The organism is Streptomyces sp. NBC_01214 (assembly GCF_026340975.1).
Lineage (GTDB): Bacteria > Actinomycetota > Actinomycetes > Streptomycetales > Streptomycetaceae > Streptomyces.
Genome location: NZ_JAPEOS010000002.1, coordinates 198,759 through 253,447, shown reverse-complemented (window position 1 = coordinate 253,447; position 54,689 = coordinate 198,759). Strand labels below are relative to the sequence as shown.

Annotated in this window: 62 protein-coding genes (2 of these 62 cut by a window edge); 19 read left to right on the top strand and 43 right to left on the bottom strand. The window is 71.1% G+C overall.

Annotated elements, in window-relative coordinates:
- Positions 1-1,104: the 5' portion of a geranylgeranyl reductase family protein gene (locus tag OG594_RS25945; protein WP_266603715.1), read on the bottom strand. It extends 180 nt beyond the left edge of the window; the window shows 1,104 of its 1,284 coding nt (coding positions 1-1,104); its start codon is at positions 1,102-1,104; its stop codon lies beyond the left edge, outside the window.
- 97 nt (positions 1,105-1,201) lie between these two features.
- On the opposite strand from OG594_RS25945, the gene OG594_RS25940 reads away from it, so the two are divergent.
- On the top strand, positions 1,202-1,729 hold the full coding sequence (locus OG594_RS25940; RefSeq protein WP_266603713.1) for a GNAT family N-acetyltransferase: 528 nt from the start codon (positions 1,202-1,204) through the stop codon (positions 1,727-1,729).
- A 58-nt stretch (positions 1,730-1,787) separates the two neighbouring features.
- On the opposite strand, the gene OG594_RS25935 is transcribed toward OG594_RS25940, so the two are convergent.
- Both OG594_RS25935 and OG594_RS25930 read right to left on the bottom strand, forming a co-directional pair.
- Entirely contained in the window at positions 1,788-2,717 is a 930-nt protein-coding gene (locus OG594_RS25935) for a glutaminase (protein ID WP_266603711.1), read from the bottom strand.
- A gap of 5 nt (positions 2,718-2,722) precedes the next feature.
- Positions 2,723-3,415, bottom strand: coding sequence for a demethylmenaquinone methyltransferase (locus OG594_RS25930; RefSeq protein ID WP_266603709.1), 693 nt, complete (start codon positions 3,413-3,415; stop codon positions 2,723-2,725).
- A gap of 267 nt (positions 3,416-3,682) precedes the next feature.
- Here OG594_RS25930 and OG594_RS25925 point away from each other — a divergent pair, with 267 nt between their 5' ends.
- Both OG594_RS25925 and OG594_RS25920 read left to right on the top strand, forming a co-directional pair.
- Complete coding sequence (locus OG594_RS25925) at positions 3,683-4,585, top strand: DUF3152 domain-containing protein (protein WP_266603707.1); 903 nt, start codon at positions 3,683-3,685, stop codon at positions 4,583-4,585.
- Between the two features lie 46 nt (positions 4,586-4,631).
- Complete coding sequence (locus OG594_RS25920; RefSeq protein WP_266603705.1) at positions 4,632-5,075, top strand: helix-turn-helix transcriptional regulator; 444 nt, start codon at positions 4,632-4,634, stop codon at positions 5,073-5,075.
- Here OG594_RS25920 and OG594_RS25915 read toward each other — a convergent pair.
- From OG594_RS25915 to OG594_RS25900, 4 genes are all read right to left on the bottom strand, one after another.
- Positions 5,041-5,685 carry a hypothetical protein gene (locus tag OG594_RS25915; protein WP_266603703.1) on the bottom strand — a complete coding sequence of 215 codons (645 nt, stop codon included), beginning with the start codon at positions 5,683-5,685 and terminating at the stop codon, positions 5,041-5,043. The two genes, OG594_RS25920 and OG594_RS25915, sit on opposite strands and share 35 nt — an antisense overlap.
- A 16-nt stretch (positions 5,686-5,701) precedes the next feature.
- A complete protein-coding gene (mqnC, locus tag OG594_RS25910; protein ID WP_266603701.1) occupies positions 5,702-6,901 on the bottom strand; it encodes a cyclic dehypoxanthinyl futalosine synthase in 1,200 nt (399 codons plus the stop codon).
- A 78-nt stretch (positions 6,902-6,979) separates the two neighbouring features.
- A complete protein-coding gene (locus OG594_RS25905; RefSeq protein ID WP_266603699.1) occupies positions 6,980-8,824 on the bottom strand; it encodes a serine/threonine-protein kinase in 1,845 nt (614 codons plus the stop codon).
- Between the two features lie 205 nt (positions 8,825-9,029).
- On the bottom strand, positions 9,030-9,893 hold the full coding sequence (locus OG594_RS25900; RefSeq protein WP_030012117.1) for a menaquinone biosynthetic enzyme MqnA/MqnD family protein: 864 nt from the start codon (positions 9,891-9,893) through the stop codon (positions 9,030-9,032).
- Positions 9,894-10,130: 237 nt separating this feature from the next.
- Here OG594_RS25900 and OG594_RS25895 point away from each other — a divergent pair, with 237 nt between their 5' ends.
- Positions 10,131-10,334 carry a cold-shock protein gene (locus OG594_RS25895; RefSeq protein ID WP_030012116.1) on the top strand — a complete coding sequence of 68 codons (204 nt, stop codon included), beginning with the start codon at positions 10,131-10,133 and terminating at the stop codon, positions 10,332-10,334.
- A 178-nt stretch (positions 10,335-10,512) separates the two neighbouring features.
- On the opposite strand, the gene OG594_RS25890 is transcribed toward OG594_RS25895, so the two are convergent.
- Positions 10,513-12,252, bottom strand: coding sequence for a lytic transglycosylase domain-containing protein (locus OG594_RS25890; RefSeq protein ID WP_266603697.1), 1,740 nt, complete (start codon positions 12,250-12,252; stop codon positions 10,513-10,515).
- 327 nt (positions 12,253-12,579) lie between these two features.
- Here OG594_RS25890 and OG594_RS25885 point away from each other — a divergent pair, with 327 nt between their 5' ends.
- Complete coding sequence (locus tag OG594_RS25885) at positions 12,580-13,170, top strand: dihydrofolate reductase family protein (RefSeq protein ID WP_266603695.1); 591 nt, start codon at positions 12,580-12,582, stop codon at positions 13,168-13,170.
- Here OG594_RS25885 and OG594_RS25880 read toward each other — a convergent pair whose 3' ends face one another.
- The 6 genes from OG594_RS25880 to OG594_RS47165 form a co-directional block, all read right to left on the bottom strand.
- Complete coding sequence (locus OG594_RS25880) at positions 13,171-13,722, bottom strand: hypothetical protein (protein WP_266603693.1); 552 nt, start codon at positions 13,720-13,722, stop codon at positions 13,171-13,173.
- Between the two features lie 76 nt (positions 13,723-13,798).
- A complete protein-coding gene (locus OG594_RS25875) occupies positions 13,799-14,068 on the bottom strand; it encodes a tetratricopeptide repeat protein (protein WP_266606581.1) in 270 nt (89 codons plus the stop codon).
- A 28-nt stretch (positions 14,069-14,096) separates the two neighbouring features.
- Positions 14,097-15,758, bottom strand: coding sequence for an alpha/beta hydrolase (locus OG594_RS25870; protein WP_266603691.1), 1,662 nt, complete (start codon positions 15,756-15,758; stop codon positions 14,097-14,099).
- Positions 15,759-15,826: 68 nt separating this feature from the next.
- Positions 15,827-17,698 carry a long-chain fatty acid--CoA ligase gene (locus OG594_RS25865; protein ID WP_266606580.1) on the bottom strand — a complete coding sequence of 624 codons (1,872 nt, stop codon included), beginning with the start codon at positions 17,696-17,698 and terminating at the stop codon, positions 15,827-15,829.
- 97 nt (positions 17,699-17,795) lie between these two features.
- Entirely contained in the window at positions 17,796-18,710 is a 915-nt protein-coding gene (locus OG594_RS25860; protein WP_266603689.1) for an NAD(P)H-binding protein, read from the bottom strand.
- A gap of 144 nt (positions 18,711-18,854) precedes the next feature.
- On the bottom strand, positions 18,855-18,995 hold the full coding sequence (locus tag OG594_RS47165) for a hypothetical protein (RefSeq protein ID WP_323185407.1): 141 nt from the start codon (positions 18,993-18,995) through the stop codon (positions 18,855-18,857).
- Here OG594_RS47165 and OG594_RS25850 point away from each other — a divergent pair.
- The 3 genes from OG594_RS25850 to OG594_RS25840 all read left to right on the top strand — a co-directional run bounded on the left by OG594_RS25850 (position 18,951) and on the right by OG594_RS25840 (position 20,330).
- Positions 18,951-19,250 (top strand): cupin domain-containing protein, encoded by a 300-nt coding sequence (locus tag OG594_RS25850; RefSeq protein WP_323185395.1) that lies wholly within the window; start codon positions 18,951-18,953, stop codon positions 19,248-19,250. The genes OG594_RS47165 and OG594_RS25850 overlap by 45 nt on opposite strands.
- Complete coding sequence (locus OG594_RS25845) at positions 19,136-19,381, top strand: helix-turn-helix domain-containing protein (RefSeq protein WP_266603679.1); 246 nt, start codon at positions 19,136-19,138, stop codon at positions 19,379-19,381. The genes OG594_RS25850 and OG594_RS25845 overlap by 115 nt, the downstream gene beginning before the upstream one ends.
- Positions 19,382-19,481: 100 nt before the next feature.
- The gene (locus tag OG594_RS25840) at positions 19,482-20,330 is read left to right on the top strand and encodes a DUF4190 domain-containing protein (RefSeq protein ID WP_266603674.1); all 849 of its coding nucleotides are present in this window, start codon (positions 19,482-19,484) and stop codon (positions 20,328-20,330) included.
- Positions 20,331-20,706: 376 nt separating this feature from the next.
- Here OG594_RS25840 and OG594_RS25835 read toward each other — a convergent pair whose 3' ends face one another.
- The 3 genes from OG594_RS25835 to OG594_RS25825 all read right to left on the bottom strand — a co-directional run bounded on the left by OG594_RS25835 (position 20,707) and on the right by OG594_RS25825 (position 23,263).
- A complete protein-coding gene (locus OG594_RS25835; RefSeq protein ID WP_266603672.1) occupies positions 20,707-21,519 on the bottom strand; it encodes a hypothetical protein in 813 nt (270 codons plus the stop codon).
- Between the two features lie 83 nt (positions 21,520-21,602).
- Positions 21,603-22,556, bottom strand: coding sequence for a hypothetical protein (locus tag OG594_RS25830; RefSeq protein WP_266603670.1), 954 nt, complete (start codon positions 22,554-22,556; stop codon positions 21,603-21,605).
- On the bottom strand, positions 22,553-23,263 hold the full coding sequence (locus OG594_RS25825; protein WP_266603668.1) for an ABC transporter ATP-binding protein: 711 nt from the start codon (positions 23,261-23,263) through the stop codon (positions 22,553-22,555). Before OG594_RS25825 ends, OG594_RS25830 begins: the two co-directional genes overlap by 4 nt.
- 527 nt (positions 23,264-23,790) lie before the next feature.
- Between OG594_RS25825 and OG594_RS25820 the strand changes: the two genes are divergently transcribed.
- From OG594_RS25820 to OG594_RS25805, 4 genes are read left to right on the top strand one after another with little or no spacing between them, the layout of a single operon-like run.
- A complete protein-coding gene (locus OG594_RS25820; RefSeq protein ID WP_266603666.1) occupies positions 23,791-24,234 on the top strand; it encodes a hypothetical protein in 444 nt (147 codons plus the stop codon).
- Positions 24,231-25,634: a hypothetical protein gene (locus tag OG594_RS25815; RefSeq protein WP_266603664.1), complete on the top strand. Its 1,404-nt coding sequence runs from the start codon at positions 24,231-24,233 to the stop codon at positions 25,632-25,634. Before OG594_RS25820 ends, OG594_RS25815 begins: the two co-directional genes overlap by 4 nt.
- Complete coding sequence (locus OG594_RS25810) at positions 25,631-25,951, top strand: hypothetical protein (protein WP_266603662.1); 321 nt, start codon at positions 25,631-25,633, stop codon at positions 25,949-25,951. Before OG594_RS25815 ends, OG594_RS25810 begins: the two co-directional genes overlap by 4 nt.
- 7 nt (positions 25,952-25,958) lie before the next feature.
- Entirely contained in the window at positions 25,959-26,273 is a 315-nt protein-coding gene (locus OG594_RS25805; protein ID WP_266603660.1) for a hypothetical protein, read from the top strand.
- A 57-nt stretch (positions 26,274-26,330) separates the two neighbouring features.
- On the opposite strand, the gene OG594_RS25800 is transcribed toward OG594_RS25805, so the two are convergent.
- The 6 genes from OG594_RS25800 to OG594_RS25775 form a co-directional block, all read right to left on the bottom strand.
- Positions 26,331-28,241 (bottom strand): SMI1/KNR4 family protein, encoded by a 1,911-nt coding sequence (locus OG594_RS25800; RefSeq protein ID WP_266603658.1) that lies wholly within the window; start codon positions 28,239-28,241, stop codon positions 26,331-26,333.
- Positions 28,242-28,367: 126 nt separating this feature from the next.
- Positions 28,368-29,687 (bottom strand): dicarboxylate/amino acid:cation symporter, encoded by a 1,320-nt coding sequence (locus OG594_RS25795; protein ID WP_266603656.1) that lies wholly within the window; start codon positions 29,685-29,687, stop codon positions 28,368-28,370.
- A 371-nt stretch (positions 29,688-30,058) separates the two neighbouring features.
- Positions 30,059-30,370, bottom strand: a complete 312-nt coding sequence (locus tag OG594_RS25790; RefSeq protein ID WP_266603654.1) for a DUF4229 domain-containing protein — start codon at positions 30,368-30,370, stop codon at positions 30,059-30,061.
- Positions 30,371-30,481: 111 nt separating this feature from the next.
- Positions 30,482-31,006 (bottom strand): GNAT family N-acetyltransferase, encoded by a 525-nt coding sequence (locus OG594_RS25785; protein WP_266603652.1) that lies wholly within the window; start codon positions 31,004-31,006, stop codon positions 30,482-30,484.
- Positions 31,007-31,106: 100 nt separating this feature from the next.
- The gene (gene mqnE, locus OG594_RS25780) at positions 31,107-32,270 is read right to left on the bottom strand and encodes an aminofutalosine synthase MqnE (RefSeq protein WP_266603650.1); all 1,164 of its coding nucleotides are present in this window, start codon (positions 32,268-32,270) and stop codon (positions 31,107-31,109) included.
- 60 nt (positions 32,271-32,330) lie between these two features.
- The gene (locus OG594_RS25775) at positions 32,331-32,786 is read right to left on the bottom strand and encodes an Lrp/AsnC family transcriptional regulator (RefSeq protein WP_030009228.1); all 456 of its coding nucleotides are present in this window, start codon (positions 32,784-32,786) and stop codon (positions 32,331-32,333) included.
- Positions 32,787-32,909: 123 nt separating this feature from the next.
- Between OG594_RS25775 and OG594_RS25770 the strand changes: the two genes are divergently transcribed.
- A complete protein-coding gene (locus tag OG594_RS25770; RefSeq protein WP_266606708.1) occupies positions 32,910-33,047 on the top strand; it encodes a hypothetical protein in 138 nt (45 codons plus the stop codon).
- Here OG594_RS25770 and OG594_RS25765 read toward each other — a convergent pair.
- Positions 33,044-33,733, bottom strand: coding sequence for a UbiX family flavin prenyltransferase (locus tag OG594_RS25765; RefSeq protein ID WP_030009227.1), 690 nt, complete (start codon positions 33,731-33,733; stop codon positions 33,044-33,046). The two genes, OG594_RS25770 and OG594_RS25765, sit on opposite strands and share 4 nt — an antisense overlap.
- Positions 33,734-33,819: 86 nt before the next feature.
- Between OG594_RS25765 and OG594_RS25760 the strand changes: the two genes are divergently transcribed.
- The gene (locus OG594_RS25760) at positions 33,820-34,428 is read left to right on the top strand and encodes a rhomboid family intramembrane serine protease (RefSeq protein ID WP_266603647.1); all 609 of its coding nucleotides are present in this window, start codon (positions 33,820-33,822) and stop codon (positions 34,426-34,428) included.
- Between the two features lie 22 nt (positions 34,429-34,450).
- On the opposite strand, the gene mqnP is transcribed toward OG594_RS25760, so the two are convergent.
- Genes mqnP through OG594_RS25745 form a run of 3 tightly spaced genes read right to left on the bottom strand, consistent with a single transcriptional unit; the run spans position 34,451 to position 37,316 of the window.
- On the bottom strand, positions 34,451-35,374 hold the full coding sequence (gene mqnP / locus OG594_RS25755; RefSeq protein WP_266603645.1) for a menaquinone biosynthesis prenyltransferase MqnP: 924 nt from the start codon (positions 35,372-35,374) through the stop codon (positions 34,451-34,453).
- On the bottom strand, positions 35,371-35,862 hold the full coding sequence (locus OG594_RS25750) for a hypothetical protein (protein WP_266603643.1): 492 nt from the start codon (positions 35,860-35,862) through the stop codon (positions 35,371-35,373). Before OG594_RS25750 ends, mqnP begins: the two co-directional genes overlap by 4 nt.
- Positions 35,859-37,316 carry a menaquinone biosynthesis decarboxylase gene (locus OG594_RS25745; RefSeq protein WP_266603641.1) on the bottom strand — a complete coding sequence of 486 codons (1,458 nt, stop codon included), beginning with the start codon at positions 37,314-37,316 and terminating at the stop codon, positions 35,859-35,861. The genes OG594_RS25750 and OG594_RS25745 overlap by 4 nt, the downstream gene beginning before the upstream one ends.
- Before the next feature lie 91 nt (positions 37,317-37,407).
- Between OG594_RS25745 and OG594_RS25740 the strand changes: the two genes are divergently transcribed.
- Positions 37,408-37,722: a PLD nuclease N-terminal domain-containing protein gene (locus OG594_RS25740; RefSeq protein WP_266603639.1), complete on the top strand. Its 315-nt coding sequence runs from the start codon at positions 37,408-37,410 to the stop codon at positions 37,720-37,722.
- Between the two features lie 287 nt (positions 37,723-38,009).
- Here OG594_RS25740 and OG594_RS25735 read toward each other — a convergent pair whose 3' ends face one another.
- Complete coding sequence (locus OG594_RS25735) at positions 38,010-38,375, bottom strand: cupin domain-containing protein (protein ID WP_266603637.1); 366 nt, start codon at positions 38,373-38,375, stop codon at positions 38,010-38,012.
- A gap of 97 nt (positions 38,376-38,472) precedes the next feature.
- On the opposite strand from OG594_RS25735, the gene OG594_RS25730 reads away from it, so the two are divergent.
- Entirely contained in the window at positions 38,473-38,937 is a 465-nt protein-coding gene (locus OG594_RS25730) for a MarR family winged helix-turn-helix transcriptional regulator (RefSeq protein WP_266603635.1), read from the top strand.
- Positions 38,938-38,960: 23 nt separating this feature from the next.
- On the opposite strand, the gene OG594_RS25725 is transcribed toward OG594_RS25730, so the two are convergent.
- The 8 genes from OG594_RS25725 to hemL form a co-directional block, all read right to left on the bottom strand.
- Entirely contained in the window at positions 38,961-39,464 is a 504-nt protein-coding gene (locus tag OG594_RS25725; protein WP_266603633.1) for an SRPBCC domain-containing protein, read from the bottom strand.
- A 25-nt stretch (positions 39,465-39,489) separates the two neighbouring features.
- Complete coding sequence (gene ccsB / locus OG594_RS25720) at positions 39,490-40,572, bottom strand: c-type cytochrome biogenesis protein CcsB (protein WP_266603631.1); 1,083 nt, start codon at positions 40,570-40,572, stop codon at positions 39,490-39,492.
- Positions 40,569-42,281 (bottom strand): cytochrome c biogenesis protein ResB, encoded by a 1,713-nt coding sequence (locus OG594_RS25715; protein ID WP_266603629.1) that lies wholly within the window; start codon positions 42,279-42,281, stop codon positions 40,569-40,571. Before OG594_RS25715 ends, ccsB begins: the two co-directional genes overlap by 4 nt.
- Before the next feature lie 13 nt (positions 42,282-42,294).
- The gene (locus OG594_RS25710; protein ID WP_266603627.1) at positions 42,295-43,068 is read right to left on the bottom strand and encodes a cytochrome c biogenesis CcdA family protein; all 774 of its coding nucleotides are present in this window, start codon (positions 43,066-43,068) and stop codon (positions 42,295-42,297) included.
- A 4-nt stretch (positions 43,069-43,072) separates the two neighbouring features.
- The gene (locus OG594_RS25705) at positions 43,073-43,699 is read right to left on the bottom strand and encodes a TlpA disulfide reductase family protein (RefSeq protein ID WP_266603625.1); all 627 of its coding nucleotides are present in this window, start codon (positions 43,697-43,699) and stop codon (positions 43,073-43,075) included.
- A 78-nt stretch (positions 43,700-43,777) separates the two neighbouring features.
- Positions 43,778-45,013, bottom strand: a complete 1,236-nt coding sequence (locus tag OG594_RS25700; protein WP_266606579.1) for a hypothetical protein — start codon at positions 45,011-45,013, stop codon at positions 43,778-43,780.
- Positions 45,014-45,200: 187 nt separating this feature from the next.
- A complete protein-coding gene (locus OG594_RS25695; RefSeq protein ID WP_030008915.1) occupies positions 45,201-45,899 on the bottom strand; it encodes a histidine phosphatase family protein in 699 nt (232 codons plus the stop codon).
- On the bottom strand, positions 45,896-47,218 hold the full coding sequence (gene hemL / locus OG594_RS25690) for a glutamate-1-semialdehyde 2,1-aminomutase (protein WP_266603622.1): 1,323 nt from the start codon (positions 47,216-47,218) through the stop codon (positions 45,896-45,898). The genes OG594_RS25695 and hemL overlap by 4 nt, the downstream gene beginning before the upstream one ends.
- Before the next feature lie 133 nt (positions 47,219-47,351).
- Here hemL and OG594_RS25685 point away from each other — a divergent pair, with 133 nt between their 5' ends.
- On the top strand, positions 47,352-47,951 hold the full coding sequence (locus tag OG594_RS25685) for a hypothetical protein (RefSeq protein WP_266603620.1): 600 nt from the start codon (positions 47,352-47,354) through the stop codon (positions 47,949-47,951).
- A gap of 323 nt (positions 47,952-48,274) precedes the next feature.
- Here the strand turns inward: OG594_RS25685 and OG594_RS25680 are convergent, their stop codons facing one another.
- The 6 genes from OG594_RS25680 to OG594_RS25655 all read right to left on the bottom strand — a co-directional run bounded on the left by OG594_RS25680 (position 48,275) and on the right by OG594_RS25655 (position 52,195).
- The gene (locus tag OG594_RS25680; protein ID WP_266603618.1) at positions 48,275-48,688 is read right to left on the bottom strand and encodes an NUDIX hydrolase; all 414 of its coding nucleotides are present in this window, start codon (positions 48,686-48,688) and stop codon (positions 48,275-48,277) included.
- Between the two features lie 44 nt (positions 48,689-48,732).
- The gene (locus OG594_RS25675) at positions 48,733-49,566 is read right to left on the bottom strand and encodes a hypothetical protein (protein ID WP_266603616.1); all 834 of its coding nucleotides are present in this window, start codon (positions 49,564-49,566) and stop codon (positions 48,733-48,735) included.
- Entirely contained in the window at positions 49,547-50,440 is an 894-nt protein-coding gene (locus OG594_RS25670) for an aldo/keto reductase (protein ID WP_266603614.1), read from the bottom strand. Before OG594_RS25670 ends, OG594_RS25675 begins: the two co-directional genes overlap by 20 nt.
- A complete protein-coding gene (locus OG594_RS25665) occupies positions 50,437-51,621 on the bottom strand; it encodes a cupin domain-containing protein (RefSeq protein WP_266603612.1) in 1,185 nt (394 codons plus the stop codon). The genes OG594_RS25670 and OG594_RS25665 overlap by 4 nt, the downstream gene beginning before the upstream one ends.
- A 19-nt stretch (positions 51,622-51,640) precedes the next feature.
- Positions 51,641-51,772, bottom strand: coding sequence for a hypothetical protein (locus OG594_RS25660; protein WP_266603610.1), 132 nt, complete (start codon positions 51,770-51,772; stop codon positions 51,641-51,643).
- Positions 51,773-51,967: 195 nt separating this feature from the next.
- Positions 51,968-52,195, bottom strand: a complete 228-nt coding sequence (locus tag OG594_RS25655; protein WP_266603608.1) for a hypothetical protein — start codon at positions 52,193-52,195, stop codon at positions 51,968-51,970.
- Positions 52,196-52,432: 237 nt separating this feature from the next.
- Between OG594_RS25655 and OG594_RS25650 the strand changes: the two genes are divergently transcribed.
- Positions 52,433-53,716 carry a helix-turn-helix domain-containing protein gene (locus OG594_RS25650; RefSeq protein ID WP_266603606.1) on the top strand — a complete coding sequence of 428 codons (1,284 nt, stop codon included), beginning with the start codon at positions 52,433-52,435 and terminating at the stop codon, positions 53,714-53,716.
- Here the strand turns inward: OG594_RS25650 and cutA are convergent.
- Positions 53,713-54,030 (bottom strand): divalent-cation tolerance protein CutA, encoded by a 318-nt coding sequence (gene cutA, locus OG594_RS25645; protein WP_266603604.1) that lies wholly within the window; start codon positions 54,028-54,030, stop codon positions 53,713-53,715. The genes OG594_RS25650 and cutA overlap by 4 nt on opposite strands.
- A gap of 276 nt (positions 54,031-54,306) precedes the next feature.
- On the opposite strand from cutA, the gene OG594_RS25640 reads away from it, so the two are divergent.
- Positions 54,307-54,689, top strand: partial view of a hypothetical protein gene (locus OG594_RS25640; protein ID WP_266603602.1) — the 5' portion only. 82 nt of this gene lie beyond the right edge of the window; the window shows 383 of its 465 coding nt (coding positions 1-383); the start codon lies at positions 54,307-54,309; its stop codon lies beyond the right edge, outside the window.

Here is a 54,689-nt window from a genome sequence, read left to right as displayed (position 1 = left end):
GCGGCCCAGGGTGTAGTAGCCGCCGTAGGTCTCCTTGAGCACCTTCGGGTAGTTGTGCAGCGCCAGTTCGCGCTGGGCCGGAGTGGCCCGGGCCTGGGCCTGCACGATGACGTCGGCCGCGATCTGGCCCGACTCCATGGCGTACGCGATGCCTTCGCCGTTGAACGGGTTGACGAGCCCGCCCGCGTCGCCGACCAGCAGCAGGCCCTTGGTGTAGTGCGGCTGCCGGTTGAAGGCCATCGGCAGGGCCGCGCCGCGGATCGGCCGCGTCATGTTCTCGGGGGTGTAGCCCCAGTCCTCCGGCATGGAGGCGCACCAGGCCTTGAGGACCTCGCGCCAGTCCAGCTCCTTGAAGGCGGAGGAGGAGTTGAGGATGCCGAGGCCGACGTTGGAGGTGCCGTCGCCCATGCCGAAGATCCAGCCGTAGCCGGGCAGCAGCCGGTCCTGCGCGCCGCGCCGGTCCCACAGCTCCAGCCAGGACTCCAGGTAGTCGTCGTCGTGCCGCGGCGAGGTGAAGTACGTCCGCACGGCCACGCCCATCGGGCGGTCCTCGCGCCGGTGCAGGCCCATCGCCAGGGACAGCCGGGAGGAGTTGCCGTCGGCCGCGACGACCAGCGGGGCATGGAAGGTGACCGGGGTCTTCTCCTCGCCCAGCTTCGCGTGCACGCCCGTGATGTGACCGGTGCGCGCGTCGCGCACCGGCTCGCCGACGGTGCAGCGCTCGTACAGTCGGGCGCCGGCCTTCTGCGCCTGGCGGGCCAGGGTCTCGTCGAAGTCGTCACGCTTTCGGACGAGTCCGTAGTCCGGATAGGAGGCGAGTTCCGGCCAGTCCAGCTGGAGCCGCTGGCCGCCGCCGATGATCCGCAGACCCTTGTTCCGCAGCCAGCCGGCCTCTTCGGAGATGTCGATGCCCATCGCCACCAGCTGCTTGGTGGCGCGCGGGGTCAGGCCGTCGCCGCAGACCTTCTCGCGCGGGAACGCCGTCTTCTCCAGCAGCAGGACGTCCAATCCGGCCTTGGCGAGGTAGTAGGCGGTGGTCGAGCCGGCGGGCCCGGCCCCGACGACGATCACGTCCGCGGAGTGTTCGGAGAGGAGCTCGGTCACTGCGGAATCTCCCGAAGGCTCGATATAGGGTGCCAGGCGGCACCGGACATGTGCAGTCTATGCAGCAAGAAAGATCGCGATCCGAAGGGTGCCTCCGATGACCACCTCGCCGACCCGGCCGCTTCCCGTCGTACAGCTCCGCGTGCCCACCGACGAGGACGCGCACGCCTGGCACGCGGCCTTCGCCGACCCCGACGTCATGGAGTTCCTGGGCGGTCCCGCGGAACTGTCCGCGTACGAGGAGATCACCGCGCGCCAGCGCATGCACGACGCCCAGCTGGGCTACTGCCTGTGGACCCTGGTGGACGCGCAGGGTGCGGTGATCGGCTTCACCGGCGCCCAGCCGTGGCCCCGGGAGAAGGGGTGGGGCCCCGTCGGCGAGATCGAGATCGGCTGGCGGCTGGATCGCTCCGCGTGGGGCCAGGGGTACGCGTACGCCGCTGCGCTGGCCACGCTGGAACGGGTCCGGGCGGCCGGTGTCCCGCACGTGGTGGCGATGATCGACGCCCGGAACGCGCGTTCGGTGGCGGTGGCGGAGCGTCTGGGCATGACCCTGGCCCAGGAGTTCACCACACCGGCCGGGAACCCGGCCCGGCGCTACGAGCTGGCGCTGCGGCGCGAGTGACCGGGCTCCGCCCGCCCCCGGGGCTCCGCCCCCGGCAGCGGCGCCGCACGGGCCCGCGTCAGAAGACCGAGAGGCCCGTCAGGGTCGTGAAGCGGTCGAGGGCGGCCACGCCCGCCACCGAGTTGCCCCGGGCGTCCAGGCCCGGGCTCCACACCGCGAGGGTGCACTGGCCCGGGACGACGGCGACGATGCCGCCGCCCACCCCGCTCTTGCCGGGCAGCCCGACGCGGTAGGCGAACTCGCCCGCCGCGTCGTACGTCCCGCAGGTCAGCATCACCGCGTTGATCTGCTTGGCCTCGCTGCGCGTCAGCAGCCGCGTGCCGTCCGCGCGCAGCCCGTGCCGGGCCAGGAAGCGCCCGGCGCGGGCCAGGTCGGCGCAGCTCATCTCGATGGAGCACTGCCAGAAGTAGTGCTCCAGCAGCGCGGGCACCGGGTTGTCGATGTTCCCGTACGAGGCCATGAAGTGGGCGACGGCCGCGTTGCGGTCGCCGTGCTCCTGCTCGGAGGCCGCGACGTCGGCGTCGAACCCTATGTCCGGGTTCTGGCTCTCCTGCCGCAAGAACTCCAGCAGCTCGCTGCTCGCGTCGCCCGTCAGGGTCTGGAGCCGGTCGGTGACCACGAGGGCGCCCGCGTTGATGAACGGATTGCGCGGGATGCCGTTTTCGTACTCCAGCTGGACGAGCGAGTTGAACGGGTTGCCGGAGGGCTCCCGGCCGACCCGCTCCCACAGGCTGTCGCCGCCCTCCGCCAGGGCCAGGGCGAGCGCGAAGACCTTGGTGATGGACTGGGCGGAGAAGGGGACCCGCCAGTCGCCCACCCCGCAGACGTTGCCGTCGAGGTCGGCGATGGCCATCCCGAACTGCCGCCGGTCCACGGCGGCGAGCGCCGGGATGTACTCGGCCGGAGTGCCGCTGCCGATCAGCGGGGCGATGTCGGCGGCGATCCGCTCCAGCAGGGGCCCGTAGTCCGCGGGCGCGACGTCTGGCACGGCGGTCAGTCCTTGATGCCCCGGTGCAGCGCGACGATGCCGCCGCTGAGGTTGCGCCAGGCGACCTTGGACCAGCCGGCCTTCTGCAGCAGGGTGGCCAGCGCCGGCTGGTCGGGCCATGCGCGGATGGACTCGGCGAGGTACACGTACGGGTCGGGGTCGGACACCACCGTGCGGGCCACCGGCGGCAGCGCCCGCATCAGGTACTCCGTGTAGACCGTGCGGAACGGCGCCCAGGTGGGCTGCGAGAACTCGCAGATGACGACCTGCCCACCGGGCTTCGTCACCCGGTACAGCTCGCGCAGGGCGGCGTCGGTGTCCTGGACGTTGCGCAGCCCGAAGGAGATCGTGACGGTGTCGAAGGCGTCGTCCTTGAACGGCAGCTTCGTCGCGTCACCGGCGGTCAGCGGCAGCCAGGAGTGCCTCTTCTTGCCCTCCATGAGCATGCCCAGGGAGAAGTCGCAGGGGACGACGTACGCGCCGGTGGCGGCGAAGGGCAGCGAGGAGGTGGCGGTTCCGGCGGCCAGGTCGAGGACCACGTGCCCGGGGCGCGCACCGACCGCCTTGGCGACCTCCTTGCGCCACAGCCGGGCCTGGCCCAGCGAGATGACGTCGTTGGTGAGGTCGTATTTCGCCGCGATGCCGTCGAACATGGAGGCGACTTCGTGCGGCTGCTTGTCCAGGGAAGCCCTTGTCACTGGCGTTCGCCCCTCGGTGTGCGATGCGGATCGGCGGGTACGCGCCCCATCCTCTCAGGCCCCGCCCCCCGCGGGCCGCGCGGGCTCCGCCACCCCCGGCCCCCCTTCCCACCGGACGGGTGTCGGAAACTGTTCCGAAGGACAGTTACGCCGCGCCCCGGCGGACACGTTGACTGACACGGTGCGGCCCGGTGAGGGTCACCCACCGGATCGGTGACCGAATCGTGGCCGATCCGGTAGTGGCCGCCGCGAACAGGAAGCTTCACGATGCCGCCAGGCCATTCCACCGGTCGCTCCAGCCGCACCAGCCCGCGCGCCCAGCGCCGGGCCGAGCGGCGCAAGCGGCTGCGGCGCACGATCGTCCTCGGCTCGGCGGCACTGGCCGTGGTCTCGGCCACCGCGTACACCCTGCTGCCCCAGGACGACGACGCGAAGGCCGCCGCGGGCCGGACCGCGGCCAAGCCGGACCCGACGGCCGGGGAATCCGACGACGGTTCCGCGAACGCGCTCCCCCAGGGCGGCCAGAAGTCCCCCTCCCCCGAGCCGCCCGCCTCACCCGCGGCGTCTCCCCCGGCCTCGCCCACGCCGTCGACCGGCTCCGCGACCCCCACCCAGCCGGGCGCCTTCAAGGCCTCCACCACCGCGGGCAAGGCGCAGGGCAAGGGGCCCGCGCGCCGCTGGCGGATGGAGGTCGAGGAGGGCAGCGGGATCGACCCGGAGTCGGCCGCCCGCTCGGTCGAGGCGATCCTCGGGGACCGGCGCGGCTGGACCCAGGACCCGAAGTACGGCTTCCAGCTCGTCGCGGCGGGTCAGCCGGTCGATTTCACCATCAAGATCGCCACGCCCAAAACCACGGACCTCCTGTGCGACGTGAAGACGCCCGAGCTCATCGGCGAGACCAACTGCAGCACGGGGCACACCGTCGTGGTCAACCTCAAGCGCTGGCAGGAGGGTTCGCCGCAGTTCGACGGCACGCCCGAGGAGTACCGGGCACTGATCATCAACCACGAGGTCGGACACGACCTCGGCCGCGGTCACGAGAGCTGCCCGGGCCCCGGAAAGCCCGCCCCCGCGATGATGCAGCAGATCAAGGGGCTCCTCGGCTGCAAGTCCAACGCCTGGCCGTACGACGCGAAGGGAACCTACCTGTCCGGTCCGTCCGTCTCATAGGACGAGGGGCGGTCACAGGACGGGCGCCCGGGGGCGAGGAGAAAACGTGCGCGTCGTCAGCTTCAGCGTCCCGGCGTGGTTCCCCTCGTACGAGGAGCCGGGCGCGGAGGAACGGACGCCGCACGAGGAGGCACCGGGCTGCGCCGCGCCGGGCGGCTCCGTACCGGAGGGGGACCGGCCCGCCGACGCCCAGCTGACCGATCAGGAGTCGGCGGTGTTCCTGTGCCTGGCCACCGGCGCCTCCAACCGGGAACTCGCCGTCGAACTCCAACTCTCCGTCAGCACGGTCAAGTTCCACGTGGTCAACATACGTGCCAAGCTGGGCGGCATCAGCCGCCTACAGGCCTGCCTGCTGGCCGCCCTCGCCCGGGAGGACACCCGGCGCGCCGAGGACACCCGGTGCGCCGAGGACACCCGGTGCGCCGAGGACACCGTCCGTGGCAGACGGAGCGGGCTCAGCGACGACGGTGGAGCAGCCGTCCCCCGATGACCGTGGCCACGCACGTGGTCGCACCCTGCTCCAACAACTCGGCCTCGTCCGCCACCGCGAAGACGGCGAAGCGCGCCGGAACCCCCGCCTCCAGGATCCCGTGGAAGGCCTCCGCCGCAGCGCCCCGGCCGGCGAAGGGATCCAGCGCGGGCAGCCCCTCGTAGGCGGCGGGCGGCAGGATCGTGAGCCCGGACCGGGACACCGCCGTGCGCACCGCCGGGATCGTGAAGCGGCCGCAGACCGCCACCACCCCGCGGGCCAGCAGCCGCTGCGTGCCGCGCCGGGCGCTGTGGCCCCACCGCGGCTCGGTCATCTTGAGCGCCTCCAGCGCGGCCGCCCCCCGGATCGGGTCGGCGCCGAGCTCGGTGACCTCGTACGGGTCGTCCGGGTAGTACGTGCGCTCCAGCAGCTCGTCCGCCCCGCGCACCACCAGCCCCGGGGTGATCACCCCGGGCCACCGGCGGGTCCGGGCGTGCGGGTGGGCCGCGGCGACCTCCTCGTACGACCCCGCGCGGGCGATCCGGTCGCCGTCGACGAGGACCGCACCGCCCGGCAGCGGCGCGGAACCCGGCCCGGTGACCAGGAGTTCGGCGGTGTGCAGCGTCAGCATCGGTCGGCGGGCGTCGTCAGTTCGTGGAGATGAGCTTCAGCTCGGGGTGCGCCGTTCCGCCTTCGATGGCGGTGGAGGAGATGTGCGAGACCACGCGCTCGTCGACCGGGTCGTTCGCCGGGTCGTCGTGCACGAGCAGGTGCTCGTAGGTCGTCGCGCGCTGCGCCGGGGTGCGGCCCGCCTTGCGGATCAGGTCGATGATCTCCTGGCGGTTGGAGCGGTGCTTGGCACCGGCCGAGGAGACGACGTTCTCCTCCAGCATGATCGAGCCGAGGTCGTCGGCGCCGTAGTGCAGCGAGAGCTGGCCCGCCTCCTTGCCGACGGTCAGCCAGGAGCCCTGGATGTGGGCGATGTTGTCGAGGAAGAGGCGCGCGATCGCGATCATGCGCAGGTACTCGAAGATCGTCGCCTGGGTGCGGCCCTTGAGGCGGTTGTTCTCGGGCTGGTAGGTGTACGGGATGAAGGCGCGGAAGCCGCCCGTACGGTCCTGCGTGTCCCGGATCATCGCGATGTGCTCGATGCGCTCGGCGTTGGTCTCGCCCGTGCCCATCAGCATGGTGGAGGTGGACTCCACGCCCAGCTTGTGGGCGATCTCCATGATCTCCAGCCAGCGCTCGCCGGACTCCTTGAGCGGCGCGATCGCCGTGCGCGGCCGCTCCGGCAGCAGCTCGGCGCCGGCGCCCGCGAAGGAGTCGAGGCCGGCCGCGTGGATGCGCTGGATGGCCTCTTCCGCCGAGACGCCCGAGATGCGGGCCATGTGCTCGACCTCGGACGCACCGAGGGAGTGGATGACCAGCTGCGGGAACGCCTGCTTGATGGCGGAGAAGTGGTGCTCGTAGTACTCGACGCCGTAGTCCGGGTGGTGCCCGCCCTGGAACATGATCTGGGTGCCGCCGAGCTCGACGGTCTCCGCGCAGCGGCGCAGGATGTCGTCGAGGTCGCGGGACCAGCCCTTCTTCGCGTCCTTGGGGGCCGCGTAGAAGGCGCAGAACTTGCAGGCCGTGACGCACACGTTGGTGTAGTTGATGTTCCGCTCGATGATGTACGTCGCGATGTGCTCGGTACCGGCGTAGCGGCGGCGGCGCACGGCGTCGGCCGCCTGGCCCAGCGCGTGCAGCGGCGCGTGGCGGTAGAGGTCGAGCGCCTCTTCCTTGGTGATCCGGCCCCCCGCGGCGGCGCGGTCGAGGACAGACTGGAGAACGGCCTGGTCGGTCACCGGTGAGTCACCTTTCGGCGGTGTGTCTGTGTCAAGGTCCGGACCGATCCAGCCTACGCCAGGGGGTGGCGACGGGATTCAGGGGCTTCGCGTGAGGTCGCCTTCGGGGTTTCCGGCCGGGGCATCGCCCGACTTGTAGTGCAGCGTCCCGTTCTCGTTGAGGGTGAAGCGCTCCTCGGCGGAGCCGTTGGAGCACACGCCGGGCGCCGGGTTGGGTCCGGCGGAGGTGTCCAGGACGAGGGAGCGGTCGGTTGCCGAGGCGAGCCTCCAGTCGCCGCTGCAGTCGGTGCCGAAGAGCGGGAGGATCGACTTGTCCCGGCCGACGACCTCACCGACCTTGCCGGCCTTGATGGTGATCTCGAACTCGGTGGTCAGCCGCGCGCGGGCGGTGGTGACGGTGCCCTTCCACGTGCCGATGAGCTCCTTGGGGACGTCGGTACGGGTCCCGGACGGCGGTGCGGAGCTCGCGCCGGTGGCCGCGGCCGAGGGCGCCGAGGCGCCCGGGGCGGGCGAGGAGGCGGAGGGCCGCCCGCCGGAGTCGGCCAGGTCCCGCTGGTCGCCGCCCTGGCCCGGAAGCAGGTCCAGGAAGTAGATCCCGCCGGACAGCACCGCGAGGACGGCCGCCGCGGCCAGTACGACGGTGCAGCTGAACCGGCGCCCCGCGGCGCTGACGGTGACCTGCCGCCCGTCAGAGGGGGTCCGCTGCCCGGGCAGCCCGCCACCGGCGGTCGGCGAGCCGTACGGACCGGCCGTCGGGCCGGAGCCACCGGTGGGCGCGCCCCCGTACGGACCGACCGTGGGGCCGGAGCCGCCGGTGGGCGGGCCCCCGTACGGGCCGGCCGTCCCGGGCTGAGCGCCGGGCGGGGCGTACGGGCCGGCGCCGCCGCCGTACGAGGGGTCCGGCGCCCCGAAGCCTGCGCCGGCGGGGGCGTAGTACCCGGCGGTGAAGGGGACCGGGCCCGACGCGGCCTCCGGTGCGGCCGCGACCCCGGCTCCGGCCGGGGCAGGCCCGCCTCCCGCACCGTCCTCGGAGGAATCGGCGTCCAGGTCCAGCAGGGCCACGGCGGCCCGGCTGGCCTCCTCGACCAGCGGCCCGGGCAGCCAACCGGGGGCGCCCAGCGCCCCGTCGAGGGCCGCCGCGACCGCCTCGGGAGTCGGCCGCTCCGCAGCCGACTTGGCCAGGCAGGCCTCGATCAGCCCGCGCAGTTCCCCGGCCGGGATCGCGCCCAGCTCGGGCGGCTCGTGGACCACCTTGTAGAGGAGGGTGGCCGAGTTGTCCCCGGTGAACGGCGGCCGCCCGGTCGCCGCGAAGGCCAGGACCGCGCCGAGCGAGAACACGTCGGCAGCCCCGGTGATCCCCTTCCCCAGGATCTGCTCGGGCGACATGTAGCCGGGCGAGCCGATGGAGACCCCGGTGGAAGTCAGCGAGGCGGTACCGTCCGTGGCCCGCGCGATCCCGAAGTCGATGAGCCGCGGCCCGTCGAGGGTGAGCATCACGTTCGACGGCTTCACGTCCCGGTGTACGAGGCCCAGGCCGTGCACGGCCACCAGGGCGCGGGCCAGCCCCGCGCCGATGGCCCGTACCGAGACCTCGGGAAGCGGGCCGTGCGCGGCCAGCGCACGGTCCAGTGAGGGCCCCGCCACGTATCCGGTGGCCACCCACGGCACCGGGGCCCCGGGGTCCGCGTCCAGCACCGGCGCGGTCCACTCGCCGCCCACCCGGCGGGCCGCCTCCACCTCGCGGCGGAACCGGGCCCGGAACTCCTCGTCGGTGGCGAAGTGCGGGTGCACGATCTTGACGGCGACGGTCCGGCCGCCCGCGCTGCGCCCCAGGTAGACCCGGCCCATGCCACCCGCGCCGAGCCGGCCGAGCAGCCGGTAGGCGCCGATGGTCCGCGGCTCACCGGCTTCGAGCGGCTGCATCGCGTCCCCCAATTCCCCGTGATCCCGGGCGCCTTGTGCCACCCGGCCGAGCAGCAGCCTAGGCGGTGCCGGGGCGGGCGGGGGAAGGAGCGCAGTCACCCCTTTGCATTTCCACCCCGGGGCGAGGAATGCGAAAAGGGCGAGAATTCCCGGTAAACCTCACATTCGCCCGTCCACCCTTTGGACTACCGCGGGGTAAACCCGGTCAGCACTCCTGGACCACCGTGCTCAGCAGCTCCACGTCGACATCCGCGGGATACCCGGTCGTCGATCCCGTGCGGCGCGCGAATTCACGTACGCCGGCCAACTGTTCGGGACCGAAGCGGAAGTCGAGCGTCGTGAAGTACCGCTCCAGCAGCTCCGCGTCGAAGGCCTCCCAGCGGGCCGCCTGCTCGGCCACCTTGGTGACCTCTTCCAGGGAGACGTCCCGGGAGGAGAGGAAGGCCTCGTGGACCTCCCGCACGACGGCGGGCTCGCGGGCGAGGTAGTCCTTGCGGGCGGCCCAGACGGCGAAGACGAACGGCAGCCCGGTCCACTCCTTCCACATGTGGCCGAGGTCGTGCACGGTCAGCCCGAGCCGGGGCGCGTCGTGCAGCGAGGCGCGCAGGGCGGCGTCCCCAATCAGTACGGCCGCGTCCGCCTCCTGCATCATCACGCTCAGGTCGGGCGGGCAGGTGTAGTAGTCGGGGCGTACCCCGTACTGCTCGGAAAGCAGCAGCTGGGCGAGGCGTACGGACGTACGAGAGGTGGAGCCGAGCGCGACGCGGGCTCCGTCGAGCTGCTCCAGGGGGACCTGCGAGACGATCACGCAGGACATCACCGGACCGTCGCAGCCGACGGCGATGTCGGGGAAGGCGACGAGCTGGTCGGCGTTGCGGAGGAACTCCACAAGGGTGATCGGGGCGATGTCCAGGTCCCCCTGGACGAGGCGCTCACTGAGCTTCTCGGGGGAGTCCTTGGTCAGCTCCAGGTCCAGCAGAGTGCCGGTTCTGGCCAGCCCCCAGTAGAGGGGCAGGCAGTTCAGGAACTGAATGTGGCCGACACGGGGCCGGCTGCGATAGACGTCCACATCGCGAGACTAGCGGCCGGGTCTACGTCAGCCTTGCGGCGGGTCTCAAACGTCCGGGTGACGTGATCTTTCCCTCTGGTCTCGGCCGCAGGGTGCGTGCTAGGCTCGACGCAAGTTGCAGTTTGGTTTCCCTTGCAGTACGAGGCCTGCGGAGAATGTGACCCGCAGGCTTTTGTAGTTTTCAGACTTCTTAGCAGGTTCTGGAGCAGGGCGACCCTTTGGCCCATAGGAGGGCTCATGGCTACCGGAACCGTGAAGTGGTTCAACGCTGAAAAGGGCTTCGGCTTCATCGCCCAGGACGGCGGCGGCCCGGATGTCTTCGTCCACTACTCCGCGATCAACGCCTCTGGCTTCCGCTCCCTCGAGGAGAACCAGACGGTGAACTTCGACGTCACGCAGGGTCCGAAGGGCCCGCAGGCGGAGAACGTCACCCCGGCCTAGTCGCCTGGGCCAACTCTCGCGGGTTGGAAAAGTAGTACCCAAGGAGCCCTGTCCCCTCTGCGCGAGCAGATCCGGCAGGGCTCCTGCCTTTGCGCCCCGGCCGTCCAGCGGCCAGGTGGGGCGACGCAGTGGCCCCCGGCACCGTGCGAACGGTGCCGGGGGCCACTGGCGTACGGCCTCAGGGGCGGGCCGGCTCCTTCGCGGGAACCGCGGCCGGGTTCGGGGTCGTGGCCGGGGTCGTGGCCGGAGCCGGGGTCGTGGCCGGAGCCGTGATCTTGAGCTCCAGGACCAGGGTCACCTTCTCCTTGGTGGTCAGGCGCACGAAGTAGGTGCCCGGGGCCACGTCCGTGGTGAACAGCTCCGGCAGGACGATCTTGCCGTCGGCACCCGACTTGGCCAGCAGCCGGCCGAGGACCGGCTTCCCGGCCTCGTCCTTGAAGAACGGGCCCTTCGCGGTCTGCGGGTCCACCGGGACCCACTTGCCGTCCGCGTCCTTCACGACCAGGTCGGCGACGGCCTCCGTGCCCGCGACGGCCTTCCCGCCGGCGGTGGCGAAGACCTCCACGCCGGTGAAGCTCTTGCCGGCGACGGCCTCCCGCTGCTTCGCGTCACCCGCAGGGGCCAGCTTGTCCGCGACCGTCACCGTGACCTTGCCCTCGAACTGCACGGTGATCCTGCCCTGCGGGTCGTAGGCCGAGGCCCGCAGCGTGAAGGTGCCGGCCTTGGGGCCCGCCTTGAGCCCGGGCGCGGCGACGATGCCGTCGGCGCCGGCCTTGACCACCAGGGAGTCCGCCGTCCCGAACCGGGTGCCGCCGGTGGTGTCCCCCTCGACCGCGAAGACCACCTCCTGGTTGACGGCGGGCTTGCCGTCGCTGAGGAGCACCTTGACCCGCGGGACCTCCGCGAAGGCCGCACCGGCCTCGGCCGTGAGCCCGGGGCCGCCGAGGACCGTCAGCTCCGCCAGGCGCGGGGTGGCCGGCTTCGGCTGCTCCGGCGTGGGGGTCGGCGTCGGGGTCGGCGTGGGAGTCGGGGTCGGCTTGGGGGTGGGGGTCTGCGTCGGCGTGGGCGTCGGCGTCACCGGGTTCGACGGCGTGACCGGCACGCGCGGGGTGGGCAGGGTGCCCGGCGGCTGCGTCGGGTAGTCCCCGACGGGCGGGTTCGGCACCTCGCCGGCGCCACCGGCCTGGTACTGGCGCATGTAGCCGAGCACGGTGTTCACGTACTCGCGGGAGTTGTTGTAGCTGAGGATCGCCTGGTCGAGCTTGGCCGCGTTGGACAGGTCGCGGTCGCCCGCGCACAGGTAGAGACCCGCGCCCAGTGCCGCGTCGTAGATGTTGTTCGGGTCGCGCTTGGAGTCGCCGTTGCCGTCGGCGCCCCAGGTGCGCCAGGTGGACGGGATGAACTGCATCGGGCCGACTGCCCGGTCGTACGCCGCGTCCGCGTCCCACTCGCCCTTGTCCGTGTCCCGGATCTCGGCGAAGCCGTTGCCGTCGAGCCGGGGGCCGCGGATGGGCTTCTCGGTGTAACCGTCCGCCTTCAGCCCGTAGCCCGAGGCGTGGACGGACTCCACCCGGCCGATGCCCGCGAGCAGCTCCCAGGGCAGCTTGCAGCCGGGGAGCGCGGCGGCCACCGACACCTGGGAACGGTGGTAGGCGTCGAGGGCGGTCGCGGGTATCCCGCTGGCCGCCTCCGGAGCACCCACCCCGGTGGGCGGCGGGTCGGCGATGATGTCGGGCAGGTCCAGCCGGGCGTCACCGCGGTCGGCGGCCTGCGGACTGTCCGGAGTGGGCTCGGACTCCCCCGCATCGGCGGTCGAAGGACTGGTCACGACCGCGGCGGTGGTCAGGCTGGCCGCGAGCGCGGCCGTGCACAGGACCTTGCGCGAGGTGTTGACGAGGTGGCGGTGAAGCGGCTTCACGGTGCGGCGATCCCCCCAAGGAGCCGTCGAACGTACATGGCTGGTCGAGCCGTGAACATCCACTGTCTATCAGGTATTCGCCCCCGACTCGCCGTCGCTCCGCGAGATGTGACGCACCATTCGTCTCGGCTTCACCCGGGTCTCATGACCGAATGGACAGGCACCCCGAACCGCCGCCCGAATCGCCCCGATGACAGATGTTTTCTACCGCCCCCGCCGCCGGTGTGATCCAGCTCACTCGACAAGGTCCGGCCGGGTGCGATGAAGTGCGGGGAGCGCCGCAGTCGCCCCTACGTACACACCGGACCGAGGCAGAGGAACAGACCCATGCGCATCGTCATCACCGAGTTCATCAGCCTGGACGGCGTCGTACAGGCCCCGGGCGGTCAGGGCGAGGACGACGACGGCGGCTTCGCCCACGGCGGCTGGTCGCACCCGTTCTTCGACCCGGAGGTGGTCGGCGGCTCCTTCACCGAGGCGATGGAGAACGCCGAGGCCCTGCTGTTCGGGCGCCGCACGTGGCAGACGATGGCCGCGGCCTGGCCGGAGCGGGCGGGCGACCCGTTCGCCGACCGGATGAACTCCGTCCCGAAGTACGTGGTGTCCCAGACCCTGGGCGAGGCCGATCTGACGTGGAACAACACCACGCTCATCACCGGCGACAAGGCCGTCGACCACATCCGGGAACTGCGCGGGGCCGAGGGCGGCGACCTGGTGGTCATGGGCAGCCCCACCCTCGTGCGCACCCTGCTGAGCGAGGGCCTGGTCGACGAACTCCGGCTGATGGTCATGCCGGTACTGCTCGGCGGCGGCAAGTCGATCTTCCCCGCCGACGGCGGGCTGCGCACGCTCGAACTGGTCTCCACGGCGATCAGCCCGGCCGGTGTGCACGTGTGCACCTACCGCCCGGCCGCCTAGTCAAAAGATCAGCGTGCCGATCTCGACCAGGATCCCGGCGACGGCGGCCGGCACGATGGCGACGACCAGGCCGGCGAGGGCCACGAAGACGTAGCCCTCGCCGTCCGCCACCCGGCCCTGGCGCGCGCAGGCGAACAGCCAGGCCGCCAGCACCAGGAACGGCACGAGCAGCAGGCCGATGACGGTGCCGAAGCGGAACACGGCGCTGCCCGACGGTTCGTACGCCCGCCCCCGCGCCGTCCTGACCTCCACCCGGGTACCGGGCCGGTACTCGTCGGCGGCCGTGTCCAGGACGATGTCGCGGGGCTGCCCGTCCGACCCGCGGGGGGTGTACCGGCCGGTGCAGTCGGTACCCGTCGCATAGCCTTCGGCGTCGCTCGCCTCGTAGCACTCCTGGATGGAGACGACCCCGTCGACGGGCCCGAACCCGAGCACGGCGGCCATCTGCGGCCCGGGCAACAGCCACGTCAACCACCCGGCGAGGGCAAGGGTCACCACCACCCCGACTCCGGCGGCCCCCCGCCCCACCACCCGCACACGCCGTCGCACCACGCCCCGCCCCCTCGGTCCCTCGGATGGCGAATACCCACGCCAACCCCGCCCGACGCGGCCGCTCCGCCACGCAGCATCATCGTGCGTGGACCGGGCGTGGGCCAGATTGCCGCCCGCCCCAAGGGCGCTCTGCCGGCTGCGTGCTCGCCTCGAGGCTGACGCCCACCCAATGCGCGAGGTTCGCCGGGGTAACAGCGGCGTCAGGATGGTCTGGGCCGAGAATGCGTGAACGGTCCGCTGCTAGCTGGGTAAGAATCCTGGCCGCTTCCCGAACGTCACCGGTCTGCCCCAGCCAAGAAGCCAGGTTGTTGCGAGAGGTGAGCGTGTCGGGGTGGTCCGGGCCCAGGACGCGTTGTGGAGTGGCACGCGGCGGTTCAGTCTTCGGCGGGGCAGGAGCGGGTTCCGGACGGGAGGCGGCCGTAGAGGAGGAAGTCGTCGACGTACTCCTGGACGCAGCGCGAGCTGGAATAGCCGGTGTGGCCCTCGCCCTTGTGGTCCACGATCACCGTCGAGCCCAGCCGCTCGGCCGTCTCCTCCGTCCACTCGTACGGCGTCGCCGGGTCGCCGCGGGTGCCGACCAGCAGCATCGGCGGTGCTCCCGGGTGGTCGATCTTGCGGATGAAGTCGGTGCCGGCGGGCCGCCCGTAGCAGGTGAGTACGGACAACAGCTGTGGCACCCCGAACACCTTCGAGACCTCGAGGAACTCCTGCGCCCGTTCGTCGATCTCCTTCTCCAACGCGGCCGGGCTGAACTTTTCGATCGACCGGTCCGGGTCGTCGGCGCAGGTCACGGCGGCGAGGGCGGCGGCGAGGTTGTCGGCGGGCACCGGATCGGATCCGCCGGCCTGGGCCGGGTCGGTCGGCTCCGGTGGGTCTGGCGGGGCGGTCGGGTCCGTGGGGTCCGTCGGGTCGGTCGGCTCCGCCGCCAGGCCGAGCAGCGCCAGCATCCCGGCCGGATCGTGCTCGCGCTCCGCCTGCGCCAGCGCCTTGGCGAGCGCGGGCCACGTGCTCGGCGAGTACAGGGCCTGGCCTATCGCGAGGACGATGACCAGGCCGCCCACCGCCGTGCCGTCGTCGCCGACCAGCGGCTCCGTGTCGGCCCGCTCCACCAGGGCGGCCACCTTCTCCTTGGCCGTGCGGGTGTTCGTCCCGTAGACGCAGCCGTTCTGGTGGGCGCACCAGGTCAGGAAGTTGTCCAGGGCCCGCTGCTGGCCGCGGGCCGATACCAGCGCCTGCTCCATCAGCGGTTCGGTGAGGGTGTCGACGCCGTCCAGGACCATGCGGCCGGTGTCCCGGGGGAACAGGGCGGCGTACACGGCGCCGAGCCGGCTCCCGTAGGAGAAGCCGAGGAAGTTGAGCTTCTGGTCCCCGAGGACGCGGCGCATCACGTCCATGTCGCGGGCGACGTCCACGGTTCCCATGTGGGCGAGGACCGGGCCGGAGTTGCGCTCGCAGCGCTTGACCTCGTCCCGCAGGGCGGCCATCGCCGTGGCGGTGTCGGCGTACGGGTCTCCTGCGGTATCGCCGGTGCCGCCGCCGCAGGAGACGGGGTCGCTGTGGCCCACGCCGCGGGGGTCGAAGCCGATCAGGTCGTAGCGTTCGCCGAGGTCGGCGAACGCCTTGGAATCGAGGGCGAGGCCGGCCAGGCCCGGGGCGCCGGGGCCGCCGAAGTTGATCAGGAGCGAGCCGATGCGTCGGTCCGGGTCGGTGGCGGGGAGCCGGCCGAGGGCCAGCTTGACCGTGCCCTTGCCCGGGGCCGCGTAGTCGAGCGGAACCTCCACGACCGCGCACCGCATTTCGGCGGGCACCGGCTTCTCGGGGCAGGCGCCCCAGCGGACGCGCTGGGCGTGGAACCGGGCCAGGGGATCGTCGCCCCCGGCGGGCACAGGGCTGTGCGCAGGGCTGGGCACAGAGCTGGGCACAGGGCTCGACGCGGGTGTGGGAGTGGGCGCCGGGGCCGCCCCCAGCGAGGCCAGGAGCATCGCACCGGCGGCCACGCCCGCGGCTATGGACCTACGGACTCGGGAACGGTGCACTGCGCCCTCCTCGGGCGGCCCCCCGGACCCATCTGTCCACCATAGACCGGCTCCTCGGTGGCCGCTGCTCAGGCTTCGCGCGGCCCCCGGTACAGCTCCTGGATCCGGTCCGCGTAGTCCCGGGCGATCGCGCCCCGCCGGAGCTTCAGGGACGGGGTCAGGTGGCCGCGCGCCTCGGTGAAATCGGCGGCCAGGACGGTGAAGCGGCGGATCGACTCGGCCCGTGAGACCAGCCGGTTCGCCTCGTCCACCGCCCGCTGGAGGTCCGCCCGCAGTTCCTCGTCCCGCACCAGCTCGCGCATCGGCACGTTCTGCTTCTTGTGCATCTGGCGCCAGTGCTGCAGCCCGTCGGGTTCCAGGGTGATCAGTGCGGTGATGTAGGGCCGGTTGTCGCCGACCACCATGCACTGGCCGACCAGCGGATGGGCCCGCAGCCAGTCCTCCAGCGGCGCCGGAGCCACGTTCTTGCCGCCGGAGGTGATGATCATCTCCTTCTTGCGGCCGGTGATGGTGAGGTACCCGTCGGCGTCGAGCTCGCCGATGTCGCCGGTGGCCAGCCAGCTCCCGTACGGGGCCGCGTGCGCGGCGTTCCAGTAGCCGGCGAAGACGTGGCCGCCGCCCAGCAGCACCTCCCCGTCGTCCGCGATCCGTACGGCCGTGCCCGGCAGCGGCCAGCCGACCGTGCCGAGGCGGGGCCGCTGCGGCGGGGTCACGGTGCTCGCGCCGGTGGTCTCGGTCAGCCCGTAGCCCTCGAACACCTCGATGCCGGCGCCGGTGTAGAACGCGGCGAGCCGCCGGCCCAGGGGTGATCCGCCGCTCAGGACGTAGCGGACGCGGCCACCGAGCGCGGCCCGGATGCGCCGGTAGACGAGCGGGTCGTAGAGGGACCGGGCGAGGCGCAGCACGAGGCCGGGGTTCCTGGCCTCGGCGATCTCGGCGAAGCGCTGCGCGATGCGGGCGGCCCGGTCGAAGGAGGAGGCCCGGCCCATCTTCTCGGCGGTGGCCCGGGCGGTGTTGTAGACCTTCTCCAGTACGTAGGGGATGGCCAGGAGGAAGGTGGGCCGGAAGCCGGCGAGGTCGGCGAGGAGGTCCTCGGTTTGGATGCTGGGCGCGTGCCCGAGCTTGACGCGGGCCCGCATGCAGCCGACGGCCACCATCCGCCCGAAGACGTGGCTGAGCGGCAGGAACAGCAGGGTGGAGGCGGGGTCCTTGCTGACGGACTTGAAGACGGGGTGCAGCAGCTCCACCGCGTTGTCCACCTGGGCGAAGAAGTTGGCGTGGGTGATCACGCATCCCTTGGGCTGCCCGGTGGTGCCGGAGGTGTAGATGAGGGTGGCGACGGAGTCCGGGGTGCGGGCGGCCCGACGGTGGTGGACCACCGCGTCGGGGATGCGTTCCCCGGCCTTGACCAGCCGGGCCACCGCGCCGGTGTCGAATTCCCACAGGTGGGTCAGCCAGGGCAGGTTGCCGCGCTCGGCGCTGATCAGCCGGGCCTGCGCGGTGTCCTCGACGGCGCAGGCCACGGCTCCGGAGTCGTGGATGATCCAGCGTGCTTGGAGGGCGGAGGAGGTCGGGTAGATCGGTACGGTGACCAGTCCGGCGGCCCAGCCGGCGAAGTCGAGCAGGGTCCACTCGTAGGTCGTACGGGCCATGATGGCGAGCCGGTCGCCCTCCCGGAGCCCTTCGGCGATCAGGCCCTTGGCCACGGCGAGCACCTCGGCCGCGAACTGTTCGGCCGGGACGTCGTGCCAGACGCCGTCCCGGTCCTTGCGGGCGAGCACCGCCTCCCCGGGGGCCTCCCAGGCGTTCTGGAAGGGGATGTCTCCGAGGGACCCCCGGTCCGGGAGGCCCGCCAGCGCGGGCACCCGTACCTCGCGGACCACTCCGTCGATCACGGTCTTGACGGGTTCGACCGGTTCTACGGCCCGGACCGGCCTCAGCTCGGCTCCCACGGCGCACTCCTTGGCTCGGCACGAGTGTTACCGCCGGTAATTTATGTAGCGGTCACCCGCTCCGACCAGCCCCTGGAGCCGTTCTTCACGGACGCTCCACGCCACCGCCACCGCCCCACACCCCGGCTGCGGCAGCGGTCCGCACGTAGTCCTCGAAGTCACGGGGTTCCCGGCCGAGCACCCGCTGCACGCCGTCCGCGAGGGTGGCGAAGCGGCCCTCGGCGATCCAGCCGTAGAGCAGGTTGAGCAGCCCGACGAACTCCTCGGGCATGTGCTGTTCCACGGCGTAGGCGGCGAACTCGTCCGCCGGGAGCGGACGGTAGGTGATGACCCGGCCGGTGGCCCGGGCGATCTCGTCGACCACGGAGTCCAGGCTCAGCAGCCGCGGGCCGGACAGCTCGTAGGCCTGCCCGCCGTGCCCCTCTTCGGTGAGGGCGGCCACGGCGACCTCGGCGATGTCCTCGGCGTCGATGAACGGCTCGACGCCGTCCCCGGTCGACATCACGAGCTCGCCGCCCTGGACCTGGCCCCGGATGAACGGGTCCTCGCTGAAGTTCTGGAAGAACCAGGACGGCTTGAGGATGGTCCACTGCGCGCCGGACTCGCGGACCGCGCGCTCGCAGGGGAGCTTCTCCTCGCCTTCCGGCACCACCCAGTCGCGGGCGGACAGCAGCACCAACCGCTCGACACCGGAGGCCACGGCCAGCTTGCCGAAGGCGCGCATCGACTCGGCGGCGTCGGGGAGCTGCGAGTCGACCAGGTAGGCCGCGCCGGCCCCCTCCAGCGTCCGCTCCCAGGTGTTCTCGTCGGTCCAGTCGAAGGCGACCGGCCCCTTGCGGGAGGCTCCCCGGACCGCGTGGCCGCGCTGCCGCAGCTGTGCGGCCACCCGGCTCCCCGTCTTACCGGTGCTCCCCAGGACCAGGATCGGCTTGGTCGTCGCGCTGGTCGTCGCGTTGGTCGTCGCGTTGGTGGCCGTCGTGTTGTTCTTCGTCGTCGTCATGTGACCAGTCAAACCGGCGGCGCCCGGACGCGAAATGGTCGTCCCGCTCAGATACATGTCCGAGCGTCCAACGCTCCAGGTCCTGCTGGGCCTGCGCACCTGTGGGAACAGCACGGACGGCCCGACCGTCCTGCTCACCGGCAACTACCAGGTGGGCGGCCGGGTCTGCGAGCGGCTGCTGAGCGCGCTCCCCCGGGTGCTCGTCGCGTCGTGCGCCACGACGGCGGGCCCGGACCCGTCCTGGACCTCACCGCCCTGGAGATCGGCCGGGACGACCCCGGCCAACAGCCCGTCCTGGACCGGCTCCTGGACCTGCTGCTGTCCACCCTGCGGGAGTGGTTCGCCCGCCCCGAGGCCGATCCGCCCGGGTGGTACCGGGCGCTCGGCGACCCCGTCGCGGGCCGGACCTGGTCGGCAGGCCGCCGATGGCCTATCTGGCCGACTGGCGCCTGGCATTGGCGGCCGACCTGCTCGTACGCACCGAGGACACGGTGGAGTCGATCGCCCGCCAGGTCGGCTACCGCAGCGCGTTCGGCCTGAGCGTGGCCTTCCACCGCGTCCACGGAACCCGCCCCGGCCAGCACCGCGCCACGGCCGCCGCCCGACGGGCCGGTCAGGAGCGCGGGATCACGGGGACGGGCAGCCCACGGACTGTCGGCAGCGGAAGGTAGCGTAGGCGCGGCATAAAGACCGCGGGCAGGCATGTGTCGGTGCGTTGCGACTGCCGGACCGTTGTTGCGTCCCACCCTCTGAGCAAGGAGCTCCACACGCATGTCCATACCTCCGCAGCCCCCGTCCTCCCCCGGTCCGTACGGACAGCCCGGACCGTACGGACAGCCGGGGCAGCCCGGTCCGCCGCCGTTCGGCGCCGGACCGCAGGGTTGGCACCCGCCGCAGCCGCAGAAGACCAACACGCTGGCCATCGTCGCGTTCGTCATGGCGCTGGTCTGCGGGATCCCGCTGGTCCCGCTGATCCTCGGCATCATCGCCCTGTCCCAGATCAAGGCCCGCGGTGAGAAGGGCAAGGGCCTCGCCATCGCGGCGATCGTCATCCACAGCCTGGCCATGGTGCTCTCGATCGTCCTCGTGGCCCTCGGCGTCCTCGGATCGCTGGGCGACGACGCCCCGAAGAAGCGCGACACCACCAGGCCGTTCACCGTACCGACCGCCACCGCTCCGACCGCCACCGGACCGGCCACCAACGGCCCGAGCTCCAGCAAGCCCGGCTCCAGCAACCTGACCGAGATCCGCAAGGGCGACTGCTTCAACACGAAGGACGATCTGGCCCAGTACGGCGACGAGGAGGGCACCCAGGCCGCCCGCTCGGTGACCATCGTGCCCTGCACCCAGCCGCACAAGGGCGAGGCGTACGCGGTCTTCAAGCTGGACCCCGGAACGTACCCGGGCGCGGAGAAGGTCACCGCGACCGCCGAGGAGAAGTGCAGCGGCACCGCGCTCACCTCGTACGTGGGCAACGACCCCAAGGTCTCGGAGAAGCTGGAGATCTACTACTACTACCCGCAGGCCGCCAGCTGGCTCCTCGGCGATCGCGAAGTCACCTGCTTCGTCGGCGACCCCAGCGGCCCGACCACCGGCTCGATCCGCGCCTCCGGCTCCTGACGAGCACGGTCGAGCGGGAAGCGGACGCCGGCTGAGGAAGCCGGCGGAAGAAGCCGGCGGGCCCGGACCCGCTCACGCCGCCGCCGCGTCCTCCTCCGGCGGGCAGTTCCGGCAGCGGCCGGGGCGGGGGCGCGGAAGGCGTGGTCGCAGCCGCTGCAGTTCTGCAACGGGTCCGGCCGTCTGTCGTCCCGGCCCGCCGGGGCCGCCGGGAGCGGGGGCGGGTGCGGCGGGAGCAGCTCGGTGAGGCGGTACGCGAGCCCGGCCGCGGGGCGCCGCATCCGCTCGGGGAGGTCTGCGGACAGGGCCCTCGCGACCACCCCGACGCCGCCCCGGGCCGCGTCGCGGACCCCCGCGACGCGGCCCGAGCAGCCGGAAGTCAGTCGACGGGGCGGAGCACGCGCTCCGAGCGGAGCAGGAGCGGGGCGAGGAAGGCGGCGGCCGCGGTGCAGCCGGCCACCAGGACCGCGCTGAGCGCCGACGAGGACTCCGATGGGGCCTGGGACCAGAAGTAGAGGCGGTACTGGGCCTCACCCGGCAGGGACATCAGGTCGGCGATCCACGAGTGGGGGACGAACGGGCCGACGGGGAGGAGCAGCAGGGGGGCGGTCACGAGCCAGGGGCCGATGCCCAGCGCCAGGGCTCCGATGGAGTTGCGCAGCAGCGCCGCGGCGCACCACCCGAGCGAGAGGTACAGCGTCTGCACGAGCAGGGCTCCGCCCGTGGCGGTGAACGCCTCGGCCCAGCCGGCCGATCCGGCGTCGACCACGTCGAGGGCGGGCGTACCGGTGTCGAAGGCGTTCGGTGGCAGTGTCGGGGCCGGCCGGAGGAACGCCATCACCCGCATGACGGCCCACAGGGTCAGGCCGTTCAGCAACTGCACCACCGCAAGGAACACGACGGCGGCGCAGAGCCTGCGCCCGTAGAGGACGTGGCTCCGGTTCTCGTACAGCCGGAGCGCACCCCATGTGCCGCTCTCGATGAGCTGGGCCCCTCCGAGCGTCACGATCACCGTGGCGAGGAAGAGCCCGCCGAGGGTGGCGGACTGCCACGCCGCGGCGCGCAGCGCGGACGCGGGTTCGACCAGGGCCCCCACCGTGGGGTGCTGGAAGCCGAACTCCGCACCGCTCCACCACTTCTGGGCGCTCGCGGCCGCCGTGGCCACGATCAGCAGCACGGCGGTCAGGTACACCGGAGGCACCCGGAGGACCCGGAACTCGCCCGTCCAGACGATTCCCCTGCGAGAGCGTGCGCGCCCTGCGCGGGCGGTCCCGCTCACACCAGGTCCCGGGTCCGGGAACGGCGGTGCAGGACGGCCCACAGCAGGGCGATGCCGACGAGCGTCGGCACGGCCCGCAGCGGGGCGGGCGCCGTCGACGGATCGGTGGAGATCCAGATGTGATCCCACACGTTGTCGACTCCCCCGAATCCGACCAGGTCGGAGAGTGCGCCACCGGGCAACCACGCGCCCACGCCGGGGAGCCCGGAAGTCTGCAGCACGAGCGCGAGGAGCAGCACGCCCACGAGGGCGGTGCGCAGGGGCAGGCGCAGCAGCGCCCCGAGCACCACGGCGGTGGCCGCGGCACCCGCGAGGACCGCGGCGCCCGCGAGGAGGACCGTGGCCGTCTCGACCAGGACCCGCCCGAGGGGACCGGGAGAGGGCAGCGGGAACGCCGAGCGGGCGTAGAGCACGCCGACGGTCGCCGTGACGGCGGAGGAGACGGCGACAAGGGTGAGCATCCACATCCAGACCGCGACCGCTTTGGCGGTCAGCAAGCGGCCGAGCCGGGCCTCGTAGAGGAGGCGGGCGACGATGCTCCCGCGGCTCCACTCGCCCGCGACGAAGAACGCCGCCACCAGGACGACCAGCACCAGTCCCGGGACGGACGTCGCGAGCTTCGTGGTCCAGGTCAAAGCGGCCACGGGGTGTTGGCCGTTGGCCGCCCGACGGCCGTACTCGGTGAAGGTCACCTCGTACTGCCGCAGCACCGTGAGGTCGTGGGGGACGTCCTTCAGGCAGCGGGCCTTCTGCTCGGGGGTGTTCAGGGCCGTCCCGCACCCCTGGGCGACCGTCTCGATGTTGTTGCGGACGGCCGCGAGACTCGCCGAAGCGGAACTCTGGCTGCCGAGCGCGCAGTAGAGGGATCCGAGGACGAAGAGAACGGCGAGCGTCATCGCCAGGGGGTGGCGGCACAGCCGACGGTACTCCCCGAGGACCAAGGGCGTCATCGGGCGCCTCCGCCGCGGTGACCGACCAGCGCGAAGAACCAGTCCTCGAAGGCGTCGGGTCCGCCGGCGGGGTCGTAGCCCATCTGTTCCAGCGTTCCGGCGGCGGCCACCCGGCCGTCCGCCACCATGATCACGCGGTGGCAGGTGCGCTGGATCTCGTCGAGTTGGTGGCTGGAGACCAGGACGGCGGCGCCGCGGGCCGATTCCTCGGCGACGATGCGGCGAACCATCCGCAGGCCCTCCGGGTCGAGGCCGTTGGTGGGTTCGTCGAGGACGAGCAGGTCCGGCTTCTTCAGCAGGGCCGCGGCGAGTGCGAGCCGCTGCCTCATTCCCTGGGAGTAGGTCCCGACCCGCTTGTCGCCCGCGTGGGCGAGACCCACCCGTTCCAGCACCGCTGCGGTACGGCCGCCGTCGGGGCGTCCCGTGCTTTCGAGCAGCATGCGCAGGACCGCACGACCGGTGAGCCAGCGGGGGAACGACGGCGCGTCGAGCGCGGCGCCGATCCGGGCGAGCTGCGCGGGCCGCATCGGCAGCGGCTCCCCGAACAGGCGGACGTCACCGGAGCTCGGCCGCACGAGCCCGGTGATCACGCGCATGAGGGTGGTCTTACCGGCGCCGTTGAGGCCCAGGAGGCCGACGATCTCACCGGCTTCCAGGCTCAGGCTGACCCCGTCCAGCACGGAGTGCCGTCGGAATCTCTTGGTCACATCACGACAGGAAAGAACGGTCATCGTGTACGCATCACTTGCTGTAGCCGTGCGCCGCAGGCGCGGCGGGCGCCGAAGAAGAATTCCGCCTCATCAGCAACGGAACCGGGTGCCCGGTCGGCGGCACGTCATGCTGCTATGAAGATCATTCGAAGGTCAAGCGGCAAGATCGTCACGCCGTGCGGGTGCCCACGTGCACCGACTCGCTGCCGGCCGTCACCCGCGTCCTTCGCCCCCGGCGGCTTCCAGGGCGGCCGGAGCGGAGAGCGCGGGCGTTGCGCCGGCCGATCAGCTGCGCCGCCGCGCACATCTCCCGTACCGCCATCAGGCCGCCGGCCGACGTCAGTTGATCGCCGAGGGGTGACTACGGACCCACCCCGTGGGTGCGTTGCGGAACCGGACGACCGGCCACCGCGTCTCCGGTCCATATCGGCACCGCGAGGTTCCGGATGCAGAAATCCCCGTATTAGCATGCACATGACCAGCTGATTCTGGCCATGTCCAGTTATCAACTATTCAGGGGACACATGTCGTTCGACGCGGAATGGGCCGAACACAAGGCCGCCGCCCTCGCACAGCAGTCACCCGTCATGCGCCTCAACCACGCGCCGGCGGACGGCAGCGTGCCGGGGAGCCCCGCCGGGAGCCTGGAGGCCGGGGCCGCCTCCATCAACGGCAACGCCAACCTGCTGATCGAGATCGCCGCCCTGCTCCACGAGGGCCGGCCCGACGGCGACGCCAGCACGATGGCCCGCGCCCCGCGCGCCCACGCCGACGTCTCGGCGCAGGTCCTGCGCTTCGCCCAGTTCGCCGACGACCAGTTCAAGGACACGATCAGCCTGCTCGCCGCCCTGGCCACCCGTCTGAAGACGACCGGCACCGACTTCGCCCGGGTGGACGACGGCACCGCCCGGTCCTTCCTCGCGGGCCTCCTCGAATCGGGGCAGTACGTGAAACCGGAGGCCAAGTGAGCGGACTCAGCCACCGCAAGGACGTCCAGTTCCTGGAGGAGTGCAACCCGGCGCTGGTCGAGCGCAACGCCGCCGAGTTCAAGCGCTTGCGCAACCTGCTGGTCCAGGTCGAGGAGCCCGCCCGGCGCGCCGAGACCGGTACGGAGTGGCACAGCGACGGCAGCCACGCCTTCACCTCGCGCCTGTCCGAAGCGCGGCAGCTCGTGCAGCACATCGCCGAGGGCTACGACAAGGCCGCGAGCGCCCTGCACGCCTACGCGGCGGCCCTGACGACCGCCAAGTCCCACTACGCGAACGGCAAGGGCTCCGAACGCAAGCTCGCCGCGCTGATCGCCACGAAGGGCACCGCGATCACCCGCACGGCCCAGGAGGCGGAGCCGATGTGCCAGTGGGAGGACATGCGGGCGACGACCGGCTTCCTCGACGGTCTCGCCGAGCTCACGATGGACGTGGACGACATCCGTGACGAGGCCAACCGCCTCCACGACGACGCCGGCGGCAACTTCCAGCTGGCGAAGACCACCGAGCAGGAGGCGCGCAGCTCGTGCGTCCACGCGCTGAAGCAGGCGTACGAGCTCCTGCCCGAGTTCCGCCTGAAGGGCGGTGCGAGCGGGGTCGACCTCTACGCGGCCATGGCCGACATGCGCCGCGAGGCGGCGGAGGCCCGCGCCAACCCCCTGACCCAGCTGCCGGGCAGCGGCCCGAAGAAGGACATGACCGGCCCCGTGGGGCCGGACACCCCGATCTCCCCACAACTGCGCGACATCCGGCTGCGGGTCGCCGGGCTGCCGGGGGACGCCGCCGACAACTACTGGATCCCCCTGGTCACGGACGGCCAGCACGCCGACTGGATCTCCCAGAACAAGGAGGTCCTGCGGGCGGCGGCCAAGAACGCCGGTCTACCGGAAGAGCTGGTCGCGGGCGTGGCCTGGCAGGAGATCGGCGGCTACCAGCCCGGACTGCTGGACGATGTGACCGGCACGATCCGCGAACAGGCCGCGGCCCCGTGGGGCTTGAGCCCGGTCACCCCCGAGAACCTTCCGTGGCGGCTCGGCGGCAAGCTGGACGAAACCTCGTACGGGCCGATCGCCATCCAGCTCCGGCGCGGCGCCGAAGTGCTCGGCTACGACCCGGCGAACCTCACCGACCACCAGCGGACCCTGGTGGAAGAGGCGCTCCAGGACCCCAAGCAGAATGCCTTCATAGCGGCCGGCTTCCTGGCCCAGATCAAGGCGGAGAGCGGTCTCGCCGACGTCCCGGCCGATCAGATGACGGAGGCCCAGATGCGGGAGATCGCCGCCCGCTACAACGGTGGTCCCTACTGGGACCTCCCCAAGGCCCAGGGCTACGGTGACCGGTTCGTCGGGAACCTCGCCCAAGCGAAGGACGCAATGCGATGACGTACCCCCGTGAGGGCATCGACCTGCCCGAGGACCAGGGCTGCCTGCGGTGGGTACTGGGCGTTCCGCTCGGGATCATCCACCTGCTGAACGGCGCCGCCGTGTTCGGGGCCCTGTTCGCCGGGCCCCAGGGCGAGTGGGACGACCAGGGCTACGAGAACGTCGGCGCGCTGTGCCTCGTCTCCGTGTCCCTGAGCGTGCTCGGCCTGCTCATCACCGCCGTCCCGAGCGTGCGCCGGACCATGGGCCCGTGGTGGTTCGCCCCGCCCCTCCTCCTCGGGCTGACCGCGTTCCTCCGCGGCGCGAGCCTCGGCTGAGGTCCCGATGAGGCTCCCGCGCGAGAACATCGACCTGCCCGAGGACCGCGGCTGCCTCCAGTGGGTCCTCGGGATACCGCTCGCCCTCTCCTACGTCCCCGCGGTGTTCACCTGCTACGCCGCCCTGACGCTGCGCCCGGAACCCCGCGACGACCTGCTGCGCGAGGACGTCCGTTTCCTGGCCGGCTGCTGCCTGGTGCTGTGCCTCGTGGGACTGCTGATCACCATCGCCCCGCTGTTCCGGCGGACCATGGGCCGGTGGTGGTTCGCCCTGCCGTTCCTGCTGGCGACGGTCGCCTACGTCCGCGCGCAGACGGTCTGACCGCAGGGGGACCCCGGGCCCGGCCCCGGGGTCCCCCGCCCGTCGGGGTGCGGGACCTCAGCTCAGGGTGATCGCGGCGTAGACCTCCCCGTCCGCCGGCGGCCGCCGCCACGAGCGGGTGGTGAACGTGTGCAGCCGTCCGACCGTGAGCGCGTGGCGCGGCAGTCGGACACCGAACTCGCCGGCCAGGGCCTCCAGCAGCGACCGTCCCGCCCCGGCGCGGTCCTCCTGCGAGCCGAAGAACCGGTCCGGGTCCAGTGCCCCCGGTATCTCCCCGGTCCGGCGGACCTCCCCGTCCGCGTACGTGAAGGCGTACTGCTCGGCTCCGTCCTGCGCCACGGACAGGTGGAAGAAGGGGTCACCGCGCCAGTCCCGCAGACCGTTCCACACGACCACCGCACGGGTGCCCGCGCCGGCGGCCTCAGCCGGGGAGACGAACCGCTGCGAGTGGAAATACGGAGGGTTGCCGTCGAAGGCGAAGCTCCACCGGGTGCCGGCCCGGCCGACCGCCACGTGAGCCTTGTCGTCGTAGGACGAGAACTCCCGTTGTCCGCTGATCTGCCGGAGGCGAGCTTCGTCGTAGGTCATGGGATCGCCCAGCACGACCTCGTCATCGTCCGCGAGGCGTCCGGGAAGGTCCGCCGGCTCCACGTCTTCGACCAGGACGAACCGGTAGGACGTGAGACTGCCGTGGGGGTCCAGGTCCGCGAGCCACGCCAGGCCGTCCGGGTCGAGGCCGGCCGTCGGGCTCGGCGCCTCACCCGACTGCCCGCCCCGGGGAGTGGACAGCAGCTCACGGCCCCGTTCCGGGGTCAGCAGGGCTCCGAGCAGGGGGTCGGCCACCCACCCCAGCGGCGCCAGGTGGTCGGGGCCCAGCGGCTGCCACACCGGCAGGGCGTCCAGCAGCGTCCGCCACGCCCCGTCGGTATCGCCCCACCGCGCCAGCTCCCGGGCCCGCTCGACCGCTTCCCCGAACGGCCCGGCCGCCGTGTACCGGTAGGTGCCGCCCCGTACCTGCTCCAGCGTCGCGTAGGCCTGCGCCAGCACGTCGTCACCGGCTCCCCGCAGGTCGTGCTCCAGCGTGGAGTCGTCCCGGTACGACTGGACCGCATGGTCGGCGACCAGCACCGGCAGCAGCTCGGGCGCGTACCGCGGGTCGATCACCACGTCCTCGAAGTACACCATGGAGGTCTGTCCCAGCAGGCGGCGCATCTGGTCACCCAGGCCGACGGCCCGCGGTCGGCCGTACTGGTTCGCCTCGTCCAGCTGGCGCCCGGCGCGCTCCCACTCGCCGCGCAGCGCCGCCAGCCTGGCCCGCTCCATCAGGGCGTCCAGCTCGCGCGTCGTGTCGTTGGCGAACTCCGGCTCCCCGTCGGCCGCGCGGGCGGTCAGGCGGTGGAACTCCCGGTGCATGTCCTGCATGAACTCGCGGAAGTTCGCGTACCGCTCGAGCGGCCTGCCCCGCCAGCTCACCGACACGTACACGGCCCACTCGCCGTTCTCGTCCACGTCCTCGGGATCCATGAGGACGACGGTCGCCTGGGACTCGACGTCGAGCTGGAGCCCGCGCCGCCAGATGCCCGCAGCCCGCTGCTCGGCAGGCCCGGAGTCGTCGTCCAGGTACCCCTCGTACCTGGACGCGAGCCCGTACTCGTCGTCGTGCCAGTGCGCGTCCGCGGTTCCGGCCAGCAGCCGGACGAACCCGCCGGCGTGCCGCCACCCGTCGCTGACTTCGAGGAACTCCCGGTACGACGGGGGCATCCGGCGGCCGAGGCGCTCCTCCATGGCCGCGATCGCCTTCGCGGACGCGGGCGGGAGTCCCAGCCACCGATCCCGCCGGGCGGCTTCGTCCGCCTCGCTGCGCCCGGCGTCGTCGGGCAGGGAATCCGCCCACTCCCCGCTCCATCGGAGCAGGAACGGGCGCCAATCGAGGCGCCGATCTAAGGGGGTCTCATCCGTCTTCGTCATGCTCCCGATGCTGCCATCCGCCGCTGACAGTCCTCCGTGCTGCCGGTCGCGGGCCGCACGAACGCCGCAGCCCCCGCCCGGTCGGGGCGGGGGCTGCGGCAGGTGGTGCGCGGTGTGCGGTGCGGGTCAGGCCGCGACCACGACCGGCTCGGCGGCCGGGGCGGGCTCGTCCAGCGAGGAGGCCGAGGCGGAGGCGTAGGCCTCCTTGTCCAGGATCCCCTCGCGGGCCGCGACGATGACCGGGACCAGGGCCTGGCCGGCCACGTTGGTGGCGGTGCGCATCATGTCCAGGATCGGGTCGATGGCCAGCAGCAGGCCGACGCCCGCGAGCGGCAGGCCCAGCGTGGACAGGGTCAGCGTCAGCATGACGGTGGCGCCCGTCAGACCGGCCGTGGCGGCGGAGCCGATGACCGAGACGAAGACGATGAGCAGGTACTCCTTGATGCCGAGCTGCACGTCGAAGATCTGCGCGATGAAGATGGCGGCGAGCGCCGGGTAGATCGCGGCGCAGCCGTCCATCTTGGTGGTGGCGCCGAACGGAACGGCGAAGGAGGCGTACTCCTTCGGGACGCCGAGGCGCTCGGTGACCTTCTGGGTGACCGGCATGGTGCCGACCGAGGAGCGGGAGACGAAGGCCAGCTGGATGGCGGGCCAGGCGCCCTTGAAGAACTGGAGCGGGCTGACCTTGGCGACCGTCGCGAGCAGCAGCGGGTACACGCCGAACATCACGAGGGCGCAGCCGATGTAGACGTCGGCGGTGAAGGTCGCGTACTTGCCGATCAGGTCCCAGCCGTACGTGGCGATCGCGGTGCCGATGAGACCGACGGTGCCGATCGGGGCGAGGCGGATGACCCACCACAGGGCCTTCTGGAGCAGCTCCAGGGCGGACTCGGCGAGGTCGAGGACCGGCTTGGCCTTGGCGCCGATCTGGAGGGCGGCGATACCGGCGACGACGGCCAGGAAGACGATCTGAAGGACCTTCAGCTCGGTGAACGGCGTGACGATGTCCGTCGGCACGATCCCGGTGAGGAAGTCGATCCAGGAGCCGGTCTTCTTCGGGTCCTTGCCGTCGGCGGCGGTGAGGCCGGTGCCGGAACCGGGGTCGGTCAGCAGGCCGATGGCGATGCCGATGCCGACCGCGATCAGCGAGGTGATCATGAACCAGAGGAGGGTGCGGGAGGCGAGGCGCGCCGCGTTGTTCACCTTCCGCAGGTTGGTGATCGACACCAGGATCGCGAAGAAGACGAGCGGGGCGATGGCCAGCTTCAGCAGCTGGACGAAGATGTCGCCGGTCTTCTCCAGCGTGGTGGCGAGCCAGCTGACGTCGTAGCTGCGGGCTATCCAGCCGAAGAGGACACCGAGGGCGAGACCGGCGACGATCTGGGCCCAGAACGGGAACTTGAACGAGGCCTTGGCAGGGGCCTGGGGGGTCGCGGACACGGACACTCTCCGGAGGTGGCGCACGAAGACAGGGGGGAAGTACTGCGGTGGTGAAGCGGTGCGGCAGCAGCCAGAAGGGCCGGCCGGGACGGCTGCTGTATCGATTCAGCTCAACAGCAACGGGCCGCGGGCGCGCGGCGGCAGAGGTCGACGTGCAGGCGCATCGCGAGCGGAACGCTCGCGATCATGGGGTGCGCAACTGTGGTCAACATGTTGAACACGCTAACACTTCCCCTTTGAGAATCTCAAAGGGGTGCTTTGAGACAACGGCGCGCGAGGCCCTCTTGCGCCGGCCCGGAAAACACCACCGCCCCAGCGATACGGGCGGTATACCCGGTGCTGGGGCGGTTCGATGTGTGATGAAGCCAACTGGGGCGTTACGGGGTCACCCGCGCCGCGTCGTCCGCCCGGTCCTCCTGGCTGCGGTTCGCGGCGAGCCGCTCCTTCGCACCCGCGACGCGCCCGGAGATCTGCGTGGACATCTCGTCGCGCTGCTTGCGCAGGAGGACGAAGGAGAGCGGGGCGGAGATCACGATGGCGAGCAACACGACCCAGGCGGCGTTGGCCTCCCCGAGCCCTGCGGGCACCCAGCCCAGCCGGACGAGGCCCGCGACGGCGACGAGGCATCCGACGAAGATGCCCAGGCGCATCGCGGTGTAGCGGATCGTTGCGCTCGGCTTGAGGGACACGGTGACCCCTTCTCTCTCGTCGTGGTCCGGTGGCTGGTGGTGCCCGTCCAGTGAAGCACGCCGGAACCGGGCCCCCGCCCTCCGGGGTCCGGCGGCGGGCCCGGCCGCACGTCAGTGCAGCGGCAGCAGCATCGTGATGTCGTCGCGGTCGTCGCCCGGGGCCACCCGGACGGCGCCGGGGACGCGGCCGACCTCCTTGTAGCCGCAGGAGGCGTAGAAGTGCTCCAGGCCGAGACCGCCGCGGCAGCCGAGGCGGATCGCGTCGATGCCCTCGATGGAGCGGGCCGCGGTTTCGACCCGGGCCATCAGCGCGCGCCCGTACCCCTTGCCCTGGTGCCGCGGATGGACCATCACCGTGTAGGCCCACAGCCAGTGGAGCTGGAGCCGGTGCGCGTTGAGGGTGAGGAACGCGGTCGCGGCGACCGCCCCGTCCCCGTCGTGCCCGACCAGCAGGCGGCAGCTCCCGTCGGCGACGCCGACGAGGTGCTTGTCGAGCGAGGGGCGGATGTCGTCGGGGGTGACCGGGGGGACGAAGCCCACGGCGCCCCCCGCGTTGGAGACGTCGGCCCACAGCGCCAGGACCCCCTCGCGCAAGGAGGGGTCGACCACCGGATCCAGGGCGAACGTAAGGATCATAGGGCAAGTTTATCTATTACTTGATCGACTCGTCCAGAAAAAGCCGAACCCCGGCCCACGGGCCGGGGTTCCACTCACCTGGAGCAGGTCGGACGGGCCGTCAGACGCGCATCGCCTGCGGGGTCTCGCGCAGGCCCGCGTCCGGACCGGGGTACTCGCGGATGATCTCGTAGCGCGTGTTGCGCTCGACCGGGCGGAAGCCCGCTTCCCGGATCAGGTCCAGGAGATCGTCACGGCCCAGCTTGTTGGGGGTGCCGTAGTTGTCCGCGTCATGCGTGATCTTGTACTCGACGACCGAGCCGTCCATGTCGTCCGCGCCGTGCTGCAGCGCGAGCTGGGCGGTCTGCACGCCGTGCATCACCCAGAAGACCTTGACGTGCGGCACGTTGTCGAAGAGCAGTCGCGAGACGGCGAAGGTCTTCAGCGCCTCGGCGCCGGTCGCCATCGTCGTGCGCGCCTGGAGCTTGTTGCGCACCTTGCCGTCCTGCATGTCCACGAAGTCGTGCTGGTACCGCAGCGGGATGAAGACCTGGAAGCCGCCGGTCTCGTCCTGGAGCTCGCGCAGCCGCAGCACGTGGTCCACGCGGTGGCGCGGCTCCTCGATGTGCCCGTACAGCATGGTCGAGGGGGTCTTGAGACCCTTCTCGTGCGCCAGCCGGTGGATGCGCGACCAGTCCTCCCAGTGGGTGCGGTGGTCGACGATGTGCTGGCGGACCTCCCAGTCGAAGATCTCCGCGCCGCCGCCGGTGAGCGACTCCAGGCCGGCCTCGATCAGCTCGTCGAGGATGTCGGAGGCCGACATCCCCGAGATCGTCTCGAAGTGGTGGATCTCGGTCGCCGTGAACGCCTTCAGCGAGACGTTCGGCAGCGCCTTCTTCAGCTCGGAGAGCGAGCGCGGGTAGTAGCGCCACGGCAGGTTCGGGTGCAGGCCGTTGACGATGTGCAGCTCGGTGAGGTTGTCGTTCTCCATGGCCTTGGCCAGGCGCACGGCTTCCTCGATGCGCATCGTGTACGCGTCCTTCTCGCCCGGCTTGCGCTGGAACGAGCAGTACGCGCACGAGGCGGTGCACACGTTCGTCATGTTGAGGTGCCGGTTGACGTTGAAGTGGACGACGTCACCGTTCTTGCGCGTGCGCACCTCGTGGGCGAGGCCACCGAGCCAGGCCAGGTCGTCCGACTCGTAGAGGGCGATGCCGTCCTCACGGGTCAGCCGCTCGCCGGAGCGGACCTTCTCCTCCAGCTCACGCTTGAGCCCAGCGTCCATGTGCCGGTCGCCTCCTCTAGATGCCTCTGCCTGTCCTGCGAACCCTGGTCAACCGTACTCTCAGGCTTCCTCGGGAAGTTCCCCGACCCGGTTCTCCCACTTGGTGGAGAGCACGATGGTGGTGCGGGTGCGCGAGACGCCCTTGGTGCCGGAGAGCTTGCGGATGATCTTCTCCAGGCCGTCCACGTCGTTGGCGCGCACCTTCAGCATGAAGGAGTCGTCGCCCGCGATGAACCAGCAGTCCTCGATCTCCGCGAGGTCGCGCAGCCGCCGGGCCACGTCCTCGTGGTCCGCGGCGTCGGAGAGGGAGATGCCGATCAGCGCCGTGACGCCGAGGCCCAGCGAGGCGGAGTCGACCGTCGCGCGGTAGCCGGTGATGACGCCGGCCGTCTCCAGCCGGTTGATGCGGTCGGTGACGCTGGGGCCGGAGAGGCCCACGAGACGGCCCAGTTCCGCGTACGAGGCACGGCCGTTTTCCCGGAGTGCCTGGATGAGCTGCCTGTCCACCGTGTCCATTTACGTGGAGCCTTCCATTATTCGGCGATCCTGCAAGTCTAGGTATAGAATCTAAGGCACACAGGGTCAACACCCTGTGAAATCTTTCAGCTGATCAATGACGATCTTCAGGAGTGGTTCACCGTGTTCACGATCGAGATGGCCTACGCACACATGCGGGAGCTCCAGGAGCTGGCCAACCGATCCCGTGCCCACCAGCCCGCCGCCGCCCACCGCATCGACAAGGCCCGCAAGCCGCTCGGCCGCAAGAAGAAGGCCTAGTCACCGGCGCTTGCCTCCCGGGGAGTACGGGAGCCTCCCAGCTCCCCCTCCCAACGGCGGTACAGCTGGTGCGGCACGCCTGCCGCGTCCAGCACCCGCCCCGCGACGAAGTCCACCAGATCCTGGATGTGCGTCGCACCCGTATAGAACGCCGGAGAGGCGGGCAGCACGATCGCGCCCGCCTCGTCCAGCGCCACCAGATGCCGCAGCGTCTGCCCGTTCAGCGGGGTCTCCCGCACCGCGACCACCAGCCGGCGCCGCTCCTTGAGCGTCACGCTCGCCACGCGCTGGAGCAGGTCCTTCGACAGTCCGAGCGCCACCCCCGCCACACAGGCCGTGGACGCGGGGACGATGAGCATCCCCTTGACCGGGTACGAGCCCGAACTCGGGCCCGCCGCCAGGTCCCCCGCACCCCAGTACCGGACGTCGTCCAGTTCCGGCCGCGCGAAGGTCCCGGGCTTCCCGTCGGCTCCGCGCCCCAGCCACTCCCCCAGGTCCTCGCGCCAGTGCGCGTCGCGGAAGGCGATCCCGGTCTCGTCCAGCAGGGTGAGCCGGGAGGCGCGGCTCACCACCAGGTCGACACTCTCCCCCGCGGCCAGCAGCCCGCGGAGCACCGCCGCCGCGTACGGCGTCCCGGACGCCCCGGAAACCCCGACCACCCACGGGGTGCGCTTGCGCTCAGTCATACCTCCGAGACTATCCGGCCACCACCGATGGGCACTCAGTAAGGTGTCGGGACGTTCCCGTGACGGGACGCGGCGAGGGGGAAAAGATGAGCACGACGGTGGAACCGAGCTGGACGCAGGCCGACCGGGCCAAGGCGGCGGCCAAGCTGATGCTGGGCTGGGTGGCCCTGCTGTGGGCCCTGGAAGCCGTCGACTACGCCACCGGTCACGCCCTCGACCAGTACGGGATCGTCGCCCGCGACCCGGACAGCCTGACCGGCGTCGTCTCCGCGGCCTTCCTCCACTTCGGCTTCGACCACGTCGCCGCCAACAGCGTCCCGCTGCTGGTCCTCGGCTTCATAGCGGCCCTGTCCGGGATCCGCCGCTTCCTCGCGGTGTGCGGCCTGATCGTGCTGGCCGACGGCCTCGGCACCTGGCTGATATCCCCGTCCGGCACCCTGACGCTGGGCGCCTCCGGCGTCGTCTTCGGTCTCTTCGGCTACCTGCTCGTACGCGGCTTCGTCGAGCGCAAGGCGCTGGGCATCGCGGTGGCCGTGGGCGTCGCCGCCGTCTGGGGCAGCTCGATCGTCGTCGGCATCCTCCCGACGAACACGGGCGTCAGCTGGCAGGGCCACCTGTGCGGCCTGGTCGCGGGCATCGTGACGGCCCTGTACTTCCGCCGCCCGGCCCCTCGCCAGCCGGCCCTCACGGGCTGACGACGGAGGGGTCCCGCGCCCCTCAGAAGGTCAGGCCGCGGGCCACCAGATCGGCCAGGGCGCACACGAAGAGGGCGATGCCGATGAAGCCGTTGACCGTGAAGAAGGCCCGGTTCAGGCGGGACAGGTCGTGCGGCTTGACGATCGTGTGCTCGTAGAGGAAGGCGGCGACGACGACCGCCAGGCCGGCCCAGAACAGCACGCCCGCGTCGGTCGCCAGCGCGTACCAGGCCAACAGGGCCGTGGTCACGACGTGCGCGCCGCGCGCGCCCCAGAGGGCGGCCGGGACCCCGAAGCGGGCCGGGACGGACTTGACGCCCTCCGCACGGTCCGCGGCCACGTCCTGGCAGGCGAAGATCAGGTCGAAGCCGCCGATCCACACGCCCACCGCGAGGCCCAGGACGACCGCGGCCCAGGACCACTCGCCGGTGACCGCGAGCCAGGCCCCCACCGGGCCCATCGCCTGGGCCAGACCGAGAATGGCGTGCGGGAAGTTCGTGAACCGCTTGCCGTACGGGTAGACCACCATCGGGATCACGGCGATCGGCGCGAGCGCCAGGCACAGCGGGTTCAGCAGCGCCGCCGAGCCGAGGAAGACCAGGAGCGCGATCCCGGCTCCGGTCCAGGCCGCGCGGACCGACACGGCACCGGTGACCAGCTCACGGCCGGCCGTCCGCGGGTTACGGGCGTCGATCTCGCGGTCGATGATCCGGTTGGCGGCCATCGCGAAGGTCCGCAGCCCCACCATGCAGATGGTGACGAGCAGCAGGACGCCCCAGTGGATGCGCCGGTCGAGCTGGAACATGCCGGTGAACGCCGCGATGTAGGCGAAGGGCAGCGCGAAGACCGAGTGCTCGATCAGCACGAGCCTCAGGAAGGCCTTGACCTTCCCGACCTGCGGCGCGGCGGGCCCGGGACCGAGGACCCCCTCCGCGGCCGATGTCACGCGACGCTCCGGTGGAACTCGACGACGTGGGCGCGGACCTCCGCGACCGCAAGCGTGCCGAGCTCCACGTCCAGCGGTCCGGTCTGCGACCCCGGCTCCTCGGAGCCGGCCGGCGGTACGACCCGGGCGCTCAGGGAGACCCGGTCGTCACCGGCGGGGGTGACGGAGACGACGATGCTGCCGTCGGCCAGTTCGAGCTCGGCGTCGCCCTTGCCGGCCAGCGCGTACAACAGCTCGTCCGCGAAGACCGCGGCCTCGCCGTCGGTGAGCTCGGGCAGCTCGAAGGTCCGCCCCTCACCGTCCGTGCGGTCGGCCATGACCTGCCAGATGCCGGACTCCCCGGCGAACTCCTCCGGGGTGACCCCGGCCCGCTCGGCCGCGAGGCGCAGCCCCGGGTCGTTCACGTCGAGTTCGGGGCGCACCAGCGCCACGCAGGGGGTGTCGTCGCCGAGGAACAGGGCGGGACCGCCCATGGCGATCGGGCTCACAGGCCGTACTCCTTCCAACGTCGTGTCACCAGTTCGGCGGTTGCCGGGTCGGACTCGACCATGTCGGGCCAGCCGCCGTCGCGGGTGTAGCCCTCCTCGGGCAGCTTCTTGGTGGCGTCGATACCGGCCTTGCCGCCCCAGAACTGCTGGTACGAGGCGTGGTCCAGGTGGTCCACCGGCCCCTCGACGACGGTGAGGTCGCGGGAGTAGTCGGTGTTGCCCAGCGCCCGCCAGGAGACCTCGTGCAGGTCGTGGACGTCGCAGTCCTTGTCGACCACGATGATCAGCTTGGTCAGCGACATCATGTGCGCGCCCCAGATGGCGTGCATGACCTTCTGGGCGTGCTTCGGGTACTTCTTGTCGATCGAAACGATCGCGCAGTTGTGGAAGCCGCCCGATTCCGGGAGGTGGTAGTCCACGATGTCCGGCACGATGATCTTGAGCAGGGGCAGGAAGAACCGCTCCGTCGCGCGGCCGAGCGGGCCGTCCTCGGTCGGCGGCCGGCCGACGACGATCGACTGGATGAGCGGACGCCTGCGCATCGTCACGCAGTCGATCTTCAGGGCCGGGAAGGGTTCCTGCGGGGTGTAGAAGCCGGTGTGGTCGCCGAAGGGACCCTCCGGGAGCATCTCGCCGGGCTCCAGCCAGCCCTCGATCACGACCTCCGCGTTGGCCGGGACCTGGAGCGGGACCGTCTTGCAGTCGACCATCTCGATCCGCTTGCCCGCGACGAAGCCGGCGAAGAGGTACTCGTCGATGTCGCCCGGCAGCGGCGCGGTGGACGCGTACGTCACCGCGGGCGGGCAGCCGAAGGCGATCGCGACCGGCAGCCGCTCGCCCTTCGCCGCGGCGACGGCGTAGTGGTTGCGGCTGTCCTTGTGGATCTGCCAGTGCATGCCGATGGTGCGCTTGTCGTGGCGCTGGAGCCGGTAGAGGCCGAGGTTGCGGACGCCGGTCTCGGGGTGCTTGGTGTGGGTGAGGCCGAGGTTGAAGAAGTCGCCGCCGTCCTTGGGCCAGGTGAAGAGGGCCGGGAGCTGGTCGAGGTCCACGTCGTCGCCGGTGAGGACGACCTCCTGGACGGGCGCGGAGTCGCCCTTCACCTTCTTCGGCGGCACGTGCACCATCGAGCCGAGCTTGCCGAAGGCCTCGCGGACCCCGATGAAGCCCTGGGGGAGCTCCGGCTTCAGCAGGCCGCCGATCTTCTCGCTGATCTCGCCGTAGGACTTGAGGCCGAGGGCCTTCAGGAGGCGGCGGTCGGTGCCGAAGACGTTCATGGCCAGCGGCATCGCCGAGCCCCTGACGTTCTCGAAGAGGAGCGCCGGACCCCCCGCCTTGTTCACTCTGTCGACGATCTCCCCGACCTCCAGGTACGGGTCGACTTCGGCCTTGATGCGCTTGAGGTCGCCCTCCCGCTCCAGAGCCCGGAGCAGCGAGCGGAGATCGTCGTAAGCCATAGGGGTCAGTATCCGTCACCAACTACCCTGGAGGCGTCACCGGGGCCCTGACGCGGGCCCCCCGTCACTGACTGGGAGTCGGTCCCACACCGTGCTGCGCTATCTGCCGTTCCTGCTGATCCTCGCGCTGACCATCTACGCCTTCATCGACTGCCTGAACACTCCGGAGCAGGAGGTCAAGCACCTCCCCAAGGTGGTCTGGGTGATCATCATCCTGCTCTTCTCCATCGTGGGGCCGGTCGTGTGGCTGTTCGCGGGCAAGGAACGGGCGGCCTCGGGCGGGGGCCGGGCGCGCCGGGCGGGCCGGGCGCAGTGGGTGGCGCCCGACGACAACCCGGAGTTCCTGAAGTCGCTGCGCGACGAGCAGGAGAAGAAGGACAAGGACCAGGACAAGGACCAGGGCTAGGACCAGGGCCAGGAGCAGGGCCAGGACCAGGACCAGGACCAGGGCCAGGCCGTCCCTTCCGGGTCCGCGGGGTGCCGCGGGATCACCTCGATCGCCTTTCCCGCACCACCTGGACCAGGCAGAACACGGTCGCGGCGAGCAACGCGAGCCCGCCGACGAGCGCCGTCGGGCGCAGGGCTTGCGCGGCGGTTGCGCTCAGCGTGTCCGACCGGCGATCACACCGGACCCCGCGCCGGGGCTCCGTGACGGAGTCCGGACGCGGAGGTAGCGCTTCCGTCACGGGTCTCCTAGCGGGCCCACGGCAGTACGCGGGTGCCCTCCTCCCCCGGGACCGAGACCGCGCCGTCCGCGCGCATCACGACGTGGGCCTCGAAGGTCTCGGCGGCGTGGATGCGGCGCAGTGCGTCCGGGGGCAGGACGAGGGTCTGGCCGGCGGTGACCTTCTCGGTGCGGCCGGCGCAGGTGACCTCCAGGGAGCCGGCGGTCAGGGTCCACACCTGCTCGCGGCTGACGGAGTGCTCGGGGCCGGTGCTGCCGGCGGGCATGGCCACGTGCCAGCTGCTGAGCTCGGAGCTGCCGCGGCTGGGTGCGGCGAAGCCGGTCATGGTGGCGTTGGGGGTGGCGGTGACGTTCTCGGGGGAAGCGCTGATCACGTGCAAGGCGGGTCCTCGTCTTCTCGGGGCATGCGAGTAAAGCTGCTTTACTTCGAGTGAGTAAAGCAGCTTGACCCAGCCGTGTCACCATATTTGCGTGACGAGAGACGAGAACGAGGGCGTCGAGCTGCTGTTCCTGCTCGGCCTGGGCTTCCAGACGCTGCTCGGGGAGTTCACCCGGCGCGTCGCCGAGGCCGGCTACCCGGACCTACGGCCGGTGCACGGCATGGCCTTCCAGGCCCTCCAGCGCGACGGCGCCACCGCCACCGAGCTCGCCGAACGGCTCGGGGTGACCAAACAGGCCGCCGGACAGATCGTCGACGACCTGGAGAAGCGCGGCTACGTCCGCCGCGAGCCGCACCCCGGGGGCGGCCGCCGCAAGCTGGTGGTCCTGACCCAAGCGGCCCGTGACCACCTCGCCGTCGCGGGCCGGATCCTGCACGAGCTGGAGGCCGAACTGGGCCGCGGCACCGACCTCACCGCCCTGCGCGAGGGGCTCGGCGAGGTCGTGCGCACCTTCCACGGAGAGGGCGGACTCCCGCCGCTGCGCCCGGTGTGGTGAGGGTCCAGGCCGAAAGGGACGGCCTACGCGCGGGCGAGGGAGGCGTAGGCCTCGCGGAGGGTCGCCCAGCGGATGTTCGTCCAGGTGGACCAGTCCGCCGGCCGCCCGGCCAGGGCGGAGTCCAGCAGCTCGAAGTGCTCGTGCCAGCCCGCCAGGCAGTCCAGGCGCTCGTCCTCCGTCCCGGCCCGCTCGTTCACGAACCGGATCACGGTCGAATCGGTCCCGACCGGCTCCAGGTGGAAGCGGATCCGCCCCTGCTCGGCGACCGTGTACTCGGCGACCCGCTCCACGTCCCAGGCGGTGACCCGCCCGGTCACCACGGTTCCGGTGTTCAGCCAGCGCAGCGTGACCGCCCCGCCGAGCCTGCGCTCCAGGACGTCCGCCGCCGCCAGCCAACCGCGCAGCCCGTCCGGCGTGGTCAGGGCGGGCCACAGGGCCGCGTAGGCGTGCGGCAGGTGCAGCTCGAAGCGGAGCAGCCAGTGGTCCTCGCCGCGCTGCTCGCTGGTGGCATGGCTCACGAGGGACATGCCACCAGCGTCCCACTCCCGCCGGTCAGACGCCCGCGTACGAGTGCTTGCCGCTGAGCAGGATGTTCACGCCGTAGTAGTTCCAGATCCAGCAGGCGAAGGCGAAGAGCGCCAGGTAGGCGGCCTTGCGGCCCTTCCAGCCGGCGGTGGCGCGGGCGTGCAGGTAGCAGGCGTAGGCCACCCAGGTGACGAAGGACCAGACCTCCTTGGGGTCCCAGCCCCAGTAGCGGCCCCAGGCGTCGCCGGCCCAGATCGCGCCCGCAATGATCGTGAAGGTCCACAGCGGGAAGACGGCCGCGTTGATGCGGTACGAAAACTTGTCGAGGGAGGCCGCCGAGGGCAGCCGCTCCAGCACCGAGGAGCGGAACTTGCCCGGCGTGCGGCCCGCCTCCAGCTGGCTCTCGTAGGAGTCCCGGAAGAGGTAGAGGACCGCGCCCGCGGCGCCGATGTAGAAGACGGCGCCGCAGAAGATCGCGGTGGAGACGTGGATCCACAGCCAGTACGAGTGCAGGGCCGGGACCAGCTGGTCGCTGTCGGTGTAGAGCCAGGTGACGGCGATGCCGAGGTCCAGCAGGACCGTGGTGACCAGGATCAGGCCGAGCCAGCGGACGTTCTTCTTCAGGGCGAGCAGCACCAGGTACGCGCCGACGGCCACCGTGGAGAAGGTGATCGAGAACTCGTACATGTTGCCCCAGGGGGCCCGCTGCACCGACAGCGCGCGGGCGACCACGCCGGCCGCCTCGACGAGGAAGGCGAGCGCGGTCAGCGAGATCGCGATCCGCCCGTACAGGTCGCCCTGCACGGTGCCGCCGGCGGCGCCGGGGCCGTCCGGGACGTCGCGGGTGCCGGCGGCGGAGCGGGTGGTGACCTTGGGCCGGTCCAGTACGGCGGTGGCGCCGCCCTTGCCGCGCACCTGCACGGCCGGGGCCGCGGCCGCGTCGGCGCCCGTCAGTGCTGCGGCCGTGCGGCCCACCTTGCTGCGGCTACCGAAGGTCCACTCGGCGATGTGCGCGAAGAAGGCGAACATGTAGACCGCCATCGACGAATAGATCAGGTAGTTGCTGATCTCAGCCAGGTTCTCGTTGGCTGCGGCTGCGAGCGGCGTCATCCGCGCTCTCCTTCAGGGGTTTCTTCAACACGTGGTTCGGCTAGTGCAGCGGGCACGCTCGGCGCCTGCTGGTGCAGCTGGGCGGCGAGCTCCGCCAGCTCCTGCGGGAGCTTGGTGGACTCGCTGCGGCCCAGGCCCGCCATCTCGACGACGGTCACGCCGTCCTTGCCGGTCACCGCACGGACCCAGATCCGGCGGCGCTGGATGAACAGCGATCCGGCCAGGCCCGCGATGGCGGCGATCGCACCCGCGAGGGCGAGGCCGCTGCCGGGCTGGTGGGTGACGGAGAAGGTGGCCCAGCGCTCGATGCCCTCGAACTTCACGGTGCCCGCGCCGTTCGGCAGGGTCATCGTGTCGCCGGGCGCCAGCTTCTGCTTGAACTGCTGGCCCGACTCGTCCTTGAAGGGCTCCATCTTGGTGGTGGTGAGCCGGTAGACGTTCTGCGGCAGACCCGAGTCCACGCCGAGGCTGCCGTGCCAGGCGTTCAGCATGAGCTGCGGGTTCAGGAGGGCGGGGAACTGCGAGAACATCGTGCCCATGCCCTCGCCGGCGAAGCTCGGCACAAAGACGGCGTTGAAGCCGAGCTGCTCCTTCTTGCCGTCCTTGTCCTTGTAGCCGTCGGTGACCTTGACGGCTCCGGTGGAGGTGAGGTTGGCGTCCTGCGGCAGCATCGGCACGGCGTCCTTGAAGATCACCTTGCCGGTGGGGTCGGTCACCGAGATGATCGGCGCGTAGCCGTGGCCGAGCAGGTAGACCTTGGAGCCGTCGACCTCCAGGGGCTTGTTGACCTGGATCTCGCGCTTCTGCGGGGCGCCGTGGGCGCCGTCCGAGAAGGTGACGTACGCCTTGAAGTCGCGCGGGGTGCCCCGCTGCGGGCCGGTCATCTCGTACGTCGCGTCGAACCGGTCCAGCGTGAAACTGAACGGCGGCAGGTCGTCCGCGTCGAAGAGAGTGCCGGACTTGAAGTCGTCGTACTGGGTGAGCGTGTTCGAGAAGCCCGTGCCGCGCAGGACCAGCTTGCCGCCCTCGGACTTGAAGTACTGCCCCCAGGCGAAGGCCACCAGCATCACGATTAGCGCCACGTGGAAGATCAGGTTCCCGGCCTCGCGGAGGTAGCCCTTCTCCGCGGCGACGTGGCCCTCGCCCGCCTCGGTGCGGAAGCGGCTGCCGCGGAGCACCGTGCGCGCGTACGAGAGGACCTCGTCCGGGGTCTTGCCGGTGCGCCAGGTGGTGTGGGCGGGCAGCCGGTCCAGGCGCCGGGGGGCGGCCGGCGGGCGGCCGCGGAGCTGGCCGACGAACTGCCAGGAGCGCGGCACGATGCAGCCGATGAGCGAGATGAACAGCAGCAGGTAGATCGCGGAGAACCACACCGAGCTGTAGACGTCGAACAGCTGGAGCTTGTCGGCGACTGTCACCCAGGAGGGGTTGTCCCGCTTCCACTCGGCGACCTTCATCGCGTCGACGTTGGTCTGCGGGACGAGGGAGCCGGGGATGGCGCCCAGGGACAGCAGGAAGAGCAGGATCAGCGCCACCCGCATGGAGGTGAGCTGCCGCCAGAACCAGCGGGCCCAGCCGATCACGCCGATGCCGACGGGGCCGCTGTCCTCGACGGGTGCGGTGGAGAGCTGGGAGCCGGCCGCGGTCTCGGCGGGGTCCGCCGGTGCGGGCTCGGGCGACGTCTCGGTGGACGTTTCGTCTGTCGTACTCATGTCCGTCGGTTCCTCAGATCCCCACCGTGAAGCTTTGGGTCCAGCTCTGCATGTCGGTGACGATGCTGTCCCACAAACCTGTGACGAGCAGCAGGCCGGTGAGGATCAGCATGCCGCCGCCGATGCGCATCACCCATGCATAGTGCTGCTTCACCCAGCCGAATGCACCGAGCGCCTTGCGGAAGGCGAGCGCGGCGAGGATGAAGGGCACGCCGAGGCCCAGGCAGTAGACGACCGTCAGCAGGGCGCCGCGGCCGGCGCTCGCCTGGTCGAGGGAGAGCGTGCTGACGGCGGCGAGGGTCGGGCCCATGCAGGGGGTCCAGCCGACGCCGAAGAGCACGCCGAGCAGCGGCGCGCCGAGCAGGCCCGCCGTCGGCTTCCGGTGGAAGCGGAACTCCCGCATCGTCAGGCCGGGGATCGCTCCCATGAAGAAGAGGCCCATGAGGATCACCACGCCGCCCAGGACGCGGGAGATGATCTCGGTGTTCTCCTTGAGGGTCTGGCCGAAGAAGCCGAAGAGCGCACCGGTGGAGACGAAGACGGCGGTGAAGCCGGCGATGAACAGGAGCGCGCCCGCCAGCATCCGCCCGCGGCGGGCCTCGGCGAGGTCGGCGCCGCTGACGCCGGTCACGTAGGAGAGGTAGCCGGGGACGAGCGGCAGGACGCAGGGCGAGAAGAAGGAGACGAGTCCCGCGAGGAGCGCGATCGGCAGCGCCAGCAACAGTGCGCCGTTCAGGACCGTCTCGTTCACACCCGTGGCCTCGGCGGCGAGGAGGTACTCGACCACGAGGTCACTGCTCCGCGAGGACGGGGTCGATCATCGAACGCAGCTGCTCGTCGTTGATCGGGGCCAGGGTGCGGGCGGCGATCTTGCCCTCCCTGTCGAGGATGATCGTGGAGGGGATGGCGTTCGGGTTGAGCGCGCCCTTGGGGAAGCGGAGCATCAGCTTTCCGGCGGGGTCATAGAGGCTCGGGTAGGTGATCCCGTAGTCCTCTTCGAAGGTGATCGCGTTCTGTTTGCTGTTGTCGCGGGTGTTGATCCCGACGAAGGCGACGTCCTTGCCGGCGTCGGCCAGCTCCTTGGAGACCTGGGCGAAGTACTTGGCCTCGTTGCGGCACGGCGGGCACCAGGAGCCCCACACGTTGAGGACCACGACCTTGCCCTTGAGCGTGGTGGTGTCGAGGGTCCCGTCGTCGACGGTCTCGCCGTCGAGCTTGGGGGCCTCGACGCGGTCCGCCTTGGACACGGTGGAGATGCCGCTCGCGCCCGTGACGTAGTTGCCGCCGGTACCGGTCGGCTTGCCGCTGTCCGAACCGCTGCACGCCGTGAGCGTGAGGGCGCCGGCGACGGTCACCGCGGTCAGCAGGAGGGCGCGGCCGCTGGGTGAGCGGCGTCGGGGGGCGCGGCTAAGGCTCATGTGAAAAGTTTCGCATGAGCAATTCGCGGATTTTCCGCACCCCCCGGCCGGGAGTCAATGCGCTGGTCAGGCAATGGTTCAGGCGGCGGTCATGTACGCGCTCCAGCCGCCGGCCGGCGGCTGGCCCGGGCCCAGGCCCCGGAGCCGGTCGAGCACCTTGGGGTCCTGGACCTCCAGCCAGTCGGTGAACTGCCGGAAGGAAACGAGCCGTACATCCCTTTTGTCCGCCATGCCCTTGAGTGCCTCCTCGACGGCGTCCATGTAGATGCCGCCGTTCCACTCCTCGAAGTGGTTGCCGATGAACAGGGGCGCGCGGTTGGTCTCATAGGCCCGCCGGAAGCCGCCCAGGTAGGTGGCCGTGGCCTGGGTGCGCCAGCCCGGGTAGTTGGCGGGCACGCCCCTCGTCGTGCTCTTCGACTGGTTGGCGAGGATGTTGTAGTCCATCGAGAGGACTTCGAAGGAGTGCCCGGGGAACGGCAGGGACTGCAACGGCAGGTCCCAGACCCCGGACCTGCGCACCGGCCAGACCTGGAGGCCGCCGGGAGAGCTGGAGTCGTAGCGCCAGCCCAGCCGCCGGGCCGTCGGCAGCAGGCCGTCCCGACCGAGGAGGCAGGGGGTGCGGGAGCCCTTCAGCTCCTTGCCGTAGTCGAAGGGCAGGGGGTCGAGGTCGGTGAATCCGGTGTTCGTGCGCCAGTTGGTGACGAACGACACGGCCTGGTCGATCTCGCTCTGCCAGTCGTCCGGCGTCCACCGGCCGACCGAGCCGGAGCCGGCGCAGAAGTGGCCGTTGAAGTGGGTGCCCACCTCGTGCCCGTCGAGCCAGGCCTGACGGACGCAGGCGAGCGTGGAGCGGACGTTCTCGTCCTTGAGGTAACCGATCTCCGAGGCCCCGACGGGGTTGTTCGGCGGCCGGTAGAGGTGCCGCTTCGACTCGGGCAGCAGATAGATGCCGGAGAGGAAGAAGGTCATGGCCGCGCCGTGGTCCTTGGCGAGCTTGAGGAAGCGCGGGAAGAGACCGTTGCCGATCTCCCCCGCGCCGTCCCAGCTGAAGACGACGAACTGCGGCGGGGTCTCGCCCGGCTGGAGCGGCACGGGCGCGTCCGGCTGGTTCGGCTGCGGTCCCGTGTCGGCGGTGGAGCCGTCACCGATGGGCCTGGCCGCCGGCTTCTCACCGGGCTTCGGGTTCTTCGGGTTCCTGGCGGGTCCGGGAGCGCCGGGACCGGAGGTGTCCGATGAGCCGCAGCCCGCGATTCCCATCGCGGCGGCCGCACCGAGCCCCAGTCCCAGCACCCCCCTCCGACTGACTCCCCTGATGTCGCGCACGTCACCGTCCCCACTGTCAATCGCCCATACCGACCCGAAGCCCATATAAACGGACAATCAGATTGGAGATGCGAGCTGACACGGTGATTCCCGCACGACCTCTTATTTAGTTGGGCAGAAACGTAACGCCCCGTAACAGTCGGTCGATCAAGACCCGATCAGGGAAACGGGACCCCGATCAGGCGCCGAACGCCTTGGACGCACCCTTCACCGGCTTGGCCCCGGCCAGCAGATGGGCCGGGACCAGGTCCCGGGCCGGCTCGCTGTAGCCCACCGACACCAGCTTGTCGCCCTGGAAGGTGAACGACGTCATCGAGGCGAGCGTGCACTGCCGGCGCCGCGGGTCGTGCCACAGCCGGCGCTTCTCCGCGAAGCTGCGCACGATCCAGATCGGCAGCTGGTGGCTGACCGCCACCGCCTCACGACCCCGGGCCGCGTCGCGCGCCGCCTCCAGCGCGCTCATCATCCGGACCACCTGCTCGACGTACGGCTCGCCCCAGGACGGCTTGAACGGGTTCGTCAGGTGCTTCCAGTTGCCGGGCTTGCGCAGCGCGCCATCACCGACACCGAAGGTCTTGCCCTCGAAGACGTTCTCCGCCTCCAGCAGCCGCGCGTCGGTCGCCAGGTCCAAGCCGTGGACCTTGGCGATCGGCTCCGCGGTCTCCTGCGCCCGCTCCAGCGGGGAGGACACCACGTAGGCGATGTCCCGGCCCTTGAGGTGCTCGGCGACCCGGTCCGCCATCTGCCGGCCCAGCTCGGAAAGGTGGTAGCCGTCACGGCGCCCGTAGAGCACGCCCTCCGGGTTGTGCACCTCCCCGTGGCGCACCAGGTGCACGACGGTCAGCTCGGGGGTGGCGGGCGTGGCGCTGCTGCTCATGCGGTGGCCTCCGCGGCGGCTCGGGCGGCGGCCGGCAGCGCCGCCGCGATGCGCTCGATCGCCTTCTCGTCGTGGGCGGTGGAGACGAACCAGGACTCGAACGCGGACGGCGGCAGGTAGACGCCCTGCGCCAGCATCGAGTGGAAGAACCCGTTGAAGCGGAAGCTCTCCTGCTTCTTGGCGTCGTCGTAGTTGCGCACCTCGTCCTCGGTGAAGAAGACGGAGAACATGTTGGACGCGGTCTGCAGCCGGTGCGCCACGCCCTCCTTGGCGAGCGCGCCGGCGACCAGGCCCTGGATCTCCTTCGAGACCGCGTCGACCTTCTCGTACGCGGCCGCGTCCAGCAGGCGCAGCTGCGCGAGACCGGCGGCGGTGGCGATCGGGTTACCGGAGAGCGTGCCGGCCTGGTAGACGGGACCGGCGGGGGCGAGGTGGCCCATGACGTCGGCGCGGCCACCGAAGGCCGCCGCCGGGAAGCCGCCGCCCATGACCTTGCCGAAGGTCATCAGGTCGGGCTTGACCCCGTCGACCCCGTACCAGCCGGCGCGGGAGGTCCGGAAACCGGTCATGACCTCGTCGGAGATGTAGAGCGCGCCGTTCTCCCGGCAAAGGTCCGCGAGCCCCTGGTTGAAGCCCTCGGCAGGGGTCACCACACCCATGTTGCCGGGTGCGGCCTCGGTGATCACACAGGCGATCTCGCCCGGGTGCGCGGCGAAGGCCGCCCGTACCGCTTCGAGGTCGTTGTACGGCAGCACGATCGTGTCGCCGGCCTGCGCACCCGTCACGCCGGGGGTGTCCGGAAGCGCGAAAGTCGCCAAACCGGAACCGGCGGCGGCCAGCAGAGCGTCCACGTGACCGTGGTAGCAGCCGGCGAACTTCACGACCTTGGCGCGACCGGTGAACCCGCGGGCCAGCCGGATCGCCGACATGGTCGCCTCGGTGCCGGAGGAGACCAGGCGGACCTGCTCCACGGGTGCGATGCGCGCGACGATCTCCTCGGCGAGCGCCACCTCACCCTCACCGGGCGTACCGAAGGAGGTACCGCGGGCGACGGCCGCCTGGACGGCCTCGATCACCTCGGGGTGCGAATGACCGAGGATCATCGGCCCCCACGAGCACACGAGGTCGACGTACTCACGACCATCGGCATCGGTGAGGTACGGACCGGTCCCGGACACCATGAACCGGGGCGTACCGCCCACGGCGCGGAAGGCGCGCACGGGAGAGTTCACGCCGCCGGGGGTCACGAGGGAGGCGCGCTCGAAGAGCGTCTGCGAAACTGGGGCTTCATACGGGTACGGGTAGCTCACACCAGCCATGGTCTCAGAGGCCGCGACAGACTTGCGGGCGGGCGTTTCACCGCGTCGCCGCGGGGGAGGTCACTGCCATGATGATCAGGCTGCGTGGCGGGGGCCGCGGGGCCGGGGCGAGCAAGACCAGTCGGGTGGAGATATGCAACGCGGTGGTGGACCGGGCGAGGGTACGGACGGCCTCGATCCGCAGCGCGCCCGCGAGGCCCGCCGCCGGGGCAAGCACCGCCGCCACGGCATGGAGGCGGCCGACGCCGTCCCCGGACCGACCACCCCGCCCGAAGACCTGCCCAAAGGCCGCGGCATGGGAGTGACGTACAAGTACTTCGGCGCACCCGACGGCGCCACGGCGGCCCGGGTCCCCGTCACGATGCGGCCGGAGGAGCTCGGCGGCGACGAGCTCGGCATGGGCGGCCTCTTCACCAAGATCAAGCCGGAAACGGTGGCCGCGATGGTCCTGACCGGCATCGAAGGCATACCCCTCCACAAGGTGCCCCCGCTGGAGCTGGTCGTCCTCCACCCCGACTACGCGGTGGTCAAGCTCCCGATGACCGTGGTCGACCCGCTGCGCGGGATCGGCGAGGAATCGGTGGGCGCGGCGGCCTTCATCTGGTCCACGGTCCCGGACCGCGGCGGCCCGAGCGACGCCTTCAACGTCTACCAGCTGCTCCACGAGTGGCAGGACTTCAGCCACCGCCTCCACGAAGCCGGCCACCAGCCGTACTGCCTCGTCTGGCCCTGACCTGGTCTTTCGGTGTGCACGGGCAGCTCCTTTCAGGCAGCTGCCCGATCTTGCTCAGAAGTCGCCGTCAGGCGGCGCACCCCGCCTGCGGCCCCTGCCGCACAGCCGACGACCAGGGCAGCGAGTGACCCAACCCGCCGTCGCTGACCGAAGAAGGGTGGCTGAACTAGAAAGCGGCCACTCCAATGCAGGAACGTGAGGCCGGTGGCGGGAGCCCTTCCCACCACCGGCCGTACGCCGTCCGGTCAGCTGGCCCTGCTCGTGCCGGACCACGGGCGTCACAGCGCCTCGCAGGTTCCTCCCGGCGCCCTGTGCCGCCCTCGTCAGCGGCTCAGGACCGCATCCAAGTGCTCCTGCACCGGCTCGAACAGGCCGTAGGGGACGTACTGCGGGATCTCTGCGTGGGTAACCCATTCAAGCGCGGCCAGTTCTTCGGTGTCCGCGACGTGCGCGTGGCCGCCGATCACCTCACAAGCGGTGTAGGACATCAGTCGGCCGGTGGCCGGGTGGACCCGCTCGCCGAGGAGCTTGACCGCCTCCACGGTCAGGCCCGTCTCCTCCTGGGTTTCGCGTACGGCGGCGTCCTCGCGGGATTCGCCGGACTCGACCTCACCGGCGGGGAACTGCCAGGAGAGCTGGCCCTCGCTGACCCGGCGCCGCACCATGAGCACGCGACCCTCATGCACCACTACGGCCACGGCAATGCCCGGTCGCTCCTCAGCGTTCTGTTCTGTCACGTCTGCTCCTCCAGGACGGCCAGGATGTCATTGGACCGTGAGACCTACTCCGGGAGACGAACCCCCGTCATTTCCTCAGCTCGTTGGCGCAGCAGCGGAGCCAGTTCCATGTACCAGCCGCGGCCGACTGCCTGGAGCATTTCGGCGAGGGCAATCTGTTCGCCGATTCGACCGGCGGGGGTGTCGAGGACGTCGGCGAACTCGGTGCGGATGCGTTCGGCGACGGCGGGGACGCGGAGGCTGTTGACGTAGAGCATGGCCGGGTCGTAGCCGACGGGGACGGCGCCCCAACGTTCCCAGTCCAGGATGACGAGGGGGTGGTGGGTGAGGTTGGCCCACTGGAGATCGGCGTGGCCGGTGACGCGTTCGGTAATCGTCGGCGCGGGGATGCCAAGGAACTCGGGGAACACGCGGTCCGCCCAGGACTGCCGGATGGTCTCGCGGGGCGGCTCGGCGGTGCTGAGGGCGTCCAGGCTTTCTCGCAGCGTCGCCCACCAGGAGTCCGGCAGTCCCGGGTCCTCTGCGAGGTCGGGCGTTTCGGGGGAGATGACGGGCTGGGCGATGTAGTCGATCAGTTCGGCTTCGAACACGTACTCCTCACCCTCCCACCGGTGCAGGTCGTGGAGGTGCGGGCGGGGCACCTTGTCCGATACCCGTTCCTCGGCGAGCGCGATGCCCTCGTTCCTGGTGGCGGGGGTCTTGGCAGCCTCGCCGCAGTGGACGCGGAGCCAGTGGCCGCCGTCGGTGCGGGAGCCGATGGTTCGGCCGAGCCACCCCCAGGCCACACGTCCCGTCGTGGCGGTTTCCAGGTGCGCGGCGGCGGCGTCGAGGGCCTCCTCCATGCGGGCCTGGGTGGTCTCATCCTTGGGCGAGTACATCGGTGACCCTCCTGAGCTGGCCCGGTTCGAGCGGGCAGGCAATGGCGTCCTTGGCGGCGTTCCAGTGCTGCGGAGTGCTGGCGGACAGGAGTACCACGTCCAGGCTCGGGCAGGATGCAGCGGCCAGGAGGCAGGCAGCGGCCGAGCTGGTGCCGGGGCGGATGAAGTCGGCGAGTTCGGGTGTGGCCAGGTCCAGCAGTTCGCCGCCATGCAGGGGTGAGGAGCCGAAGGTGAGCAGGCCGGCCGCGCGGGCCTGGACCAGCGGGCCCCGCCCGTCGAGGGCGAGCGCGATCGGGCGGACCATGACGAGGCTGACCGGCTGCTGGACGGCGCCGAGGTGGTGTTCACCCGATCCGGCGGCCTCCTTGGCCAGGCCGAGGAGTTCGGGGACGGTGAATGCCTGGTGCTGGAAGCCGGACCAGGTGGCCACTCCGTATCCGGCGATCCGGCCTGCGGTGGCGTACTCCTCCAGCACGGAGAACGCACCGCGCAGCCGCGCGTGCAGAACCGCACGGTCCTGGTGGGTGTGCTCGGGGTTGTGGACGAACACGATGTCGGCGCGGCTCAGGGCAGCGAGGGAGCGATCGGTCTGCCAGCGGGTGAAGCCGGGGTGGAGGCTGTGGCCGACAGCGGCTTCCTCGGGCGTAAGGACCCCGTCCGCCACTGCGGTCGCTCCTTCCTGCCCGGTGAAGAACCCGGTCTTCGTCGTGACCATCGCGCGTGAGTGGTCGGCGATGACCGGGCCGAGCGTCTGGTGGGCCGTGGCGTAGTTAGGTGCGGTGTCCAGCCACACCCGTCCGTCGGAGCACGCAGTACGCGCCGGCTCCTCGACAGTGCGCACCCGGTACGTCCCGAGCCCGAGGACGGCGGTCACCTGGTCGCCCCGATGACGGCGGCGGCCTGTCCGCCGACCAGGGCCGAGACGACCTCGGCGCTCTGGCCAACGGTGAGGCCGGATTCGGCGGCGAGGTCCCCGAGCGTGACCGGCTGGCCGCCGGCCAGGCGGCGAAGCAACGGTCCGGCGGGCAGCGCGAAGGCCCACTCGCGCCCGGCGCCGGAGAACGTCACCGTCTCGGCGTCTTGGTCCACCCGGGCGCGGGGCACAGTGACCTGGACGGTGATCCCCGACTCGGGAGGAACGGCCGCCAGGTGCGGCAGGGAAAGGCGCGGCTGACCCGGGTGCGTGGTGTCCAGCGACCTCTCCCACCTGTCCAGAACTGCCGGGTCCTCCAGAGCGGCCAACACCTCCTTGCGGACGGTACCCAGGTAGTCCGCCCGCTCCTCGGGGGTGCTGAAGCGGGGGACGTCGGAGCGGACGGTGGCGCTGGTCCGTAGGTAGTCGCACAGCCATCCGAGGAACTCGGCACCGGTCTGCGTGGCCAGCCCGAACGTGAGGTGGAGCGATGCGGTGCCCTGATCTGCGCTCACCGCATGCCACCAGCCGCGCGGAAGATAGAGCAGGTCGCCGGCCGTCAGGACGATGTCCGCGATCGGCTCGCCCGTCGGGGCCTCGGGGGCCTCGACGTCGCGCCATGCGGGGGCCTGGCGGGTGGAGCCGTAGACCTTCCACCGCTTGGAGCCATCGAGTTGGAGGACCACGACGTCGTGGTCGTCCCAGTGGGTGCCGAAGCCCTCTTCGGCTGTCCAGGAGGCGTACGCGTTGACCTGGACGGGGGTCCGGAAGAACCGTTCGAGTCCGGCGGCGGCTTCCCGGACGGGTGGGTGGATCTGGTCGATCGCGTCGATGACGAGGGACGCGCCCTCGGCGAGGCGCGCGTGGAACTCGGCGGGCTGGGGCTGGTACCAGGACACCCCGCGCCGGTTCGTGCGCAGGACGGAGTACGCCGTGGCGGGCACGGCCTCGCCGGCGCGGGAGAGCCGCATACGGGGCGGCTCCAGCCGGTGCGCGGCGATGATCTCGTTGAGGTCGTCCCAGGTCAGCAGCGTAGGGATGGGGGCGCCATCTGAGCGGATCACTGTGTGGGCGCGGAAACACGTCTGGGCGAGGAACGTGTCCCCGCCCAGACGCTGCGCCCACGATGCGGAATCAATCACCGTGGGTCTCCTCGGTCGATCAGGTGTCGTTCATGTCCGACTTGCCACCGGTGTTGTCCGAAGCCTCTTCGGCGCGCGACCGCGCCGCCTTGATCCGGCGGACACCGATCAGCAGACCGCTGGCCTGCTCGGTGGGAGCGTTCTCGTTCATCTCGTACTCCTTCCTGATGCTTGGTGTGTCCCTCAGGGGTTCCTGCGGGAAATCTGGGGGTAGTGCCGGGCGGGGATCCGCAGGGTCAGCGGCCGGGATCGCCGGCGACGGCCAAGGCGACCACCACAGCGCTGACGGCCACGATGTAGAGGAGAACGGCGAGCCGCTGACGCCAGCCCCACGGGGCCCTGCGGTTCAGCCGCGCTCCAAGCTGGAGGGATCCTTGACCACCCACTCCACTCCGCCGCCCTCGGGCCGGGCGAAGACCGCGTTCGCGTACGAGACCCGGCTCGCCGCGTCTTCGTACTCGCCAATGAACTGGACGATGCCCCGCCGGTTCTCCAGCGGGTCGAAGATCGGCGTTCCTTCGCTGACCCAGCCGGGCACGGTCTGACGCTGGCGCGGACGGATCTGAGGGGCCACGGCTCTCTCCTTGGGCTTGGGCTGGCTCTTCGCTCCGGGGGACGCAGCGGGCCGCAGGTGCGACATGGGGTACGGCCTTGCGGCCCGCTGCGAGGGGGAGGCCGCCCTTCCCGGGCGGCTGTGACCAGTCAACTGCCGTACGCGTTTGGACGGATGGGCCAGAAGGCATGGCCATTCCGGGGACATGGCCAGGTTTTATGGCCGCGCTGGGATCCGGGCTCTGCGAACGGTCGAGGGATGGCGATGATGACCACGAACGAGGGCGACGGCGTGGAACCGATCGGGCCGTTGCTGCGGCGCCTGCGTATGGCCGGCGGGCGCACGCAAGAGGGGCTCGCGGCCGATCTCTCCGCACGACGGGGGTACCCGCTGGAACAGGGTGCGGTGTCCAGGTGGGAGACCCACGAGCGGCTGCCGGACCCGGCTTCGCGGGCGCTGCTGGCTGCGGAGTTCGGCGTACCCGAGGAGGAACTGCGCCGGGCCGTCGCTCTCGCACGGCGCCTTCGCCGACAGGAGCAGAAAGACCAGACCGACCAGGAGAACGAAGTGTTCGACCGCCGCGGATTCATGACGGCCTCGGCCGGCGCCGGGATCGCAGTCATACAACCCTCTTCCCTGCTCTCGTCAGGACGGAGGATCGGAGCGGGTGTTCCAAGGCAGTTGAGCCAGCGCACCGCCCGACTCCGGCGCCTGGACGACTTCGTGGGAGGCGGCGACACCTACCAGATGTACGTCCGGGAGCTGGAGACCACGACCCTGCTGGCCGACGAAGGGGTCTACAGCGAGGCGACCGGCCGCGGGCTGCGCGGAATTATCGCCGAACAGGCCCAACTCGCCGGCTGGGCGGCGTACGACGCGGGCCGGTACGAGGAGGCCCGCGGGCACTACATGACCGCCTTGGCCGCGTCACGCGCGGCCGAGGACAGCGCCCTGGAGGGCAACTCGCTGGCCTTCCTGGCGTACCTGGAATGGACCGTGGGCGGCGGCTCCGGGATCCGGTTCGCCACAGCCGCGTACGAGGCGCTCAGCTCGGGGACGGCGCCTGTGGTGCGGGCACTGCTGGCGGACCGGCTGGCGTGGCAGCACGCGACTTCGGGGAACGCCAGGGAAGCGGACTACGCCCTGGGCCTCGCCGAGGAAGCGATCCACGAGCCCGGCGACGAGCCTGGCCCCGACTGGGCCTACTGGGTGGACCGCGACGAGATCGCGATCATGACGGGCAGGTGCTGGTCGGAACTGCACCGCCCACTGCGGGCAATCCCGGCACTGGAGGACGCCCTGGGCCGGTACGACGACTCCCGGTCCCGCGACAAGGCGCTGTACCTGTCGTGGCTGGCGGCGGCCTACCTGGACGCCGGCGAGATCGAGCACGCGACCACGATCACGGCCCGGGTGCTCGACCTCTCCGAAGGACTGGCGTCGATCAGACCGATGGGGCGGGCCCGCCTGATGGTCAAGCGGCTGGAGCCTCACCGATCGCTCGCCCCGGTCGGCGCGCTGCTGGAACGCGCAAAGAGCTAGCGGGTGGCCCGGGCGATCCAGTCCAGGTACTCGGCGCGGCCGGCGTCGATGGTGAACGCGATGACCTCAGGCGAGTCGTAGGGGTGGTTGTCCACCAGGTGCTTCTCCAACGCTTCGCGCCGGTCACCGACCGTACGGAAGGTCACCTGGAACTCGGTGCCTTCGGAGACCTCTCCAAGGTGCCGGTACGTTGTCTCGATAGGCCCGGTCACCTGCCCGGAAGCGGCCAGATTCGCCTCCACCGCCGAGCGCGACAGCTTCCGCGCGGCGTCCTGATTGTCCACGGTCGTGATCACGATCAAGAAGTCAGCCATAGGGGCAACGTACCTGGCCCGATGTGATGTTGGCCTGCAGAGGTCGTTGATTCCGGCGAGATCGACGCGGACCGACTCACGCAGGTTCGCAACGCTCATCGCGGGTGGCCTTGGGATCCCACCGGCTGAGTGATCGACTCTCCCGATAGTTGGGCGGCCTCGTTGCACCCAAAAAGAACGCCGGGCACCCCGCACGACTCCAGCGCCCTTACGCGCTCCTGGCCGAACGGGTGACGCAAGCCTTACCCGACCCTGCCGTGGCCCTATTTTCGGAGCGTGAACCTGAAGAACGATCACCGGATGACCAGCACCGGCATCGACCTCGATGCGCTCCCTCCGGACGCCCTCGTCACCCAAGACGGCGAGATCACACCGATCGGCGAGTTGGTCATCGAGAAGATGGTTGAGGATCTGACCGCCATCTGTCAGCAATCCCGCGACCCGCAGGCTGCACTGAAGGCGCTCCGAGAGATCATCCCCGAGCAGATGAAAAAGATCGTCAGTCAGCCCACCGACGACGGGCCCAGTGCGCTCCGCGCAGCCCTTACCGGCCTGGCCGGGTCCCAATGTCTCGAGCGCCGCCCCGGCCGCGATCCTCTGACTGGAGGCAGGGTCGATGGTCAGCCCGAGACCGACGCGACGTTCATCGATCGATTGGT

Coding starts and splice junctions, on each gene's coding strand:
- OG594_RS25940 (WP_266603713.1), top strand. CDS start 1,202: ATGACCACCTCGCCGACCCGGCCGCTTCCCGTCGTACAGCTCCGCGTG.
- OG594_RS25925 (WP_266603707.1), top strand. CDS start 3,683: ATGCCGCCAGGCCATTCCACCGGTCGCTCCAGCCGCACCAGCCCGCGC.
- OG594_RS25915 (WP_266603703.1), bottom strand. CDS start 5,685: ATGCTGACGCTGCACACCGCCGAACTCCTGGTCACCGGGCCGGGTTCC.
- OG594_RS25905 (WP_266603699.1), bottom strand. CDS start 8,824: ATGCAGCCGCTCGAAGCCGGTGAGCCGCGGACCATCGGCGCCTACCGG.
- OG594_RS25895 (WP_030012116.1), top strand. CDS start 10,131: ATGGCTACCGGAACCGTGAAGTGGTTCAACGCTGAAAAGGGCTTCGGC.
- OG594_RS25885 (WP_266603695.1), top strand. CDS start 12,580: ATGCGCATCGTCATCACCGAGTTCATCAGCCTGGACGGCGTCGTACAG.
- OG594_RS25860 (WP_266603689.1), bottom strand. CDS start 18,710: ATGACGACGACGAAGAACAACACGACGGCCACCAACGCGACGACCAAC.
- OG594_RS25845 (WP_266603679.1), top strand. CDS start 19,136: ATGGCCTATCTGGCCGACTGGCGCCTGGCATTGGCGGCCGACCTGCTC.
- OG594_RS25840 (WP_266603674.1), top strand. CDS start 19,482: ATGTCCATACCTCCGCAGCCCCCGTCCTCCCCCGGTCCGTACGGACAG.
- OG594_RS25830 (WP_266603670.1), bottom strand. CDS start 22,556: ATGACGCCCTTGGTCCTCGGGGAGTACCGTCGGCTGTGCCGCCACCCC.
- OG594_RS25820 (WP_266603666.1), top strand. CDS start 23,791: ATGTCGTTCGACGCGGAATGGGCCGAACACAAGGCCGCCGCCCTCGCA.
- OG594_RS25810 (WP_266603662.1), top strand. CDS start 25,631: ATGACGTACCCCCGTGAGGGCATCGACCTGCCCGAGGACCAGGGCTGC.
- OG594_RS25805 (WP_266603660.1), top strand. CDS start 25,959: ATGAGGCTCCCGCGCGAGAACATCGACCTGCCCGAGGACCGCGGCTGC.
- OG594_RS25800 (WP_266603658.1), bottom strand. CDS start 28,241: ATGACGAAGACGGATGAGACCCCCTTAGATCGGCGCCTCGATTGGCGC.
- OG594_RS25785 (WP_266603652.1), bottom strand. CDS start 31,006: ATGATCCTTACGTTCGCCCTGGATCCGGTGGTCGACCCCTCCTTGCGC.
- mqnE (WP_266603650.1), bottom strand. CDS start 32,270: ATGGACGCTGGGCTCAAGCGTGAGCTGGAGGAGAAGGTCCGCTCCGGC.
- OG594_RS25775 (WP_030009228.1), bottom strand. CDS start 32,786: ATGGACACGGTGGACAGGCAGCTCATCCAGGCACTCCGGGAAAACGGC.
- OG594_RS25765 (WP_030009227.1), bottom strand. CDS start 33,733: ATGACTGAGCGCAAGCGCACCCCGTGGGTGGTCGGGGTTTCCGGGGCG.
- OG594_RS25760 (WP_266603647.1), top strand. CDS start 33,820: ATGAGCACGACGGTGGAACCGAGCTGGACGCAGGCCGACCGGGCCAAG.
- OG594_RS25745 (WP_266603641.1), bottom strand. CDS start 37,316: ATGGCTTACGACGATCTCCGCTCGCTGCTCCGGGCTCTGGAGCGGGAG.
- OG594_RS25725 (WP_266603633.1), bottom strand. CDS start 39,464: ATGTCCCTCGTGAGCCATGCCACCAGCGAGCAGCGCGGCGAGGACCAC.
- ccsB (WP_266603631.1), bottom strand. CDS start 40,572: ATGACGCCGCTCGCAGCCGCAGCCAACGAGAACCTGGCTGAGATCAGC.
- OG594_RS25715 (WP_266603629.1), bottom strand. CDS start 42,281: ATGAGTACGACAGACGAAACGTCCACCGAGACGTCGCCCGAGCCCGCA.
- OG594_RS25705 (WP_266603625.1), bottom strand. CDS start 43,699: ATGAGCCTTAGCCGCGCCCCCCGACGCCGCTCACCCAGCGGCCGCGCC.
- OG594_RS25695 (WP_030008915.1), bottom strand. CDS start 45,899: ATGAGCAGCAGCGCCACGCCCGCCACCCCCGAGCTGACCGTCGTGCAC.
- hemL (WP_266603622.1), bottom strand. CDS start 47,218: ATGGCTGGTGTGAGCTACCCGTACCCGTATGAAGCCCCAGTTTCGCAG.
- OG594_RS25685 (WP_266603620.1), top strand. CDS start 47,352: ATGCAACGCGGTGGTGGACCGGGCGAGGGTACGGACGGCCTCGATCCG.
- OG594_RS25675 (WP_266603616.1), bottom strand. CDS start 49,566: ATGTACTCGCCCAAGGATGAGACCACCCAGGCCCGCATGGAGGAGGCC.
- OG594_RS25660 (WP_266603610.1), bottom strand. CDS start 51,772: ATGAACGAGAACGCTCCCACCGAGCAGGCCAGCGGTCTGCTGATCGGT.
- OG594_RS25650 (WP_266603606.1), top strand. CDS start 52,433: ATGGCGATGATGACCACGAACGAGGGCGACGGCGTGGAACCGATCGGG.
- cutA (WP_266603604.1), bottom strand. CDS start 54,030: ATGGCTGACTTCTTGATCGTGATCACGACCGTGGACAATCAGGACGCC.